This window comes from Flavonifractor sp. An52 (assembly GCF_002159385.1).
GTDB lineage: Bacteria > Bacillota > Clostridia > Oscillospirales > Oscillospiraceae > Flavonifractor > Flavonifractor avicola.
Genome location: NZ_NFIB01000027.1, coordinates 1 through 44,868 on the forward strand (window position 1 = coordinate 1; position 44,868 = coordinate 44,868).

At 57.2% G+C, this 44,868-nt stretch carries 50 protein-coding genes, 4 tRNA genes and 1 pseudogene; 36 read left to right on the forward strand and 19 right to left on the reverse strand.

Going from position 1 to position 44,868, the window contains the following annotated elements; genetic code table 11:
- Positions 1 to 121: 121 nt before the first annotated feature.
- Positions 122 to 577: a transcriptional regulator NrdR gene (nrdR, locus tag B5G06_RS10515; RefSeq protein WP_087189029.1), complete on the reverse strand. Its 456-nt coding sequence runs from the start codon at positions 575 to 577 to the stop codon at positions 122 to 124.
- Between the two features lie 177 nt (positions 578 to 754).
- Here nrdR and B5G06_RS14540 point away from each other — a divergent pair, with 177 nt between their 5' ends.
- The 15 genes from B5G06_RS14540 (at position 755) to B5G06_RS10585 (ending at position 11,348) form a co-directional block, all read left to right on the forward strand.
- On the forward strand, positions 755 to 883 hold the full coding sequence (locus tag B5G06_RS14540) for a hypothetical protein (RefSeq protein ID WP_255396452.1): 129 nt from the start codon (positions 755 to 757) through the stop codon (positions 881 to 883).
- Between the two features lie 119 nt (positions 884 to 1,002).
- A tRNA-Gln gene (locus tag B5G06_RS10520) sits at positions 1,003 to 1,076 on the forward strand.
- Positions 1,077 to 1,196: 120 nt separating this feature from the next.
- Complete coding sequence (locus tag B5G06_RS10525) at positions 1,197 to 1,409, forward strand: hypothetical protein (RefSeq protein WP_087189030.1); 213 nt, start codon at positions 1,197 to 1,199, stop codon at positions 1,407 to 1,409.
- A gap of 249 nt (positions 1,410 to 1,658) precedes the next feature.
- The gene (gene acpP / locus B5G06_RS10530; RefSeq protein WP_087189031.1) at positions 1,659 to 1,889 is read left to right on the forward strand and encodes an acyl carrier protein; all 231 of its coding nucleotides are present in this window, start codon (positions 1,659 to 1,661) and stop codon (positions 1,887 to 1,889) included.
- A 55-nt stretch (positions 1,890 to 1,944) separates the two neighbouring features.
- On the forward strand, positions 1,945 to 2,370 hold the full coding sequence (accB, locus tag B5G06_RS10535; RefSeq protein WP_087189032.1) for an acetyl-CoA carboxylase biotin carboxyl carrier protein: 426 nt from the start codon (positions 1,945 to 1,947) through the stop codon (positions 2,368 to 2,370).
- Positions 2,371 to 2,374: 4 nt separating this feature from the next.
- Positions 2,375 to 3,760, forward strand: a complete 1,386-nt coding sequence (gene accC / locus B5G06_RS10540) for an acetyl-CoA carboxylase biotin carboxylase subunit (RefSeq protein ID WP_087189033.1) — start codon at positions 2,375 to 2,377, stop codon at positions 3,758 to 3,760.
- Complete coding sequence (gene accD, locus B5G06_RS10545; RefSeq protein ID WP_087189034.1) at positions 3,757 to 4,623, forward strand: acetyl-CoA carboxylase, carboxyltransferase subunit beta; 867 nt, start codon at positions 3,757 to 3,759, stop codon at positions 4,621 to 4,623. Before accC ends, accD begins: the two co-directional genes overlap by 4 nt.
- A complete protein-coding gene (locus tag B5G06_RS10550; RefSeq protein WP_087189035.1) occupies positions 4,613 to 5,434 on the forward strand; it encodes an acetyl-CoA carboxylase carboxyltransferase subunit alpha in 822 nt (273 codons plus the stop codon). Before accD ends, B5G06_RS10550 begins: the two co-directional genes overlap by 11 nt.
- Positions 5,431 to 6,381 (forward strand): beta-ketoacyl-ACP synthase III, encoded by a 951-nt coding sequence (locus B5G06_RS10555; protein ID WP_087189036.1) that lies wholly within the window; start codon positions 5,431 to 5,433, stop codon positions 6,379 to 6,381. Before B5G06_RS10550 ends, B5G06_RS10555 begins: the two co-directional genes overlap by 4 nt.
- Positions 6,382 to 6,536: 155 nt before the next feature.
- The gene (locus tag B5G06_RS10560; protein WP_087189037.1) at positions 6,537 to 7,463 is read left to right on the forward strand and encodes a DUF561 domain-containing protein; all 927 of its coding nucleotides are present in this window, start codon (positions 6,537 to 6,539) and stop codon (positions 7,461 to 7,463) included.
- The gene (gene fabD, locus B5G06_RS10565) at positions 7,460 to 8,386 is read left to right on the forward strand and encodes an ACP S-malonyltransferase (protein ID WP_087189038.1); all 927 of its coding nucleotides are present in this window, start codon (positions 7,460 to 7,462) and stop codon (positions 8,384 to 8,386) included. Before B5G06_RS10560 ends, fabD begins: the two co-directional genes overlap by 4 nt.
- 4 nt (positions 8,387 to 8,390) lie before the next feature.
- Positions 8,391 to 9,134: a 3-oxoacyl-[acyl-carrier-protein] reductase gene (gene fabG / locus B5G06_RS10570; protein WP_087189039.1), complete on the forward strand. Its 744-nt coding sequence runs from the start codon at positions 8,391 to 8,393 to the stop codon at positions 9,132 to 9,134.
- Positions 9,135 to 9,152: 18 nt separating this feature from the next.
- Positions 9,153 to 10,394 carry a beta-ketoacyl-ACP synthase II gene (gene fabF / locus B5G06_RS10575; protein ID WP_087189040.1) on the forward strand — a complete coding sequence of 414 codons (1,242 nt, stop codon included), beginning with the start codon at positions 9,153 to 9,155 and terminating at the stop codon, positions 10,392 to 10,394.
- Positions 10,395 to 10,399: 5 nt separating this feature from the next.
- Complete coding sequence (gene fabZ, locus B5G06_RS10580) at positions 10,400 to 10,834, forward strand: 3-hydroxyacyl-ACP dehydratase FabZ (protein ID WP_087189041.1); 435 nt, start codon at positions 10,400 to 10,402, stop codon at positions 10,832 to 10,834.
- Positions 10,835 to 10,895: 61 nt separating this feature from the next.
- A complete protein-coding gene (locus B5G06_RS10585; RefSeq protein WP_087189042.1) occupies positions 10,896 to 11,348 on the forward strand; it encodes a MarR family transcriptional regulator in 453 nt (150 codons plus the stop codon).
- A gap of 41 nt (positions 11,349 to 11,389) precedes the next feature.
- On the opposite strand, the gene B5G06_RS10590 is transcribed toward B5G06_RS10585, so the two are convergent.
- The 7 genes from B5G06_RS10590 to B5G06_RS10620 form a co-directional block, all read right to left on the reverse strand.
- The gene (locus B5G06_RS10590; protein WP_087189043.1) at positions 11,390 to 11,593 is read right to left on the reverse strand and encodes a PTS ascorbate transporter subunit IIC; all 204 of its coding nucleotides are present in this window, start codon (positions 11,591 to 11,593) and stop codon (positions 11,390 to 11,392) included.
- A 1-nt stretch (position 11,594) separates the two neighbouring features.
- Entirely contained in the window at positions 11,595 to 12,605 is a 1,011-nt protein-coding gene (locus B5G06_RS10595; RefSeq protein WP_087189044.1) for an SPFH domain-containing protein, read from the reverse strand.
- Positions 12,606 to 12,745: 140 nt separating this feature from the next.
- Entirely contained in the window at positions 12,746 to 13,639 is an 894-nt protein-coding gene (locus tag B5G06_RS10600; RefSeq protein WP_087189045.1) for a DUF5655 domain-containing protein, read from the reverse strand.
- Between the two features lie 125 nt (positions 13,640 to 13,764).
- Complete coding sequence (locus B5G06_RS10605; RefSeq protein ID WP_087189046.1) at positions 13,765 to 15,774, reverse strand: S-layer homology domain-containing protein; 2,010 nt, start codon at positions 15,772 to 15,774, stop codon at positions 13,765 to 13,767.
- A 19-nt stretch (positions 15,775 to 15,793) separates the two neighbouring features.
- Positions 15,794 to 16,975: an ABC transporter permease gene (locus B5G06_RS10610; RefSeq protein ID WP_087189047.1), complete on the reverse strand. Its 1,182-nt coding sequence runs from the start codon at positions 16,973 to 16,975 to the stop codon at positions 15,794 to 15,796.
- Complete coding sequence (locus B5G06_RS10615; RefSeq protein ID WP_087189048.1) at positions 16,972 to 17,703, reverse strand: ABC transporter ATP-binding protein; 732 nt, start codon at positions 17,701 to 17,703, stop codon at positions 16,972 to 16,974. Before B5G06_RS10615 ends, B5G06_RS10610 begins: the two co-directional genes overlap by 4 nt.
- An 11-nt stretch (positions 17,704 to 17,714) precedes the next feature.
- On the reverse strand, positions 17,715 to 19,520 hold the full coding sequence (locus tag B5G06_RS10620; RefSeq protein WP_087189049.1) for an efflux RND transporter periplasmic adaptor subunit: 1,806 nt from the start codon (positions 19,518 to 19,520) through the stop codon (positions 17,715 to 17,717).
- A 206-nt stretch (positions 19,521 to 19,726) separates the two neighbouring features.
- Between B5G06_RS10620 and B5G06_RS10625 the strand changes: the two genes are divergently transcribed.
- From B5G06_RS10625 to B5G06_RS10670, 11 genes are all read left to right on the forward strand, one after another.
- Positions 19,727 to 20,404, forward strand: a complete 678-nt coding sequence (locus tag B5G06_RS10625) for a response regulator transcription factor (RefSeq protein ID WP_087189050.1) — start codon at positions 19,727 to 19,729, stop codon at positions 20,402 to 20,404.
- Positions 20,401 to 21,657 (forward strand): sensor histidine kinase, encoded by a 1,257-nt coding sequence (locus B5G06_RS10630; protein WP_087189051.1) that lies wholly within the window; start codon positions 20,401 to 20,403, stop codon positions 21,655 to 21,657. Before B5G06_RS10625 ends, B5G06_RS10630 begins: the two co-directional genes overlap by 4 nt.
- Positions 21,658 to 21,715: 58 nt before the next feature.
- Complete coding sequence (gene rsmA, locus B5G06_RS10635; RefSeq protein ID WP_087189052.1) at positions 21,716 to 22,579, forward strand: 16S rRNA (adenine(1518)-N(6)/adenine(1519)-N(6))-dimethyltransferase RsmA; 864 nt, start codon at positions 21,716 to 21,718, stop codon at positions 22,577 to 22,579.
- A gap of 186 nt (positions 22,580 to 22,765) precedes the next feature.
- Complete coding sequence (gene pckA, locus B5G06_RS10640) at positions 22,766 to 24,373, forward strand: phosphoenolpyruvate carboxykinase (ATP) (protein WP_087189053.1); 1,608 nt, start codon at positions 22,766 to 22,768, stop codon at positions 24,371 to 24,373.
- A 113-nt stretch (positions 24,374 to 24,486) separates the two neighbouring features.
- Positions 24,487 to 25,227: an N-acetylmuramoyl-L-alanine amidase gene (locus B5G06_RS10645; protein WP_087189054.1), complete on the forward strand. Its 741-nt coding sequence runs from the start codon at positions 24,487 to 24,489 to the stop codon at positions 25,225 to 25,227.
- 309 nt (positions 25,228 to 25,536) lie between these two features.
- Positions 25,537 to 25,689, forward strand: a complete 153-nt coding sequence (locus tag B5G06_RS14060) for a hypothetical protein (protein ID WP_158094697.1) — start codon at positions 25,537 to 25,539, stop codon at positions 25,687 to 25,689.
- A 108-nt stretch (positions 25,690 to 25,797) separates the two neighbouring features.
- Positions 25,798 to 25,874, forward strand: a tRNA-Arg gene (locus tag B5G06_RS10650).
- Between the two features lie 154 nt (positions 25,875 to 26,028).
- Positions 26,029 to 26,115: transfer RNA gene (locus B5G06_RS10655), tRNA-Leu, on the forward strand.
- A 3-nt stretch (positions 26,116 to 26,118) separates the two neighbouring features.
- A tRNA-Met gene (locus B5G06_RS10660) sits at positions 26,119 to 26,195 on the forward strand.
- Positions 26,196 to 26,710: 515 nt separating this feature from the next.
- A complete protein-coding gene (locus B5G06_RS10665) occupies positions 26,711 to 27,292 on the forward strand; it encodes a nitroreductase family protein (RefSeq protein WP_087189055.1) in 582 nt (193 codons plus the stop codon).
- Positions 27,293 to 27,609: 317 nt separating this feature from the next.
- The gene (locus tag B5G06_RS10670) at positions 27,610 to 28,458 is read left to right on the forward strand and encodes a 3-hydroxybutyryl-CoA dehydrogenase (RefSeq protein ID WP_087189056.1); all 849 of its coding nucleotides are present in this window, start codon (positions 27,610 to 27,612) and stop codon (positions 28,456 to 28,458) included.
- Positions 28,459 to 28,746: 288 nt separating this feature from the next.
- Here the strand turns inward: B5G06_RS10670 and B5G06_RS10675 are convergent, their stop codons facing one another.
- The gene (locus B5G06_RS10675; RefSeq protein ID WP_087189057.1) at positions 28,747 to 29,277 is read right to left on the reverse strand and encodes a molybdenum cofactor guanylyltransferase; all 531 of its coding nucleotides are present in this window, start codon (positions 29,275 to 29,277) and stop codon (positions 28,747 to 28,749) included.
- Between the two features lie 24 nt (positions 29,278 to 29,301).
- Positions 29,302 to 29,865 carry a molybdopterin-binding protein gene (locus B5G06_RS10680; RefSeq protein WP_242955460.1) on the reverse strand — a complete coding sequence of 188 codons (564 nt, stop codon included), beginning with the start codon at positions 29,863 to 29,865 and terminating at the stop codon, positions 29,302 to 29,304.
- A gap of 57 nt (positions 29,866 to 29,922) precedes the next feature.
- Here B5G06_RS10680 and B5G06_RS10685 point away from each other — a divergent pair, with 57 nt between their 5' ends.
- Positions 29,923 to 30,150, forward strand: coding sequence for a hypothetical protein (locus tag B5G06_RS10685; protein WP_087189059.1), 228 nt, complete (start codon positions 29,923 to 29,925; stop codon positions 30,148 to 30,150).
- A 204-nt stretch (positions 30,151 to 30,354) separates the two neighbouring features.
- Here the strand turns inward: B5G06_RS10685 and B5G06_RS10690 are convergent, their stop codons facing one another.
- A complete protein-coding gene (locus B5G06_RS10690) occupies positions 30,355 to 31,317 on the reverse strand; it encodes a hypothetical protein (protein ID WP_087189060.1) in 963 nt (320 codons plus the stop codon).
- Positions 31,318 to 31,759: 442 nt separating this feature from the next.
- Here B5G06_RS10690 and B5G06_RS14425 point away from each other — a divergent pair.
- Positions 31,760 to 31,852: pseudogene (locus B5G06_RS14425) on the forward strand (sigma-70 family RNA polymerase sigma factor); the annotation flags it as partial.
- 20 nt (positions 31,853 to 31,872) lie between these two features.
- Here B5G06_RS14425 and B5G06_RS13885 read toward each other — a convergent pair.
- Positions 31,873 to 32,292: a hypothetical protein gene (locus tag B5G06_RS13885; protein ID WP_143382737.1), complete on the reverse strand. Its 420-nt coding sequence runs from the start codon at positions 32,290 to 32,292 to the stop codon at positions 31,873 to 31,875.
- Positions 32,293 to 32,349: 57 nt separating this feature from the next.
- Between B5G06_RS13885 and B5G06_RS10700 the strand changes: the two genes are divergently transcribed.
- The 3 genes from B5G06_RS10700 (at position 32,350) to B5G06_RS10710 (ending at position 35,583) form a co-directional block, all read left to right on the forward strand.
- Complete coding sequence (locus tag B5G06_RS10700; RefSeq protein WP_242955461.1) at positions 32,350 to 33,933, forward strand: recombinase family protein; 1,584 nt, start codon at positions 32,350 to 32,352, stop codon at positions 33,931 to 33,933.
- Between the two features lie 69 nt (positions 33,934 to 34,002).
- Entirely contained in the window at positions 34,003 to 34,323 is a 321-nt protein-coding gene (locus B5G06_RS10705) for a helix-turn-helix domain-containing protein (protein ID WP_071430674.1), read from the forward strand.
- 3 nt (positions 34,324 to 34,326) lie between these two features.
- A complete protein-coding gene (locus B5G06_RS10710; RefSeq protein WP_087189062.1) occupies positions 34,327 to 35,583 on the forward strand; it encodes a type II toxin-antitoxin system HipA family toxin in 1,257 nt (418 codons plus the stop codon).
- Positions 35,584 to 35,626: 43 nt separating this feature from the next.
- Here the strand turns inward: B5G06_RS10710 and B5G06_RS10715 are convergent, their stop codons facing one another.
- From B5G06_RS10715 to B5G06_RS10745, 7 genes are all read right to left on the reverse strand, one after another.
- The gene (locus B5G06_RS10715; RefSeq protein ID WP_087189063.1) at positions 35,627 to 36,496 is read right to left on the reverse strand and encodes a DUF6551 family protein; all 870 of its coding nucleotides are present in this window, start codon (positions 36,494 to 36,496) and stop codon (positions 35,627 to 35,629) included.
- On the reverse strand, positions 36,496 to 37,449 hold the full coding sequence (locus tag B5G06_RS10720) for a hypothetical protein (protein WP_087189064.1): 954 nt from the start codon (positions 37,447 to 37,449) through the stop codon (positions 36,496 to 36,498). Before B5G06_RS10720 ends, B5G06_RS10715 begins: the two co-directional genes overlap by 1 nt.
- Positions 37,430 to 37,828: a hypothetical protein gene (locus tag B5G06_RS10725; RefSeq protein ID WP_087189065.1), complete on the reverse strand. Its 399-nt coding sequence runs from the start codon at positions 37,826 to 37,828 to the stop codon at positions 37,430 to 37,432. Before B5G06_RS10725 ends, B5G06_RS10720 begins: the two co-directional genes overlap by 20 nt.
- A complete protein-coding gene (locus B5G06_RS10730; protein ID WP_204220812.1) occupies positions 37,818 to 38,624 on the reverse strand; it encodes a hypothetical protein in 807 nt (268 codons plus the stop codon). Before B5G06_RS10730 ends, B5G06_RS10725 begins: the two co-directional genes overlap by 11 nt.
- On the reverse strand, positions 38,625 to 40,505 hold the full coding sequence (locus B5G06_RS10735; RefSeq protein ID WP_087189066.1) for a recombinase family protein: 1,881 nt from the start codon (positions 40,503 to 40,505) through the stop codon (positions 38,625 to 38,627).
- Positions 40,498 to 41,103 (reverse strand): recombinase family protein, encoded by a 606-nt coding sequence (locus B5G06_RS10740; protein WP_087189067.1) that lies wholly within the window; start codon positions 41,101 to 41,103, stop codon positions 40,498 to 40,500. Before B5G06_RS10740 ends, B5G06_RS10735 begins: the two co-directional genes overlap by 8 nt.
- A gap of 144 nt (positions 41,104 to 41,247) precedes the next feature.
- On the reverse strand, positions 41,248 to 41,607 hold the full coding sequence (locus tag B5G06_RS10745) for a helix-turn-helix domain-containing protein (RefSeq protein ID WP_071430658.1): 360 nt from the start codon (positions 41,605 to 41,607) through the stop codon (positions 41,248 to 41,250).
- Between the two features lie 141 nt (positions 41,608 to 41,748).
- Between B5G06_RS10745 and B5G06_RS10750 the strand changes: the two genes are divergently transcribed.
- From B5G06_RS10750 to B5G06_RS10770, 5 genes are all read left to right on the forward strand, one after another.
- Positions 41,749 to 42,126 (forward strand): helix-turn-helix domain-containing protein, encoded by a 378-nt coding sequence (locus B5G06_RS10750; protein ID WP_087189068.1) that lies wholly within the window; start codon positions 41,749 to 41,751, stop codon positions 42,124 to 42,126.
- 160 nt (positions 42,127 to 42,286) lie between these two features.
- A complete protein-coding gene (locus tag B5G06_RS10755; RefSeq protein ID WP_087189069.1) occupies positions 42,287 to 43,006 on the forward strand; it encodes a metallophosphoesterase in 720 nt (239 codons plus the stop codon).
- Positions 43,003 to 43,353: a hypothetical protein gene (locus B5G06_RS10760; protein WP_087189070.1), complete on the forward strand. Its 351-nt coding sequence runs from the start codon at positions 43,003 to 43,005 to the stop codon at positions 43,351 to 43,353. The genes B5G06_RS10755 and B5G06_RS10760 overlap by 4 nt, the downstream gene beginning before the upstream one ends.
- A complete protein-coding gene (locus B5G06_RS10765; RefSeq protein ID WP_087189071.1) occupies positions 43,350 to 44,594 on the forward strand; it encodes a hypothetical protein in 1,245 nt (414 codons plus the stop codon). The genes B5G06_RS10760 and B5G06_RS10765 overlap by 4 nt, the downstream gene beginning before the upstream one ends.
- Entirely contained in the window at positions 44,591 to 44,833 is a 243-nt protein-coding gene (locus B5G06_RS10770) for a hypothetical protein (RefSeq protein WP_087189072.1), read from the forward strand. The genes B5G06_RS10765 and B5G06_RS10770 overlap by 4 nt, the downstream gene beginning before the upstream one ends.
- Positions 44,834 to 44,868: the final 35 nt, after the last annotated feature.

Sequence of the window (44,868 nt, forward strand, 5' to 3'; positions counted from 1 at the left end):
CTTTGCGGCGTCAGGGGATGAAAAAAGCGAGGGTGCGTCGGATTTTTTCCAACGCACTCTCGCTCATGTTTGGGGTCAAACTTGGCGGACAAGCCGCCGTTTTTCAGGGGATTAGGTCAAATTACTTCTCCGCCAGAAGCTTGTTCAGTTCCTCCATAAAGGTGCTGATATCCTTGAACTGACGGTAGACGGAAGCGAAACGGACATAGGCCACCTCGTCCACCTTTTTCAGCCGTTCCATCACCAATTCGCCAATACGGGCGGAGGGAATCTCCCGGTCCATGTCGTTTTGCAGGACCTGTTCGATCTCATTGGCCATATCTTCCAGGGTGGCAAAGGCCACCGGCCGTTTTTCACAGGCCCGAATCATGCCGTTGAGCAGCTTGGTCTTGTCAAAGGTCTGACGGCTGCCGTCCTTTTTGATTACCATCAGGGGCAGACTCTCCATGGTCTCATAAGTGGTAAAACGCTTATGGCAGGCCAGACATTCCCGGCGGCGGCGGATGCTGGACCCTTCGTCGGACGGACGGGAGTCCACGACCTTGCTCTCCGGGTGAGAACAAAACGGACATCTCACAGCAGCAGCCCTCCTTTGAAACAAAGCTCCAGGCCAGGCCCAGGCAAAATATAGCAGCTTCTGTCGTATTATTATACCATACTTTGTTCTTAGTTGGTATCCCTGAAATGAGAAAGTTTTTGTATAAATCAGGAAACACCGGGGCAAGCTAGGAACGGTGAAAGCGAGGTGAGCACCATGCAGAACCAGCATAACGAGCAGAAGAAGTCCAGAAACCAGAATCCCGCTCCCCAGGACTGCAAGCATCCCCAGAGCAAGAAGCAGGAGCAGCCCCAGGATAAGACCGGTGATCCCAACCGTCATTGACCCCTTTTTCGTGGGCCGGAATGTCCGGCCCACAATTTTTTATTTTTTCATTTTTCCTCTTGACATTTCTCTGTAGTTTGCTATAATAACACCTGCGCTCACGAGAGCGGCAAACAAATAGCGGGATTGTGTAAGGGTAGCACAGCAGACTCTGACTCTGTATGTGAGGGTTCGAATCCTTCTCCCGCTGCCAAAGCGAGACAACTTCGGTTGTCTCGCTTTTTTCTTTTTTGGTACCTCCCGTCCCCACCCTGCGTATACTGGGCTGTGGGGGGCAAAGGCCCGTCACAATTTTGATTGGGGGTACTTCATCATGTGTTGTAACAACGGGAATCGCTGCTGCCGCTGCTGCTGCGGCGCCTCTGAGAACAACAGGACCACTTCCAGTGACCTGTTCTCCGGCCTGACCCTGTCCGACCTGTCCGGCACAGCCGGCGGCCGTCAGGTCTATCTCACCATCCCGGCTTTCCTGTGGGCTGCCGATCAGGAGGAGGACACCTCCTGCGGCTGCTGTCGCTGCTGCTGAGCCCCACGCCGCCCCCTCCAGGGCGGCTACTTACCCCCAATCCCCGCCCTGCGATCCAATCGCAGGGCGCTTTTTTTGCGCTTTTTTCGTGAATTTGAACAGTTCTGAAGATTATCCTCTGGAGTTTCCAAAAAAAGTCTTGACAAATCACTTCCGCCTGCTAAAATATGCTTAAATTATTTTATTTAAAAATTTTTAAGTAAAATAATTTAACTAAAATTTTTGAATTGTTTTGTGAGGAGCATTACCATGGATTTCGAGAAGATTAAGGATATCATTGTGGAGACCCTGAGCTGCGACGCCGACAAGGTGACCCCCGACGCCCGCCTGGCCGAGGACCTGGAGGCCGATTCCCTGGCTGCCGTGGAGCTGTCCATGGCTCTGGAGGAGGCCTTCGGCGTGACCATCGCCGACGAGGACCTGCCCAACATGAAGACCGCGGGCGACCTGATGAAGTACATCGAGGATCACGCTGAGTAAGAGGAGAAAACGGGCATCGGTGCAAACCGATGCCTTTTTTCCGAAAGGAGCCGCTATGACCAACCAAGAGATTTTTGAGCTGATGGCCCGCTTTGACCAGAGCGGCATCACCACCTTCAAGCTGAATACCAAGGACTTTACCCTGGAGCTGGGCAAAGGCGGCAGCGCTGCCGTTCCCGCCGCTCCCGTGGGCGCACCCGCACCTGCCGCTGCTGCGCCCGCCCCGGCGGCTCAGCCCGATGGTCCCTGCATCACCGCCCCCCTGGTGGGTACCTTCTATGCCGCCTCCGCCCCCGACGCCGAGCCCTTCGTCAAGGTGGGCGACAAGGTGAAGAAGGGCCAGACCGTCTGCCTCATGGAGGCCATGAAGATGATGAATGAGGTCCACGCCCCCTGCGACTGCACCATCGAGGCCATTCTTCAGGAGGACGGGGCTCTGGTGTCCTTTGGGGACCCCCTCATTCGTTACCGGGAAGGGTGATTCCATGTTCAAGCGTATTTTGATCGCCAACCGGGGCGAGATCGCCGTCCGGGTGTTCCGGGCCTGCCGGGAGCTGGACATCGAGCCTGTGGTGGTCTACTCCCAGGCCGATTCGGAGGCTCTTCACGTCCAGCTGGCGGAGCGGGCCTACTGCATCGGCCCCGCCCGCTCGGCGGACAGCTACTTAAATGTGGACGCCATCCTCACCGTGGCTCAGGCCACCGGGTGCGACGCCATCCACCCCGGCTACGGCTTCCTGTCGGAAAACGCCGATTTCGCCGACGCCTGTGCCCAGGCGGGCATTGCCTTTATCGGCCCCTCCGGCGATGTGATCCGGGCCATGGGCAACAAGGCCGCCGCCCGCAAGCTGATGGTGGCCGCCGGTGTGCCGGTGGTCCCCGGCTCCGACGGAGCAGTGGACACCGCCGAGGAGGCCAAAGCCCTGGCCGACTCCATCGGCTACCCTGTGCTCATCAAAGCTGCCGCCGGCGGCGGCGGCCGTGGTATGCGCCGGGTGTTTGAGCCCGACCAGCTGATCCCCCTCTTTGAGGAGGCCCGCAGCGAGTCGGTGGCCTGCTTCGGCAGTGGAGAGATGTACCTGGAGAAGCTGATCCTCAACCCCCGGCACATTGAGTTCCAGATCCTGGCCGATTCCCAGGGCCATGTAATCCAGCTTGGGGACCGGGACTGCTCCATCCAGCGGCGCAACCAGAAGCTGCTGGAAGAGTCCCCCTCCAAGGCCCTCACTCCCGAGCTGCGGGAGCGCATGGGCGCCGCCGCCGTGGCCGCCGCCAGGGCCGCCCACTATGAGAACGCCGGCACCATTGAGTTCGTACTGGACCCGGAGGGCAACTTCTACTTCATTGAGATGAACACCCGGATCCAGGTGGAGCACCCGGTCACCGAGCTGGTTACCGGCATGGACCTGGTGCGGGAGCAGATCCGTATTGCCGCCGGTCTCCCCCTGTCCCGCACCCAGGAGGAGGTCACCCTCAACGGCCACGCCATCGAGTGCCGCATCAACGCCGAGGACCCGGCCAACGACTTCCGCCCCTGCCCGGGCAAGATCGATTTCGTGCACCTACCCGGCGGCTGCGGGGTGCGGGTGGACACCGGCCTGTATACCGGCTACACCCTGCCCCCCTACTACGACTCCCTGATGGCAAAGCTCATTGTTCACGCCCCCACCCGGCTGGACGCCATCCGCCGGATGCGCCGGGCCCTGGAGGAGCTCATCATCGAGGGTCCTGCCAACAACGCCGATCTGCTCCATCAGATCATGCACCACCCCGACTTCATCCGGGGCAACTATAACACCGGCTACCTGGAGGCCAACATGGACACCCTGCTGGCCTGGAGCCGCAGCGGAGAGGAGGAACCTAAGGCATGAGCAACGTCTTTGCCCAGCGGCGTCAGAAGCTGCTCTCCCTGAAGGCCCTCCGGGGCAGTTCCCCCGCCCCCGCCCATACCGAGGAGACCTGTCCCGCCTGCGGCGGCACCTTCCGCCGCAAGGATCTGGTGACTGCCCGGTACGTCTGCCCCCTGTGCGGCCATCACTACCCCGTCGGGGCCTATTACCGCCTCAGCCTGGTGCTGGACAAAGGCACCTTCCGGGAGCTGGACGCCAATCTGTCCTCCAACGATCCTCTGTCCTTCCCCGGCTACGCCGCCAAGCTGGAGGGCGCCCGCCGCCGCACCGGCATGAACGAGGGCGTGGTGGCCGCCACCGGCCGCATCAACGGCCAGAAGGTGGCCATCGGCGCTCTGGACAGCCGGTTTTTCATGGGCAGCATGAGCGCTGCCCTGGGTGAGAAGGTCACCCGGCTGGTGGAGTACGCCGAAAAATATAAGCTGCCCCTCATCCTCTTCTCCGCCAGCGGCGGAGCCCGGATGCAGGAGGGCATTCTGTCCCTGATGCAGATGGCCAAGACCTCCGCCGCTCTGGAGCGGTTCTCCCGCAAGGGCGGGCTGTACATCTCGGTGCTTACCCACCCCACCACCGGCGGGGTCACCGCCAGCTTTGCCAGCCTGGGCGACATCATGCTGGCCGAGCCCGGCGCCCTCATCGGCTTTGCCGGCCCCCGGGTCATCGAACAGACCATCGGTGAGAAGCTGCCCGAGGGCTTCCAGAGCGCCGAGTACCTGCTGGAGCATGGCTTCCTGGACGCCATCGTGCCCCGGGCCCAGCTGCGGGACACCCTGATCCAGCTGCTGAAACTGCACGGGAAAGGAGGGAGCGACCGTGGCAAATAACCTGACCCCCGCCCAGCGGGTGGCGCTGGCCCGCCATCAGGACCGGCCGGGTACTGCCGACTTCATCGCCGCCCTCTTCACTGACTTCTTTGAGCAGCGGGGCGACCGCCTGTGCGCCGACGACGGCAGCATCCTGGGCGGCGCGGCCCTCTTCCATGGCCAGCCGGTTACCGTCATCGGTCACCGGAAGGGCCGCACCCTGGAGGAACACCTGGCCTATCACTTCGGCATGCCCTCCCCCGAGGGCTACCGCAAGGCCCAGCGGCTGATGGAGCAGGCGGAGAAGTTCCGCCGCCCCATCATCACCTTCATCGACACCCCCGGCGCCTACCCCGGCCTGGAGGCCGAGGCTCGCGGCCAGGGGGAGGCCATCGCCCGCACCCTGGCCCTCTCCTCCGCCCTCACCGTCCCGGTGATCTCGGTGGTCACCGGCGAGGGGGGCAGCGGCGGCGCATTGGCTCTGGGTGTGGGCAACAAGGTACTCATGCTGGAAAATGCCGTCTACTCCGTCCTCTCCCCCGAGGGCTTTGCCGCCATCCTGTGGAAAGATTCCTCCCGCAGCGACGAGGCCTGCGACGTGATGAAGCTCACCGCCGCCGACCTGCTGGAGCTGGGCGTCATCGACGCCATCATCCCTGAACCCGCAGAAGGCGCCCACACCAACCTGCACGGAGTATGCAAGGCGCTGGATGCCGTCCTGGTGAAGGAGCTGGCGGCACTGAACAAGCTGAACGGTCAGGCTCTGGCCACCCAGCGCTACAAAAAATTCCGCTTAATGGGCAGCAAGGCCCTGAGAAAGGAGCGCCCATGAACGGAATCAAACTGCTGAGCACCGGCTCCGCCCTGCCCCGCCGGGCGGTGACCAACGACGATATGTCCAAGATCGTGGACACCAACGACGAGTGGATCGCCACTCGCACCGGTATCCGCAGCCGCTACCACTGCACCGAAGGGGAGAGCCACACCACCCTATGTCTGGCCGCCGCCAAACAGGCTCTGGAGCGCTCCGGCATCAGCCCGGAACAGATCGGGGTATGCATCGTGGCTACCCTGTCCCAGGATTTTCTCACCCCTGCCGCCGCCTGCATCCTCCAGCGGGATCTGGGCTTTCCGGAGGACACGGTGTGCTTCGACCTGAACGCCGCCTGCTCCGGCTTTGTGTACGGTCTCCATACAGCGGAATGCCTGTTGGCCGCCGCAGAACGGAAGTACGGCCTCATTGTGGGCGTGGAGGCCCTGAGCCGCATCACCGACTTCACCGACCGCTCCACCTGCGTTCTCTTTGGAGACGGCGCGGGAGCCGCCGTGGTGGAGTGGCGGGCGGACTATCCTTCCCTCTGCGGAGTGCTGGGCTGCCGGGGCAATCAGGAAGCCCTGTACGTCCCCGGAGCCAACAGCACCGATCCCTCCTACATCCATATGGATGGCAAAGCGGTGTTTCGCTTCGCGGTAGAGGCCCTGCCCCGCTGCGCCAAAGAGGTACTCAAAAAGGCGGGCCTCACCCTGGAGGACGTGGACCGCTTCGTGTTCCACCAGGCCAACCAGCGCATCATTGACTTTGCGGTAAAGAAGCTGGGAGTAGATCCCGCCAAGTGCACCGGCAACATCGCCCGCACCGGCAACACCTCCGCCGCCAGCGTACCCCTGCTGCTGGATGAGCTGGTCACCTCCGGTCAGCTGACCTCCGGCCAGAAGGCCCTGTGCGTGGGCTTCGGCGGGGGCCTGACCTGGGCGGGCGCGCTGCTGGAGCTGGCGTAAAGAAACGGGCGACCACAAGGGTCGCCCCTACGCAAAATTGCTACCCCGTAGGGGCGGCCTTTATGGCCGTCCGCCATCATACATACCGCTTCCCTCATCCGTCTGGCCTTTGGCCAGCCACCTTCCCCCAGGGGAAGGCTCATAAGGAGTATATTATGAAATTGAATGAACTTCTGGGGATTGAATTCCCCATTATCCAGGGCGGCATGGCCAACGTGGCCACCGGCGCTTTCGCCGCCGCCGTATCCAATGCCGGTGCTCTGGGCCTCATCGGCTCCGGCGGCATGGACGCCGACGCCCTGCGCCATGAGATCCAGGTGGCCAAGTCCTCCACTAACAAGCCCTTCGGCGTCAATCTGATGCTGATGAATCCCCACATCGAGGACCTGGCCCGCGTGGTGGTGGAGGAGGGCGTCCAGGTGGTGACCACCGGCGCCGGCAACCCCGGCAAGTACGTCCCCGCCTGGAAGGCGGCGGGCATCAAGGTGTTCCCCGTGGTGGCCGCCCCCATCCTGGCCAAGCGGCTGGAGCGGTACGGCATTGACGGCATCATCGCCGAGGGCACCGAGAGCGGCGGCCATGTGGGCGAGATGACCACCATGGCCCTGGTGCCCCAGGTGGTGGACGCGGTGAGCGTGCCCGTCATCGCCGCCGGCGGCATTGCCGACGGCCGTCAGATGGCCGCCGCCTTCGCCCTGGGCGCCTGCGGCGTGCAGATCGGCACCTGCCTGCTGGCCAGTGAGGAGTGCCCCATCCACGACAACTACAAGCAGGCCGTGGTGAAGGCCGGGGCCAACGACACCACCGTCACCGGTCGCACCGGCGGCGCCCCCGTCCGGGTGCTCAAGAACAAGATGGCCCGGGAGTACCTGCGCATGGAGAAGCAGAACCTGCCTCTGGAGGAGATGGAGAAGCTGACCCTGGGCTCCCTCCGCCGGGCGGTGTTCGACGGCGACCTGGACACCGGCAGCTTTATGGCCGGTCAGGTGGCCGGCATGGTAAAGGAGGTCCGTCCCCTGCGGGCCATCTTTGAGGACATGATGAGCGGCTGTCAGGCCGTTGTGAAAGGACTGAACGTATGAGCCTCGCCTTTTTGTACGCCGGACAGGGCAGCCAGCATCCCGGCATGGGGGCCGACCTCTATGAGGCCTACCCCGTATTTAAAGCCGTGCTGGACAGCGCCGACGTGGACTTTGACCTGAAGACCGTCTCCTTCACCGACCCCGACGGGGTACTGAACCAGACGGAGTACACCCAGCCCTGCATGGTGGCTTTCGCCGCCGGCATGACCGCCATCCTGTATGACATGGGCATCCGGCCCGATTACGCCGCCGGCCTCAGCCTGGGCGAGTATTCCGCCCTCCAGGCCGCCGGGGTGTTTACCCCCGCCCAGGCCATCTCCCTGGCCGCTTTCCGGGGCAAGGCCATGGCCTCCGCCGCTGCCGGTATCCCCTGCGGCATGACCGCCGTTCTGGGTCTGGACCGGGAGAAGCTGCAGCAGGCCTGCGACCAGGCCGCCGACGCCGGTGTGGTGGAGATCGCCAACTACAACTGCCCCGGCCAACTGGTCATCGGCGGTGCCCAGGAGGCGGTGAACAAGGCCGCTTCCATTGCCAAGGAGCTGGGGGCCAAGCGCTGTCTCCCTCTGAAGGTCAGCGGCCCCTTCCACACCTCCCTGCTCCGCCCCGCCGGCGACGCCCTGCGGGAGAAGTTCCAGAGCGTCACCTTTGGAGAGATGGCCTTCCCGGTGCTCTTCAACTGCCTGGGCCATGAGATGGGCGAGAACGACACCATCCCCGCCCTGCTGGAGAAGCAGGTCCAGTCCTCCGTCTACATGGAGGACACCATCCGCCATCTGGAGGCGCTGGGTGTGGACACCATCGTGGAGATCGGCCCGGGCAAGGCACTCAGCGGCTTTGTGAAAAAGACCGCCCCCTCCATCAAGACCTACGCCGTGGAGACCTGCGCCGACATCGAGGCCCTCTCCGCCGCTTTGAAAGGATAACTGTATGAGCATGAATGGAAAAATCGCCGTAGTCACCGGCGGCAGCCGGGGTATTGGCAAGGCTATCTGCCTGGAGCTGGCCCGCCGGGGCGCCAACGTGGTGTTCTCCTACGCCGGCAACACTGCCGCCGCCGAGGAAACCCTGGCCGCCCTCAAGGAGTTGGGTGTGGAAGCCCATGCCGTTCAGGGCAGCGTAGCCGACCCCGCCGCTGTGAAGGCCCTGATGGACACCGCCGTGAAAGAGCTGGGCGGCCTCCACATCCTGGTGAACAACGCCGGCATCACCCGGGACAACCTGGCCATGATGCTGAAGGAGGAGGACTTCGACGCGGTCATCGAGACCAACCTGAAGGGGGCCTTCCTGTGCATGAAGGCCGCCGCCCGGCCCATGATGAAGGCAAAATTTGGCCGCATCATCAACCTCAGCTCGGTGGTGGCCCTCCGGGGCAATCCCGGCCAGATCAACTACTGCGCCAGCAAGGCAGGCGTCATCGGCATGACCAAGTCCCTGGCCAAGGAGCTGGGCGGACGGGGCGTCACCGTCAACGCCATTGCTCCCGGCTACATCGCCACCGACATGACCGCTGCCCTTCCCGAGGCCGCCCGGGAGGCCATGCTGTCCACCATCCCCGCCGGCCGGGCCGGCACCCCCGAGGACGTGGCTGCCGCCGTGGCCTTCCTGGCCTCCGATGAGGCGGCCTACATCACCGGACAGGTCCTTTCCGTCGACGGCGGCATGGGTATGTGAGGAGGAACAAGATCAACTATGGAAAAACGCAGAGTAGTCATTACCGGCATGGGGACCGTCAATCCCCTGGGCCACAACGTGGCCGACACCTGGCAGGCCGTCCGTAACGGTGTGTGCGGCATCGCCCCCATCACTCAGTATGACGCCGCCCCTCAGAAGGTCCATCTGGCCGCCGAGGTAAAGGACTGGGACCCCACCTCCGTGCTGGACAAGAAGGAAGTGCGCCACATGGCCCGCTACTCCCAGCTGGCCATGGCCTCCGCCAAGGAGGCGGTGGCCGACAGCGGCCTGGATCTGGAGTCCCTGGACCGCACCCGCTGCGGCGTCATCGTCTCCAGCGGCATCGGCGGCATCGGCAACACCGAGGCCGAGCAGATGCGCTGCTCGGAGAAGGGTTTTGACCGGGCCTCCCCCTTCTACATCCCCTCTACCATCGCCAACATGGGCGCTGGTCTCATCGCCATTGCCTTCGGCTTCCAGGGTATGTGTACCTGCCCTGTCACCGCCTGCGCCGGCGGCTCCAACGCCGTGGGCGACGCCTTCCGCCACATCCGGGACGGCTATGCCGAGGTGATGCTGTGCGGCGGTGCCGAGTCCGCCATCACCCCCCTGTCCATCGGCGGCTTCACCACCATGCGGGCCCTCCATGTGGGCGACGACCCCAACCGGGCCTCCATCCCCTTTGACGCCCAGCGTTCCGGCTTTGTGATGGGCGAGGGCGCCGGCATCCTGGTGCTGGAGGAGTATGAGCACGCCAAGGCCCGAGGGGCCAAAGTGTATGCCGAGGTGGTGGGCTACGGCGCCACCTGCGACGCCTACCACATGACCGCCCCCGCTCCCCACGGGGAGGGCGGCGCCCGGGCCATGGCCCAGGCCCTGGCCGACGGCGGCGTGGCCCCCGAGCAGGTGGGCTACATCAACGCCCACGGCACCTCCACCCCCCTGAACGACTCCGGCGAGACCGACGCCATCAAGACGGTGTTCGGCGACCACGCCTATAAGCTGGCGGTCAGCTCCACCAAGTCCATGACCGGCCATATGCTGGGCGCTGCCGGTGCGGTGGAGGCCATTTTCTCCGCCCTCACCCTGAAGGACGGATATCTGCCCGCCACCATCAACTACCAGGAGGCCGATCCGGCCTGCGACCTGGACTATGTGCCCAACCAGGGCCGGAATGCCGACGTCCAGTACGCCCTGTCCAACTCCCTGGGCTTCGGCGGTCACAACGCCTGTGTGCTGTTCAAGAAGTGGGAGGGTTAAACGCTATGGAACTCAACTCCAATCAGATTGCTGAGATCCTGCCCCACCGCTACCCCTTCGCCCTGGTGGACCGCATCGTGGACGGCGAGGCGGGCAAGTGGGCCAAGGGCATCAAGTGCGTCAGCGTCAACGAGCCCTTCTTCCAGGGCCACTTTCCCCAGTACCACGTCATGCCCGGCGTCCTCATTCTGGAGGCCCTGGCCCAGGTAGGTGCGGTGGCCCTGCTGTCCCTGCCGGAGAACCGGGGCAAGATCGCCTTCTTCGGCGGCATCAAGAACGCCCGGTTCCGCCGCCAGGTGACCCCCGGTGACGTGCTGGAGCTGGAATGTACCCTCACCAAGCAGAAAGGGCCGGTGGGCATCGGGGAAGCCAGGGCCACCGTCAACGGGCAGGTGGCGGCCACGGCGGAGCTGACCTTTGCCCTGGGCAAAGATTCCTGATTGCCCTCTCCTCCGCCGTTTGTTATAATGAAAAAAAGACCGAAAATGCGGAGGCAGGGGTATGCTGGAAGAGAAATTTGAAATCGTGTATACAAAATTTAAACTTCACTTTTATCAGGAGATCTTCGAGCGGTTCCAGAACCGGGAGGCCAGCCTGACCACGGTGGAGACCTTCGCTATGGAGACCATCCAGGCCCTGGGGTCCCCCACCATCAACGAGTTTGCCTCCTTCATGCGCATTTCCCCGCCCAATGCGGCTTATAAGATCAACAGTCTCATCCGCAAGGGCTATGTCCAGAAGATCCAGTCGGAACATGACAAGCGAGAGTACCACCTGCAGGTAACCCAAAAGTACAAGGAGTATTACAACATCAGCAACGACTATGTACATGTAGTTACCGAGCGGATGCGGGAGCGATTCACCCCCGCTGAATGTGCCAAGCTGGAGGAGATGCTCTCCATCATCAGCAAGGAACTGATGCCGGAGATCAGCCTGGGCTCCGCTGAGGCCTGAGAAACAAAAAAAGACGTGCTGCCGTGGCAGCACGTCTTTTTTCATTCGATATCCAGTTCCGGCGGCACGTCGATCTCATCGGACACATATTTCCCGTTTTTCTTCCGCTGCCGGACGCACTCGGTGAGCAGATACTCGATCTGGCCGTTCACCGAGCGGAAGTCGTCCTCCGCCCAGGCCGCAATGGCGGCATACAGCTTGGGGGACAGGCGCAGGGGCACCTGCTTCTTACCATCGCCCGCCATATCAGTACAGGCTGCCGGAGTTGACCACCGGCTGGGCGTCCCGGTTGCCGCAAAGTACCACCAGCAGGTTGGACACCATGGCGGCCTTCCGCTCCTCGTCCAGTTCCACCACCTGCTTCTCGCTGAGCCGCTCCAGAGCCATCTCCACCATGCCCACGGCCCCGTCCACGATCATCTTGCGGGCGTCGATAATGGCAGAGGCCTGCTGCCGCTGGAGCATCACCGCGGCGATCTCGGGGGCATAAGCCAGGTAGGTAATGCGGGCCTCAATGATCTCCAGCCCGGCCTGAGCCACCTTGCTCTGGATCTCATCCTTGATGCGCCCAGCCACCACCTCGCTGGAGCCCCGCAGACTGCCCTCGTCGGCAATGCCGTCGCCGGTGGTGTCCACGTTGGGGGCCACGTCGTAGGGGTAGATACGCACGATGTTCCGCAGGGCGCTGTCACACTGGAGGGACAGGTATTCCTTGTAGTTGTCCACGTCGAACACCGCCTTGGCGGTGTCCACCACCCGCCACATGACGGCGATGCCGATCTCCACCGGGTTGCCCAGGCAGTCGTTGATTTTCTGGCGGTTGTTGTTCAGGGTCATGATCTTGAGGGAGATCTTCTTGCCGCCCGCCTGGGCCTCCGCCTTCTTCTCCGCCTTGCTGCCGCCATCCACGTCGCCGCTCTGGTTCAGCTTGGTCTGGGCCGCCGGATTGACCCCGGAGCAGAAGGGGTTGACGTAGTAGAAGCCCTCCCCCTTCAGCGTGCCGATGTACTTGCCAAACAGGGTGAGCACTAGGGCCTCCTGGGGCTTGAGCACCTTCAGGCCGCACAGGAAGATCCAGCCCAGGGACGCCCAGACGATGCTCACAACCAGAATGACCACCGTGATCCCATCCATGTCTCCCGCCCCGTCCTGGACGGCAGCCCACACGATGCCGATGACCGCCAGCACGTACAGGGCCAGAATGAGCAGCAGCATAGGCATACCCTTTTTCTTGCCGGTTAAAATCTTCTCTTCCATAAGAGCACCTCCCGCTCTCTTTTTGATATCAAAATAATATCACCAAAATATCAGGTTGTCAAGAGAGTGGCTGCCCATATAACGAGATCTCTTAAGATAAAACAACAGCAGCATGGACTTCTTATCCATGCTGCTGCTTTTCAGTTCTCAAAATAGGCACGGTCGATCAGTGGCTTTACGTTTTCAAAATCATCTCCGTTCTTGATAATAAGTCGAAGGTCTCCAGTACCCCAGTGCCCCTTGTCCCGGACATCCTCAATTTTCCCCGGTTTCAATTCCACTGTGTCCGGATTCAAACGCAGATGTATCAAAATATTGTTCTGATACACTTCCACACAGGCAATATTTCTAACCTTTTTGAACGCCACATAGAGCTTAAGCTGGTTTTCTGCAACATCGTCACCTAGCGACAGAATGTAGTCATGAATGGACAAATACAGCGTCCTGATCTGCTCTCTTGTTTCCTCCAAGTGTTTTTGAAACGACTTATCCCCTTTTACCTTTTTCACCAGTGTCGCCATTTCTTCCACAGCAGGCTGTACCTGAGGTGTGTTTAAGAACTCGAAGGCAATCAGTTCGTCGCCGTATTTTCTATACTTCACCAGCTTGATGTTCCGTTGCATCTGATTTACAGCGTGCTCATCAAATTTTGTAAAATCGCTGGCAATACAAATTACGCAGGGCATACTCCAATCAATCTGCTCTGCTTTTTCCAACCCCAGTTCCTCCATAACCAACAGCTTGAAATCTGCCTTATGATCTAGCAGCCAATCCAAATAGAACAGGCCCTGGTTGATCACATTTTCATTGATACTCCGCTTATATTCAAAAATGACCGGACAATTGTTTTCGTCAATTCCAATGCTGTCCATTCGACCATTGGTGATCTTGTACTCCGATCGTAAAAAAGTCACCCCAAAAAAGGTCATCATATTTTTCTCCAGAAGCGTTTGCAACTCCCGTTCCAACGCAACCTGGGAGGACGGCAATTCGTTCACGCCATTTTGAATGGAAAATAATTTAAAATCCGCCATGATAAGACCTCCTCTGTTTTTTATTGTACCATGTGCATCAGTCTTTCTGCAACAAGCATTCCCCGGCACAAGTACAAGCGCCGACATGAAAAAGAGCGTGCCGCTTTCGGCACGCTCTTTTCCCGTTATTCGGTTGCAATCACTCTAACTACGGCATCTACCCCCAGGGTACCACTGTAGTACACGGTAAAGGTATCGCTGTAGGCTCTGGCCTGGGACAGGGTGACCCACTGCTCGGTATCGCTGTTATAGCCCTCTGCGGTGTCGCTGATGGGCACCCGCACCCCGTCAATCACCACCGCATCCAGGCTGTCAAAGGCACTCTGGTCTACACCCTCCGCCTCACTAAGGGTGACAACGGACACCGCCTTTCCCTCGGAAGATACCGCGATGCCTCCCATGTCTCCGGTACGCCCGGACTGGCCGGTGATATACTCCTGGGTGGTACCGCTGCCGTTCTCCACCGAAACGGTACGGTTGGTGTAGGTCATGGTGCCGCTGCCCTCCGTCCTGCTGCCCATGGTGAGCAGACCATAGGTATAGGCACTCCCCGTCACGTCATCCAGCAGCAGCACACTGACAAGGCCATTGCTGTCGGTGGCGTAAAAGTCGATGTCAGCCGCCTTTACCGTGGCAGTCTGAATGTCCTCCAGGTCGATCTCGGTGACCACGCTGGTCCCCGCCCGCTCGTAGATCCGCACGCTGTCCGCCAGCGGGATGGAGCCCAGGGTCCCCTCCGACACGTTGAGATCCAGGCTGCTGTCCCCGGACACCTGGGACACCGACAGCTTGCCCACGCCGCTGGAGGTGACCTTCACCAGGTCCCCCGCGCCGGCGGAGCCGCTGATTGTGCCCCGGGCGGTAAGGCCGCAGGTCAGCTCCACCTGTCCCTCCCCCAGGACCCCGTACAGGGCGGTCTGCCCGCCCGCGGCGGCGGAGATCACCGCCCCGTCCCCGTCCAGGGTAACGGTGATCTTATCCCCCACCGAACAGCCGCTCAGGCTGTCCACGGCGCTCTCCTCCACCTCCAGCTCCATGCCCAGCAGGGTGATGGTGTCTGGGGTGGCGGTGTTGGGGCTGGCAGACTCATAGTAACCCGTGAGGGTCACGCCCTCATAGCCGTTTCCCTCGGTGGCCGCCACCAGTTCCAGATTGCCCGACTGGTTGTAGTAGAGAGTGAGCTGAGGGCAGTCGGCCAGATCGTACCAGCAGTTCTCAAAGGTGGTCAGGGTATCTCCCATCACCACCGCCGTACTGCCGCTGACGGCATAGCTGCCGTTGATGCGGTTGGCGGTGACACTCTCGGGAATCAGGGTATAGCGCACGGTGTCGTCAGGCAGAAAACCAGTCACCCGTCTGCTCTGGTCCAGCAGCAGGGTACCCCGGCTGCCCGCAAGGCCCTCCAGATCCGCCGCCGGCTCATACCAGGACAGGTTCTGGTTGGCGTACACCTCCACCATGCCCTCGCTCCCGTCGCCGCTCTCAGCGTCGGTGTCCAGCAGAACGGCGTTTTCCACCTTGGAGGCGCACAGGTTGTCAATGTAGTCCTTTCCGGTGCTGTCGCTCTGGCCCAGCAGGGCGTAGAGCATCAGGGCCGCCTCACCCCGGGTCAGGGCGTGGTCGGGGTCTGTGGACACCCCGTCCAGCAGCCCCAGCTGCTCACCCAGAGCCATGTAGTCCTCCGGCCAGAAGGGGCCCACGTCCTCGGCGGTGTACCCCAGCAGCCGCAGGGCCACCGTCACCGCCTGGCCCACCGTCACCGGGTCGTCGGGGCCGAAGGTGCCGTTGCCGTAGCCGGATACCAGGCCCTCCTCACAGGCCAGATTGATGTAAGGAGCCGCCCAGTGGCTTCCCGCCACGTCGGAAAAGAGGGTGCGGTAGGCGCTGCCGCTTACCTGATCCCCGTGGCCCTCGGCCAGCACCGCCAGCTTGCAGAACTGAGCCCGGGTCAGCCCCTGATCCGGGTAGTAGTTGCCGTCGGAGCCGCCGGAGACGATCCCCAGGCCGGAGAGCACCTCCACCGCCAGGGCGGTGTCGGCGTCACTCACGTCGGGAAAGGAGGCCGCCCCGGCGTAGCCGGTCAGCCCCAGACACAGCCCCGCCGCGGTCAGCAGGGACAAGAGTTTGCGTTTCATTGGAATCTCCTCCTTCTGTTCAATCCGCCCGGAGGGCGTCCACCGGCTGGAGGTTGGAGGCCTTCACCGCCGGGTAGATGCCAAACACAATACCGATAACCACCGAGAAGGCAAAGGCCCCAGCTGTCACCAGACTGTCCGGGAAGAGGATCAGGTCGTACATGGCCTTGCCCAAAATCAGGCTCAGGCCGTAACCCAGCAATATGCCGATGACGCCGCCCATGCCGCTGAGAATGGCAGCCTCCACCAGAAACTGGCCGATGATCTCCCCCCGGGGAGCACCGATGGACTTTTTGATGCCGATCTCCCGGGTACGCTCGGTGACGGTGACCAGCATGATGTTCATGATGCCGATGCCGCCCACCAGCAGGGCGATACCGGCAATGCCGCCCAGCACCACGCTCATGGAGGTCATCTCTTCGGTGGACTCGGTCATGGCGGCGTTGCCGTTTTCCAGATCATATTCTCCCACTGTGGAGGAGATGGTGTCGGCCAGAAAGACCTCCAAATCCGCCATGACGGCGTCCATGTTATCCGATTTATCCACTTTCACTGTAAAGGAGGTGAGGTAGTCGATCTGGAGGATGGCCCGATCCAGGGAGTAAGGGATCACCGCCATATCGTCCATGGACCCCTCGGTGCCCCCGTCCTTCTGGTAGTAAGTACCCACCACGGTAAAGGGCTCGCCCCCCAGATACACCGTCTCCCCAATGGGGTCGGCATACTGGAACAGGCTGTCCGCCACGTAGGACCCCAGCACGCACACCCGGTTGCGCTGTTCAATGTCAAAGGCATTGATGTCCCGACCGCTCTCCAGGGTGTAGTTGTTGCACACAGCATATTCGTCGCTGCCCAGATATACGGTACTACTGTCCAGGGTGGTGGTGCGGTACTTCATGGGCAGCGAGGTGGACACATCGGGGCTCACCCCCTCCACCATATCGCTCAGTTCCTCATCGCAGTAGTCATACAGGGCGCTCATTACATCCACGCTGCGGCTGGTGTCGTACCAGGTCACCGTGACATTGACCTTGTTGACGCCCAGCTTCTCATAGTAGGCGGTGATGTCGGCGTTGTAGCCCGACACCAGAGCCACCAGCACCAGCACGGCGGTGACGCCGATGATGATGCCCAGCATGGTGAGGAAGGAGCGCCCCTTCTTCTCCCGGATGGACTCCAGGGCCATACCCAGTGCATTCACGGCGCCACCCGCCTTGCCGGCACGTCCAGGTCCACCAGCACCCCGTCCCACAGGCTGTCGTGGACGATCTTTCCGTCCTTCACCCGCACCGTGCGGTCAGCTTGGGCGGCAATGCCGTTGTCATGGGTAATGAGGATGACGGTGGTGCCCGTCCGGTTCATTTCCCGCATAAGGGCCAGCACCTGGGCGCCGGTCTTGGAGTCCAGGGCGCCGGTGGGCTCGTCGGCCATCAGAACCGGAGACTGGGCGGCAATGGCCCGGGCAATGGCCACCCGCTGCTGCTGGCCGCCGGAGAGCTGGCCGGGCCGGTAATCCGCCTTGGCCGCAATCTCCACACGCTCCAGGGCCTCCATAGCCCGCGCCTTCCTCTGGGCCAGGGGCACCTTCTGGTAGAGCATAGGCAGAGCTACATTCTGCCACACGCTGAGGGAGGGGATCAGGTTGTAGCCCTGAAAGATGAAGGCGATCTTTCGGGAGCGGATGAGCTCCAGCTCCCGCCGCCCACGCTGGCTGATGGGGATGCCGTCCAGATAGTACTCCCCCCGGGTGGGCACATCCAGGCAGCCCAGAATGTTCATCATGGTGGACTTGCCCGAGCCGGAGGTGCCGATGATAGCCACAAATTCCCCCTGGTTGATCTCCAGGGTCACGCCGTCCAGGGCGTTGACCTGATTTTCCCTGCCCTCGCCGTAGATCTTATATACGTTGTCCAGTCGGATCAAACTCATTTCGCTACCTCCTAGCCCATGGGACCGCCGCTCATACCGCCGCCCATATTACCGCTGGGCATTATGCCGCCGCCCTGCTCCATACCACCGGGCCGGCCGCCGGAGAAGTCGCCCATACCCTCAAAGCCCTGTTCCTCACCGCTCTGGCTGGTGGTATCGCCGCCGGAGGGGGCCGTCTGCTGATAACGGGTGAATACCTCCACCCCCTCCTCCACGCCGGAGAGGATGCGGACATACTGGCTGTTGGACACCCCGGTCTCCACCGGCACGGCATAGAATCCGTCTGGCACCACGCCGTCCTCCAGATCCACCGCGTTGTCCGGCCGGGTATCCGCCTTCACAAAGAGGCAGGTGCCCTCGCTGGTGCTCTTCAGCGCCGCGATGGGGGCAAGCACACCCTCCGACTCGTCACCCACGGTGATGGTGTAGGATACATTGACGCCGGCGGACAGGGCCCCTTCGCTGGGAATGGTAATGGTGATGGGGAAGTAGGCCACGCCGTTGGTATTGGTGGCCTCATAACTGATGGCGGTCACTGTTCCGGTGTAGTGGGTGTCGCTCTCCGCCCCGGACTGGGTGATGTCCACCTCCATGCCCATGGTGATGCTGTCAATGTCCAGCTCGTCAATGTTGGCGGTGATGGTCATGGAGTCCAGGTTGTAGAGGGTCACTGCGGTCTGCCCCGCCTGCCGGGGGGCCTCCCCCTCCTGTACCCCAACCATGATGATCTTACCGTCGATCTCTGCCGTCACCTGGTAGTCGGAGCGCTTCTCCTCCGCTTCGGTGATCTTCTCCTGGGTCTGGGTGATTTTTTCCTGGGTCTGGGTAATGCTCCGCTGGGTGGTCTCCACCTGGTCCTCCAGATCGGAGCCGTCAATGACAAAGAGGGCAGCCCCGGCGGTCACCGTCTCATAATCATCCACGTTGACTGCCGTCAGCTTGCCACTCTCGGTGGCGGTGATGTCCTCGCTGGCATAGGGTTCCAGCGTGCCCTCCACAGCGGGATAGAGTTTCTCCCCACTGCCGGTCAGCAGGTAGCCCGCGCCGGTCATACCCTCGCTGAGGGCCCCCGGATTATCCACCGTCACCGTCACCGCAAAGCAGCGGGTACCCTCGGCGGTAACCCGGTCCACCTTCTTGATCTCGGTGACCGTGCCGTCCAGGGTAGTCATGAGGCTGGCAATGGACACCCCCGCCTTCATGCCCACATAGATCTGGTCCTCGTAGGCATAGCTGAAATACTGGGTGAGGGTCATCTTGCTGTCGTCCACCAGGGTAGCCAGCTTGGTACCCGATCCCACACTGTCCCCCGCCCGGACGGTCACATCGGTGATTCTTCCGGAGAAGGGTGCGGTCACAGTCAGGTCAGCCAGCCGCTCATTCAATTCAGACAGCTGATCGGAGGCGTCAGACAGGGTATTCTCCAGCTCGGTCAGTTCGTCCTGATAGCCCTCGATCTCCTCATCCAACTCAGAGTCGTCCTGGGTATAGAGCAGGTCTCCCGCCGCCACTGCATCACCGGCGGACACATAGACCCCGGTGATCTCCGCCGTGGAGGCTGTGGTATAAGTAACGCTATCCGCTGGCATGGTGGTACCTGTTCCTTCAATGACCGTAGACAGGCTGCCATAGGTGGTGGTTTCGGTCAGGGCCGTCTGAGTCTCATTCTGAAAGAAAAGGGTCTTGATGCCAAAACCGCCGCCTACGACAACAGCTGCCGCCACAACCAGGGCCACGGCCCGCTTGATGGGAAACTTACGCCGGGCTTTCTTTGGGATCTGTGGGGTCTCCTGGGGCATGATTTCTGCACATTCCATGGTGGGTCCTCCCGTCTGTTCCGGATTCTGGGTCAGTATAATTTGTCAATCTGAAATTATCCTGAAAAATCCAGCGCTGGAATTGTTAACACTCTGTAAATCCTTTTTTCTTTCCATTTTTCTATCATATTTTCAGATAAATTTCAGGATGGAACGGTATCCTTTGCTCAGCAAATACGCATACCAAGCAGGAAAGGATCTTACCTATGAGAGTTTTAATCGTAGAAGATGAGCGGCGGCTGGCGGAGGCCCTGGGCCAGATCATGGCGGAGCAGCGCTATCAGACGGATGTGGTATATGACGGGGCCGACGGGCTGGACTATGCCCTGACGGAGCAATACGACGTGATCGTGCTGGACGTGATGCTGCCCAAGCTGGACGGCTTTGAGGTAGCCAGCCGCCTGCGGCACGCCCATGTGTCCACCCCCATCCTCATGCTTACCGCCCGGGATGAGATGCCGGACAAGATCGCTGGCCTGGACCACGGCGCCGACGACTACATGACCAAGCCCTTTGACATCGGGGAGCTGCTGGCCCGTGTGCGGGCTCTCACCCGGCGGCAGGGGGAGGTCATCTGCGAACAGCTAGCCGCCGGGGACCTGATCCTGGACTTATCCACCCGCTGTCTGCGGCAGGGGGACAAGTCGGTGCGTCTGGGCTTTAAGGAGTTTGATGTACTGCGGCAGCTGATGGTCCATCCCCGGGCCGTAGTACCCAAGGAGAATATCATCGCCCGGGTCTGGGGGCTGGATTCCGATGCGGAGGACAACAATGTGGAGGTATATATCTCCTTTCTGCGCAAAAAGCTCACGTTTCTGGAATCCAATGTGAGTATCGGCACCGTCCGGAAGGTGGGCTATTATCTGGAGGTGCCCGTCTCATGATCCGGCGGCTGCGGTGGAAGTTTATCCTCATCAACCTGCTGCTGGTGGGACTGGTTTTAACGGTGGTCTTTGCCCTGCTGCTCTCCTCCAACGCCCGGAGGCTGGCTGATCAGGGAACCGCCGCCCTCCATATGGCGCTGAACCGGGGAGATGACGAGCTGCCGCCCCGGTTTGAGATCGGCGCGCCGCCGGAGCAGGACGGCATGGACCGGGACCGCAATGCCTCCATGGTGCCCGTTTTTTCCGTTACTGTGGAGAATGGACAGGTCACCTCCATCAACGACGGCGGCTATGTGGATGTGTCGGAGGAGACCGCCGCTCAGGCTGCCCAGGAGGTCCTGGATTCCGGTCAGGACAGTGGGGTGCTGGCCAGTCTGGACCTGCGCTTCCTCATGGAACAAACTTCTGACGGTACCATCCGCATTGCCTTTGCAGACCGCTCCTGGGAGCACAGCACCCTGCGCAACCTCTTTCTCACCTGCCTGCTGATCTGGCTGCTGGCCATGGCCGCCTTTTTCTTTGTCAGTCTGTTTCTGGCCTCCCTGGCCCTCCGGCCGGTGGAAAAGGCCTGGAAACAGCAGCGGCAATTTGTGGCCGACGCCTCCCATGAGCTGAAAACACCGCTGACCGTGATTCTGGCCAATACCGGGATCGTGCTGGCCCATCCGTCGGAGACGGTGGACAGCCAGTCCAAGTGGCTCAGCTACACCCAGGAGGAGGCCCGCCAGATGAAGGGGCTGGTGGAGGACCTGCTCTTTTTGGCCAAATCGGACAGCGCCCGGCTGCCTACCCATCCCACCCAGGTGGATCTGAGCCAGCTGGTCCAGGGCTGCCTGCTCCCCTTTGAACCGGTGGCCTTTGAGGCGGGGGTGGCCCTGGAGTCCCACATCGACCCAGAGCTGACACTCACCGGGGATGAGGGGCAGCTGCGGCGGCTGGTACGTATTTTGCTGGACAATGCGGTGAAATACGCCGGTCCACCCAACCCGGAGGTCCGGATTACGCTGACCCGCCAGCAGGACAAGCTGCGCCTCAGCGTCCACAACACCGGCGCTCCCATTCCAGCGGAACACCTGCCTCACCTATTCGAGCGGTTCTACCGGGCGGATGCCGCCCGGGACCGGGCTCAGGGGGGCTATGGTCTGGGGCTGGCCATCGCCAAGAGCATTACCGAAACCCATCGGGGCAGGATCTCTGTGACCAGCACCCCGGACAGCGGCACCACCTTTACCGTCCTGCTGCCCCGGCGGTAGGCTTGTATTTTCATTCTGTTTCCCGTATACTGATGTCAATACGTGTGCGAGGTGGATTATGGATCTCTGCAACAGCAATGACATCAAGGCCCTGTTGGGCCGCCACGGCTTTCGTTTTTCCAAAAGCATGGGCCAGAATTTTCTCATTCAGGGCTGGGTGCCCCAGGACATTGCCGACGCCTCTGGCGCCGACGAGACCTGCGGCGCGCTGGAGATCGGACCGGGCATCGGTCCTCTCACCGTTCAGCTGGCCCGCCGGGCAGGCAGGGTAGCTGCCATTGAGCTGGACCGGGACCTGCTGCCCATTCTGGCGGAGACCCTCTCTCCCTTTGACAATGTGACTGTCATCCCCGGGGACGCCATGAAACTGGATCTGGCCGCCCTGGCCGCGGAACAGTTTCCCGGCCTCACCCCGGTGGCCTGTGCCAACCTGCCCTACAACATTACCACCCCCGTCATTACCGCCCTCATTGAGGCAGGCTGCTTTGCCTCCATCACGGTAATGATCCAGCGGGAAGTGGCCAAACGGATCTGCGCCGATCCCGGTACGGCGGATTACGGCGCTTTCTCCCTGTTCTGCCAGTACTACACCCAGCCGGAGTATCTCTTTGAAGTGCCTCCGGAGTGCTTTCTGCCTGCCCCCAAGGTGACCTCGGCGGTAATCCGCATGGTGCCCCGGTCTGAGCCGGTACAGACCCTGGTTGAGGACGGCTTCTTCTTCCGGGTCGTGCGCGCCTCCTTTGCCCAGCGCCGCAAGACCCTGCTCAACGGTCTGTCCGCCGCTTTCGGCGACCGGTTGAGCAAGGATCAGCTGCGGCAGGCCATTGCCGACGCCGGACTGCCTGAGGGGGTCCGCGGCGAGCGGCTGGGCATCCAAGAGTTTGCCCTTTTGGCCCGTGCGCTTCGGGCGCTTGGAGCTTGAAGTTCCTGGTACTTCAAAAGGCAGATTGAAACTGCCGGGAAAGAAAATTGCAAAATCGCCTGGCACAGGGGAATTGACATTATGCCCAAATCTGTGTATGATTATCCCATGGGATTTGTAACTTCCGGGGCTTGTCCGCCCCGCCGGAGCCCCAGAGAGATCAATACGGGAAAGAGGTCATGCATTATGGCAAACATTGATTTGAATCAATACGGCATCACCGGCGTCACCGAGATCCTCCACAACCCCTCCTATGAGGTCCTGTTCCAGGAAGAGACCAGGCCTGAGCTGGAGGGCTATGATAAGGGCCAGGTCACGGATCTGGGCGCCGTTAACGTCATGACCGGCATCTATACCGGCCGTTCCCCTAAAGATAAGTTCATCGTTATGGACGACACCTCCAGAGACACCGTGTGGTGGACCTCCGATGAATTCAAGAACGACAACAAGCCCGCTTCCCAGCAGGCTTGGGATACCTGCAAGCAGTTGGCCATTCAGGAGCTGTCCAATAAGAAGCTGTACGTCATGGACGTGTTCTGCGGCGCCAACGCTGATACCCGTATGGCCATCCGCTTCATCATGGAAGTGGCCTGGCAGGCTCACTTTGTGAAAAATATGTTCATCCAGCCCACCGAGGAGGAGCTGGAACACTTCCAGCCCGACTTTATCTCCTACAATGCCTCCAAGGCCAAGGTGGAAAACTACAAGGAACTGGGTCTCAACTCCGAGACTGCTGCCATCTTCAATCTCACCTCCCGAGAGCAGGTTATTCTGAATACCTGGTACGGCGGCGAGATGAAGAAGGGTATGTTCTCCATGATGAACTACTTCCTGCCCCTGAAGGGTATGGCCTCCATGCACTGCTCCGCCAACACCGACATGAATGGCGAGAACACCGCCCTGTTCTTCGGCCTGTCCGGCACCGGCAAGACCACCCTGTCCACCGATCCCAAGCGCCTGCTCATCGGCGACGACGAGCATGGCTGGGATGATAACGGCATTTTCAACTTCGAGGGCGGCTGCTACGCCAAGGTCATCAACCTGGATAAGGAGTCCGAGCCCGATATCTACAATGCCATTAAGCGCAACGCTCTGCTGGAGAACGTCACCGTGGACGAGAACGGCCACTGTGACTTCAATGACGACTCCGTCACCGAGAACACCCGTGTCTCCTATCCCATTGACCACATTGAGAAGATCGTCCGGCCCGTATCCGCCGGTCCCGACGCCAAGAACGTGATCTTCCTGTCCGCCGACGCCTTCGGCGTGCTGCCTCCTGTGTCCATCCTGACCCCGGAGCAGACCGAGTACTACTTCCTGTCCGGCTTCACCTCCAAGCTGGCCGGCACCGAGCGCGGCATCACCGAGCCCACCCCCACCTTCTCCGCCTGCTTCGGCCAGGCCTTCCTGGAGCTCCATCCCACCAAGTACGGCGAGGAGCTGGTGAAGAAGATGGCCAAGTCGGGCGCCAAGGCCTACCTGGTGAACACCGGCTGGAACGGCACCGGCAAGCGGATCTCCATCAAGGATACCCGTGGTATCATTGACGCCATCCTGGACGGCTCCATTCTGAAGGCGGAGACCAAGACCATCCCCTACTTCAATCTGGCTGTCCCCACCGCCCTGCCCGGCGTGGATACCAACATTCTGGACCCCCGCAACACCTACGCCGATCCCACTGAGTGGGACACCAAGGCCAAGGATCTGGCCGCCCGCTTTGTGAAGAACTTCGCCAAGTACACCACCAACGACGCCGGCAAGGCTCTGGTAGCCGCCGGTCCTAAGGTGGACTGAGTTATTTACATACATCCTTTCGCCGTCCCCGGTGCGTTTTGCGCACCGGGGACTGTTTCTGGTGCGCAGGCCTCCCTTCTCCCGCATAGCATGGGGAAAAGGAGGTTATTTTTATGCCTATTATCTACCTCTCCCCCTCCACCCAGGAGAACAACCTGTACGTCAACGGCGGCACGGAAGAGGAGTGGATGAATCGTCTGGCAGACGCTATGGAACCCTACCTCACCGCTGCCGGTATCCGTTTTTCCCGCAACACCCCGGACATGACCGCCCTGTCCTCTATCCGGGCCTCCAACGCCGGGAACTACGATCTCCACCTGGCTCTCCACTCCAACGCCGCACCAGAAGAGCAATACGGTCAGGCCCGGGGTATCGTGGTTTTCTATTATCCCAGCTCCACAGAGGGTAAGCGGGCCGCCCAGCTCATTGCCAATGGCCTGAAAACCATCTATCCCCTGCCCAATAAGGTTCGGGCCGAGTCTACCACCTCCATCGGCGAGGTACGGCGGGTGCGTGCCCCCTCGGTGTTCCCGGAACTGGGCTATCACGATAACCCGGACGACGCCGCCTGGGTGCAGAACAACCTGGACGCCATTGCCCGCAATATCGTCCTCTCCCTGACGGAGTATTTTGGTTTGCCCTTCCTGGAGCCTCAGTCCCCCCGTCCCGCCGTTGTGGACGTCTCCTGGGGCTATCTGAACATCCGCGATAAACCCTCCACCACCGCCGCTGTGCTGGCCAGGGCCTACGACGGTACCCGCCTTACCATCCTCAACCAATGGGAGGACTGGTATGTGGTCCGTCTGGACGGCATGGTGGGCTGGGCCAACAGCCAATTTATCACACTGCTGTAACATACTCATGCGTTCATAATTCGTTCACAATAAGTTCCGAAACGGTTCACCACTTCGGTGCGGAATCTGGTATCATAGAGATTGTCAGGATACCAGAGATAACAATGACATTACTCCTCCTCTCTTCTCTCTCTCTTTTCAACGCACTACCCACTGTCCCACCGCAGGGTGGCAATCGCTCCCTGCGGTGGGGACAGACCAAAATTTCCGCGTCTCTGTTTCGGAGGCGCGTTTTTTGATGCCCGCTGTATCCTTTTTTCTCCTGCCGGCTATACTAGCTATGCAGACTAACTGGCAGGAGGTGATAGAATGGCGTATATCGATCCGGCAATCCGGCCCCAGTTTGACTCCATGCCGCCCCACCTTCGGGAGCATATTCTCAACATGGGGGTGCGGCTGGAAACCATGGCAGATCTGATGGGCTGTCTGGAGCGCATTATCGCGGAAGAGGGGCATAAATAGGCCCTCTGAAATTTTTTGAAAATTTTTTAAAAAAGTCTTGCATTCTGTCTAAAGCTGTGCTAGTATAATTAAGCTGTCAGCGAGAGAGAGAAACACCTCAGTTGATATGCGGCTGTAGCTCAGTTGGATAGAGTGTTTGGCTACGAACCAAAAGGTCGGGGGTTCGAATCCCTTCAGCCGTACCAAAAGAGACACGCAAAAGCGTGTCTCTTTTGTTTTTTTGCTTTTTATCCAGCAGTCAATTTTTTCTCTTTATTTTTTAAATCAAGGGTTGACATACCATCCCCTCTGTGGTATTCTATTTAGGCACTCAGAAAACGCGAGACTGGAGCCCTCCACGCCGGAGTGGCGGAATTGGCAGACGCCCGGGACTTAAAATCCCGTGGGAGTAATCCCGTGCCGGTTCGACCCCGGTCTCCGGCACCATATCGCGGGGTAGAGCAGTTTGGTAGCTCGTCGGGCTCATAACCCGGAGGTCGGAGGTTCAAATCCTCCCCCCGCAACCAGAAAAAACACCTGATTCCACGAGAATCAGGTGTTTTTTATTACTTTTCTGCCATTTTCAAAAATAAGGCGTGTCGAGAAATTCCATTTTCTCAGTTAAAATTTCTATACCCCTTGAAAACACTGGTGTTTCCAGCGTTTTCGTCACCTTGGTTTGGCCCTTTTCCCTCATTTTTCCCTTGCGAGAAGAAATGAGGGAAACTTTTTTCAGGCCGTTCCTACAACCTTATCCAGCAGTCTTGCGGAAGTTCGCTTAGCCTCCAAATAATCTTCACCGGATGCGGTGGTATGTCGTTTTTTCTCCATGTGTTCCCCCCATGCCATTCGTACCAGTAAAGAAAACATATTATCCTTTCTTCTCCAGGCAGATGGTTATCGTCCCTGTTGGAGTGCTACCAAGTGAGAATACGAAAGCGCGCCGGAGGTTGAGCGCTTTGGCACCGCCTGTTGGACACGGGGCTTATTTCCCGGGAGGTCTATTGTATACTGGCCAAAACCCGAATAAGGAGTGTGGAATATGGATTGCAGACAGGCGATTATGACCCGCCGCAGTGTGCGCAATTATCAATCGGCGCCCATCCCGGAGAACGTACTGAACAATATCCTGTCGGCGGCCTGTGCTGCGCCCTCTGCTTTAAATCTGCAGCCTTGGTACTTTGTCGTAATTCAAAGCGCCGAGCCCATGGCCCGGCTTCTGGAGGTAATGCGCCCGGCTCCCCAGCGCCTGGATGCGGAGCTGACCCAGCGCTTTCCCAACCATCCCCAGGTGGTGCTGGAGACAAAACGCTTTGTCCAGCTGCTGGGAGGGGCGCCTGTCTGCATCCTAGCCTTCCAGACAGGTGGGGATACCCATGGCAGAAGCCAGTCCACCATTTTGCAGAGTGTGGCGGCGGCCATTGAAAACCTGTTGCTTGCGGCATGGAATGAAGGCCTCGGAAGCTGCTGGCTTACCGCTCCGCTGGAAGCTGGTCTGGCAGAAGAGCTGCGTACTGCGTTCGCCCCTGAGCAGGGAGAGCTGGCTGCACTGATTACCCTGGGTTATCCGGAGCATGTCCCAAAGGCTCCAAAAACCAAGAGCGGACGATATATCATACTGTAGCGGCACTCACAGTATCCTGAGATGGAGGAGGTCCACAGCCCAGGAGGAGCATCCTCTGCAAGTCGGAGAGAATCACGTTCGGGTGCGCCCGGGGGAGCTGTCCGGGCGCACCCCGGCTTCAGCGCTTACCTACTGGCCGGACAGAGCACATGGTTAGTCAGGGGATTGGGTTAGGACCGTTTCCCACCAAAAAAGAAATGGGTACAGTTTCTGAGATGTGCAGTGACTTGGACAGGCGCTCCGGCGGAAAAGAAATAGATGTTTTATTTGCGACTCAGCATAATGGGACATAAATCCTTACAATAAGGAGTGTTTTTATGAAAAAGATTGTTGTGATCGGCGGCGGCACCATGGGCCTGGACATCGCTCAGGTTTTTGCCAAGAAGGACTTTGACGTGGTCGTCCGCGATATCAACGACGACATCATCAAGGCCTCCGAGGCCCGCCTGAACAAGGGCCTGGACAAGCTGGTGGCCAAGGGCAAGATGGACGAGGCCAAGAAGGCCGACATCCTGGCCCACATGAGCTTCACCACCGATCTGGCCGCCGCCGCCGACGCTGACCTGGTCATCGAGGCCGCCATCGAGAACCTAGACATCAAGAAGAGCATTTTTGCCGAGCTGGACAGCATCTGCAAGAGCGAGACCATCCTGGCCTCCAACACCTCTTCCATCTCCATCACCGCCATTGCCGCCGCCACCAAGCGGGCCGACAAGTTCATCGGTATGCACTTCTTCAACCCCGCCACCGTCATGAAGCTGGTGGAGGTTATCCGGGGCGCTCACACCTCCGACGAGACCTTCAACACCATCCGCGACCTGTCCGTGGAGATCGGCAAGGAGCCTGTCGAGGTCAACGAGGCCCCCGGCTTCGTGGTCAACAAGATCCTGATCCCCATGATCAACGAGGGCATCGATCTGGTGTACACCGGTGTGGCCAGCGTTGAGGGCGTGGACACCGCTATGAAGCTGGGCGCCAACCACCCCATGGGCCCCCTGGCTCTGGGCGATCTGGTGGGCCTGGACGTGTGCCTGGCCATCATGGACACCCTGTACAACGAGACCCACGATCCCAAGTACCGCGCTTCCCTGCTGCTGCGGAAGATGGTCCGCGCCGGCAAGCTGGGCCGCAAGACCGGCATCGGCTTCTACGACTACAGCAAGTAAGCCATGCTGCGTTGGCTGCCAAGAGAGCCGGCAACGGAAAGCAGAATACAGGACCAGGGACCCGCTGCAAAATGAGTCCATAAATAGGGCCTGTTGCAAAATTGACATTTTGCAACAGGCCTGTCATTGTGAGCCAGCGCGCACACTGGCGTGACAATCCACATTCCTGTAAGAAAGGCAGATTCCCACGAAAAACGGCCGCCCACCGGGCGGCCGTTTCCTCAGAATGACGGGATTTTGTGCAGCATGTTCATTTTGCAACAGGTCCGTTCATGTAAAGGTGCTTTTTCATAGACCACACTCTCCGCGGTCCTCCGTGATTTCCCGAACAGAGATATGGGGGAACAGCCCGTGCTGAAAGGAGCGTTCTCCCCGGCCAAGAGACGCCGCGATGTGCGGAAAGCACCGGCGGGAATATAGCGCGAAGAGCGGTTCAAGCCTCCCGTTCCGGCGCCGGATGAGACACACGTCAGAGTTTCCAATTTCTTTGCAGATGACATGAGCCAGGCTTGGGGAGGAAAACGGCAGATCCACCGCAATCAGAAAATACCGGTCGGCTGGGATGGCACCCATAATGGTCTCTAGCCCGGCCATAGGCCCTCCGCCGGGGCGGGCGTCCTCCACCATCTGAATACCATCCAGCCCCAAGTGTGCAAAGCGTTTCGTATGATCTACGGAAAGGGCCAGCGCGTCAAATACCCCTTGCCATCGCTCCGCCAGAATGGAGACCAGAGGGCGGCTGCCGATGGACATGAGCGCCTTGTCGCTGCCCATGCGGCTTGATTTTCCTCCGGCCATAAGTACAGCAACGGTTTTCATGCTCGCACCTCTCTGTTTCCGGTTTTACGATTTACCAAAGGGGCAGACGGGGTAGCGGCACTGGGGACAGCCCAGGCACAGCCCGCCGGGGCCCAGAGCCTTCAGGTCGGCCCGGCTGACCCGCACCCCGGCGGTGATGCGGGGGAGCACCAGGGCTCCGTAGGACACGATCTCCGCGCCGGTGTCCCTGTTGGCCCTGGGGGTCTTGTCGTCCGGGTCCACGCTCATGCCGCCGGTACACAGGATCAGGCCCACCTCCCTGGCCTTGTAGTCCAGGGCGGCGGCGGTGATGGCGGTCCTGTCGTCGCCGGGGAGGCAGTGCTCCGTCACCTCAATGCCGTAGGCGGCCAGCTTGTCCCCCTGGTGGACGGCGGTGTTGGTGTGGCGGGTGGCGATCATGATCTCGTCCTCCCCGTTGAGGGCGTTGAGGCGTGCCACGTCCACCCGGAACAGGCCGTCGATATCGGCGATGAGCTCGATCTTGCCCTCCTTCACGGGAGTGGCGTGCATGTGCTCGTTCTGGCACAGGGCCTGGAGGCGGAAGGCGGCCTCGTCCTCGTGGAGCATGCCGGGCTGTTTATCCCACACGTAGAGGTGCTCCTTGCCCATGGAGAGCAGCACCGGGATAGCGGTGAGGTTCGATTTTTGGAATATATGTATGATGAAACGGGCCGGCAGGTCATTGGGATCAAAGGCCTCGCTGATTTAGGTCATGGGTATGGCTTCCATAACGGTTGGAAGGAATTTTCTTTGAAAATTGGCGAAATATATTCCTTCACCCACGATTATACTTCCATCGAAGGGCCTTCGGATTGGCGCGATGATAGCTTTACAGTCACTTTGCAGTTGGTGGAAGTGGATGAACAGTCGTGACTGTCAATGGTCAAGATGAACCGTCATAAAAAGCCGCTGCCCAAACGGATGATGCAGACACGCAAAAGCTGGCAAAAGAAGCCCTGTGGAACCTTTACAAAGCGCCGGAACTTCGCAAAAGTTCCGACCTCCCCGCATACATTAAATGGGAGCGAACAGTCCATGAACTGTCCGCTCCCATTTTTTGTCCCAGTCTTTCTGATGTTAGTTCATCAGATCGAGGGCCAATTTATACCATGCGTCATCGGCCTTGGCTGTCAGCCGAATATCCTTTCCAGTAGATCGGAGTTTTAGCAACTTTGCTATTTTTTCATCCTGCAAAGAATATGCGCCATGCTTACTGTTAATCAGCCCCATTTGATAAAAACGGGTATCGAACGGATTGTCAGAGGTCGTCATGGCAAATGCAAGTCCTCCATGATATGGATCTTTTCGACTGGCCGGAAATCTTTTGGTGTTAAGCGTAAACACGAGTTTTCTTGCGTCATCTTCTTCAAAATTGCGAAACACAATCAGTACGGAGCTTGCCGTGACTTCCGCATTTCCTTCAAAGTAATAGTAGCGTTTATTACCGGGAGCGCGGGACGCGTGAAATTCATCAAAGTCTTTTTTGGTCAAAGTATCTTTCCGGAAAAGCTCTCTCAACGCATTTTCTTGAAAATCTTCATCCGAATGAATTCCTGTAACCAAACTCGCCTTCAAAACATTATCTCTCAAGTAAACTTTCAGGAGAGCGGCAGCGGGTGTTGCGTCGGTATTGGAGGAAATATAGAAACAGTTGTAAGTGCCTATGAAACGCGAGTCATATTTTGAAGTACCTTTATAGCGAACATTAGCATTTTTTGATAAATCCTCATTCAAAAACTGCCAAGGAGATATTGAAGGGCTGAAATTCGCATTAAAAAAACTCACAATTTTATAGACTACATTTAGGGTCGGCGTGTAATCTTCCCGAAAACACGCAAAACAAATAGCGTAGGACGGAAGCTCCCTCCATCCTTGTATTGGGATATTTTTTACTGTGTATGCCAGATCTTTGCTATGCAGAACAGCATAAGGAGAACTTCCCAATTCTCTCCACATAAATTCGTAATTAGCGCGAAACAAACGCACTTCGCTATCTGTTAGGGGATTTTTCCGAACAGACCCTTTTTTATCTTCTCCCATAGATAATCCCACCCTCCTTGTCAGTTTGATTATACCATTACTAATGGTTCTGAGCAATAGAACTATACGAAAACTATACTTCTTTTTTAGCTTTATAATATGTTTCTGTAATTTTTTCTAAACGAGTAGAATGATATGCTTTGACTATCACAAAAAAGGAGGCAAAAATAATGATGGTCGAAGTCAGAAATCTGGATCAGAAACGGGTATGCGATATATCTGAGGACAGGACGCATATTGTAATCAGCAAGAAAAATTGCAAGACAATTATAAGCATTGCACAAGATGGAACACTGGAAGTAAATCATGTACGGAGTTCTCCCCCACCCCCAGCATGAAAAATGAACAAAACAAGAAACCGCGAGAGCGCAAGACGACAGTGCGGATACCCAAACAGGTATCTGCCCTGCCGTCTTTTTTTCATCAATGGGGAGGAACTGCTTTGACAACAATTAATTTGAGGGTTTTCTACCCATGGTATTTACACGACGAATATATAGATGTCACAGACGAGGTGGCCGAGGCACTTCGCGCCGGTACACGCTATGAGATTTCCTAACGTGAGGTATTCATGCAGTAAACGAGATATTGCTTGTTCCATTCAATGTCAGGGCGCAAGACAACGTTATCTACAGCAACAACATATTTATCATATGTATCGGGTACAATACAGGCACGTGCAATTGGTTCGTTAAGTCTCGAAATCAAAACATCGCCTGGTAGTACTGTTAAACAATTTAGTCTTGAAAATGATTCCTCAGAAATAAAGCTGTCACCTTGTTCTTTATATTCACCGGCACCAACATTGCCTGTTGTCAAATATCTAATTCCTTCACTCTCGATAATGTCACTATTAATCCAGTCACCATCCATAAAAATTGAGGTATTATCTAATGCAAGATATTTTACTTTGCTGACTTTCCACTCAGAAGGAATCTGACCGATCCACCGTATGCGACAGCTTTTATAGCTCATATACTGCTTCATCTACCCAAGAAAACAATATCGCTTATTGAGCCAAAACGCTCTCTGATCGTCAACAGGGAGCAGTATCATCAGCGGCGGGTTGCTGCCTACTGCCGGGTATCCACCGACAGCGAGGAGCAGCTCACATCCTATACCAACCAGAAAAAGGTATATACCGAGATGATTGCCGCTAAGCCCGAATGGGAGTTCGCCGGACTCTATGCGGATGAGGGCATCTCCGGGACACGTGCAGATAAGCGCCCCCAGTTCCAGAAGATGATCAACGACTGCTTGTCTGGGAAAATCGACTATATCATCACGAAATCCGTTTCCCGCTTCGCCCGTAATACAGTGGACTGCCTGGACCATGTCCGAATGCTCAGGGCAAGAGGGATTGGCATCTACTTCGAGGAGCAAAATATAGACACACTGCAAATCGACAGCGAACTCTATCTGGTCATCTACGCAGGGTTCGCACAGTCTGAATCCGAAAGCATCAGCAAGAATGTCACCTGGACTTTTCGTAAGCGGTTTCAGGAGGGCAAGCCCATATTCAACTATAAGTTCCTTCTGGGATACCGCAAGGGTGCAGACGGAGAACCAGAGATCGTCCCGGAGGAGGCATCCATCGTGGAGAGGATCTTCAATATGTACCTGTCAGGTGAAACCATCAACCGGATCTCAACCAAACTCAGAGAAGAAAATCTCCAGATACCAGGAAAACGATTCTCCTTCTCTGCGAGCATGATTAAGGGTATTCTCCGGAATGAACGATACTGTGGGGACAGCATCCTTCAAAAGACGGTCACAATTGACTGTATTGGCAAGGTTCGCCGCAAAAACACAGGTGAGGCACCCATGTACTATGTACAGAATAGCCATGTTGGCATCATCAGCCGAGAGCTCTTTCACAAAACGCAGAAAGAACTCGCCAGGCGGATGAGCCGGGAGCCAAATTCCACCAAAACGGCTACCACAGCCACCGGAAAATACTCCCGGTACGCACTATCCAATGTGATGATCTGCGCCGAATGCGGAAGTCGATATAAGCGCGTGACCTGGACATCCCGAGGGAAAAAGCGAGTTGTCTGGCGCTGCATCAGCCGCTTAGACTATGGAAAGCGCTACTGCAAAACCTCGCTCACGGTAGATGAGACCGCCCTCCACGCCGCTATTGTTCGGGCAATCAACCGATTCAACGAGGAAGACGAGTCCACTTATATGGCACTCATGCGGGCAACCATTGGTGAAGCAATCGGTCTAACCGGAGGCACAGATGAGATCGACCTGCTTCGGCGGAAAATAGATGGGCTGAATCGGAAAATGGTATCTCTTATCAATGAGAGTGTAGAGAGCGGGGAGGGTATCGAGAGTCACGAAGCTGAATTCAAGGAACTTTCCGATACCATTGAGCTCCTGCAAGGACGGATTCAGAAACTCGAAGAAGCACTTGCTTCCGACCAGGTGAATGACAGCCGAATCCTTCAACTACAGCAGATCATCGCCGACCGAGCATCCAAAAAGATGGAGTACGACGATACCATCGTCCACCAAATGATTGAGTGTGTGAAGGTGTATCCCGACGGGAGACTGGACATTATCTTCAGAGGAGGGTATCTCATCGAAGAACGCCCGGAAAAAGAAAGTTGATAACTTCAAATATAATTGACATAATTGCCGAAATAACATAGTATAATTTATGTTAGGAGGCGATTGTGCATGGCAAAAAAAGCTGCGGTCATCATGCCGCAAACACGGGAGATCCTGGCACAGATGGGTGAGCAGATCCGCCTGGCCCGCCTGCGCAGGAAGTTGAGCCTGGAATTGGTAGCAGAGCGTGCCGGGATCAGCCGAGCCACTCTTATATCCATTGAGAAAGGCACCCCTACGGTATCCATCGGCTCCTATGCCGCTGTGTTGCACGCATTAAACAATATGGACAGCGACCTGCTGCTTATTGCAAAAGATGATGAATTCGGCAGGAAACTGCAAGATCTGGCGCTGCCCACCAGACGGCGGGCGCCCAAGAAAGGAGAGTAGCCCATGGCGCAGGACGAAAAGACCATCTATGTATATGAAAATTGGCGTGGAGAGGCACCCACCCTGCTGGGGCGGCTGCGCTGCGGCTTCGTCCGCGGACAGGAAACCTTTTCCTTTGAGTATGATCCAGCCTGGCTGTCATCCGCCGAGAGTTCCTTCTCTCTGGACCCGGATCTGGCCCTCTACCGCGGGCGGCAGTATGTGCCGCTGAACAAGCAGCTCTTTGGCCTGTTTTCCGACTCCTGTCCGGATCGCTGGGGGCGTCTGCTGATGAAGCGCAAGGAGGCCATCGACGCCCGCAAAGAGGACCGCAAGCCCCGTAAGCTCACCGAGAGCGACTTCCTGTTGGGGGTCTACGATGAATCCCGCATGGGGGCACTTCGGTTCAGCTTGGAAGAAGGGGGCGAATTTCTTTCGAACGATAAAGCGTTTGCGACGCCTCCTTGGGTAAACCTTCGGACGCTGGAAAACGCCTCTATCGCTTTCGAGAACGATGAGAGCGGCCTGAATGAAAAATGGCTGCGTGAGCTTCTGGCCCCTGGCTCCTCCTTGGGCGGTGCAAGACCCAAAGCTACGGTGCAGGCCACAGATGGCGCCTTGTGGATCGCCAAGTTCCCCTCCAAGCATGATGAATATAACAGTGGCGCATGGGAGAAGGTCGTCCATGACCTGGCACGGCTCTGTGGGCTGGATGTTCCGGAATCCAAATTGGAGACATTCTCCAAGACCGGCAGCACCTTTCTCGTCAAGCGATTTGACCGAAATGGCAGCCGCCGCATCCACTTCGCCTCCGCCATGACCCTGCTGGGCAAGATCGATGGAGCCTCTGCAGCGGACGGAAGCAGCTATCTGGATCTGGCGGCGTTCATCCGGGCCAACGGGGCATCACCCCGGCAGGATCTGGCCGAGCTGTGGAAGCGGATCGTGTTCAGCATGGCGGTATCCAATACTGACGACCACCTGCGCAACCATGGTTTTCTTCTGACACCCACCGGCTGGCGGCTGGCCCCTCTCTATGATGTGAACCCAGTCCCCTCGGGGGACCGGCTTTCCCTCAATGTGAGTGAGTATGATAACACCATTGACTTGGAACTGGCTCTGGAAGTAGCCGATTATTTCGGCCTTGCCCCGCAGGAAGCGGAACAGGCTGCAGAGGAGGTCTGCAAAACAGTATCCGGACACTGGGAACAGTTGGCCGGGCAGTATGGTCTCAGCCGAGGAGCGATAGAGTATATGCGCCCGGCCTTTTCCCTTCCATGATAAGATCACAAACGGACGATTCCTGGTGGAACCGTCCGTTTGCTTATTCTTTGGCGACTCCCTCAAAAGAGTCCCCGCCCTCATCCTCGTCCATATCCGTATCAATGTCCAGTCCTTCATTGTTCCCCACATTCTTCTCGTAGAGCCTGGTCCATTTGAGCGGATATTTGCATTTGCGGTTATAGGCCAGAAGCATCGCCTCAGCATAGCCCATAGAACCGGGGCGTCGTTCCTTGGCTGTTCTCGAAAGCAACTTGACCGACATTTCCCCCACTTTTTCCTTAAAGGTCTCATCTTTCAGGGCATCGCCGAACGTGTAGACCAATCTGGCGATTCCGTTGAGCATATTGGCAGACAGCGAATTCATATCGCCCTCCCAGGTGCCTACGCAGAGTCTGAGTGTTCGATCAAGTACGTGGTAACCAAACCGCTCATATATATTTTCGAGCGTGGAGACAGCACAGACAACGCCATAGTTTCTGACCTGGCCAATGGAAAGAGAATAAGACTCTACCAGATCTTTGATCATAAGCTGTTCCTGATTCCCGGCTTCCACATTTGCCATAAACACTTCATAGGGACGGAGCGGTTTGACAAACTTCATCTGGTTGGCGAAGATATCTGCCTCGTGCTCGTAGTTCAGATCATCGTATATCATGCACCAGACTGGCGTTTCACGAGAGCCAGAGGCCAGGGCGACGATCTCCACCGTGTGCTGGCCATTGAAGACATAGTTGACCCCATTTCGACGGCTCACCTTCACAGGGTTGATCTGATACAGATCAAAGTGTGCCGCAGCATTCAGCACATGCTGTTCGGAAATATTCCTCTGGTACTCCTGATTGGATACGAGGTTCTTGATGGGAATCTGTTCGAAGTGAACATTGGGAACAAACATACTATAATCTTCCATTAGGATTCCCCCTCAATTGCATTGAGCATTTCCTGGATTTTTCCTTCTAATTCAGTCAACGCCGCCAAGAGGTTTTGTCTGGCAGCAGGTGAGATCGCTTCCAAATGTGCCATGGACTTTGTCCGGTCGATGGAGCTCATCCAGGAGGGGATCGTAAGAGTAAGTCCAGCAACTTCCGCATCCGGGTCATAGGCGGGCATCGTCTTGATTGCCGGCTGCTCTGCCGCCGCTGTGCCGGGCTTGGCAGAAGCATCGGAATAAAGGCATCGTCTCGATTCACTGTAACGAGCGAAAGCATAGGGATTTTTTCCGATTTTTTTACTAAGTGCTTTCAATTCTTCGGGTTCCATTTCTGATAGAGCAACGATATTTTCGAAAGAAATCTTATATGCCCCGGAAAGAATGTGCGGAACAAGCTCAGGAGCATTTTGTTCAATGGTATCTAATGCTGCACTGTATTTCGCATATTTCTGTACGGTTGCGCCGGACACATGATACTTCCTTCCCAGCCGGGCTGCTGTTCGCCGGCCGCTCTCTTCATCTATTGGGCGGCCTCTCCCCACAGCAATGTTGGGGTTCGGACGGTACTGATTATAGCCATTCCTATTTCGCTGTACTTTCTTTTCCACTTCATATTGTTTCCCAATCAGATATTTCCTGGTTTCTTCTGAGATGTTGCGTCGTCCGAGTTGGTTCGCACAGATCCAGGCGATGGCAGCATCTCTGCTTGGAAAATCCAGCTCCTTGACTCCATAAGGAATGCGCATTTTATTGCATATTTCATAGCGATTATGACCGTCGATGATGGTATCATTCCATGCGATGATATCTTCCCAGCATCCTTCCACGACCAGATTCAGCTCCAGCTGCCGGTATTCCTCCCGGCGAAGTGGACGAATCAAGTTTTTGAATTCCGGATCGATGTTAAGCTGCCTAAATGCTTTCGCTGTCATGTAGCCTCCTGCGTTCCAGCTGTTTGACGGTTTTGAGGGAAAAATATGCGACCCGGTTGACTTGATCGATCTCACCGGTCAGCTGGTAATTAAATCTCAGGTCAAAGCCACCCAGCAGTTTGGAAAAGTTTTTGATAAGGATCGTACTATAGAATTCTATAGACTGCTGGGATGTACTTGACATCCGAACCTTGTTTGCGGTCCCGCCTGAAATAGGTTTGTCCGATCCGAGAACGGCGATATACAGTTCTTCAGGGTTTACCAGGAATTGCACATACGCAGGATTCTTCAAGAGACGAATCGTTTGCCTGTGGATTCGAATCCGGTTTCGCGCAGGGTCCAGCGTTAAGTAAGCCTGCAATTGATTTTCATGATTCATGTCCTTGTCCTCCCAAAACGGACTTACTACCAGTATCAGAGGCAGCCTCGTCTGACTGCTCTGATGCAGCAGGAGCGATGTTATCGCGCAACCCATATACAGCATATCCTTCAAAAATGTCTACCTGCATAGATTTCTGGTGTTCCCGGAACGGGAGTCCAAACTGCATCTTCCAGCCCTCCGGAAACACGGGAGTTCGAGAAGACTTGGGCTTCTGGCCGTCTTTTTGCACCCGCTGATACACTTCGGTCGCTGTGAGATCAAATGCGATGAGCCACTCATCCCTGGCATGGATTATCCGCCCGAGGAGCTTATATCGATAGTCCAGATTCCAGCCCATCAGTGAAAACACTTTGGCGAAAAAAATCTTGCAGGTGATCTGTTTCGGTTTGCGTCTGCCGGAGCCGTTGGTGCACCAGGCGCAGGCATCCCGATCTTCCGCCCGACAGGGACGGATCGCCAAGATCCTGCTCTCCTGATTGACCAGTACCTGCACATAATCAACTTGTGGGAAGCGGTTCAGGCAGGCGGTATTTACATAAAATTTGTAATTGTTGAAAGTTACAGACGGCTCATTAATATGGGCGAAGAACTCACGGCGTACCACCTGGTAGCCATCGTAGTTAAAGTCACCGGCCATCTCCAGAACCTCATCACTACTGCTGTTTGCGGGAGAAGCTGCCGGTTCCGCTTTTTCTAATTCAGCAGACGGAACAATATCCAAATGCCCGTCCTCCAGGGAACGAAGCATTCCGGCGATTACGCTGCCGGTATTTTCCCGACTTTCTTCAAACATTTAGGATTCCTCCTTCCCGCGCTGACCGAGTTCCTGACAGATATAGTCACGCAGCACGTCAAATCCTGTCACGCGGAGTTTCTGTCCGGTTTCATACAACTGGCCCTCCATGCGAATTTTCCAGTCTTCCTCACTCTGATCGCAGACGGGCGGGAAAGACTGTTGGTGGAGGTAATATTGCTTGCCAAAAGAGCCGATCCACTCCTCCGGGACTGCCCGCACCCGTTTGCCGGAGACAGAAAGGGGCTGTACAGGCTCCTTTGCCTGTTCCGTGCTTTTTGAACCGGAAAGCAGGTACGATTTAATAAACGCTTCCGCATCATTGACATCAAAAATATACGCAGATTCAGTTTCGGTTTGAAACAGCGCTCCGGCGATCCGGTATTTTAAATCCGGACTCCAGCCGAATAACTGAAAAAGCGTTTCTACATAGGCCGCACCGGCGATATCCCTGGGCTGATACTTTCCGTCTGACAGCTTGGAAAACACGACTGCGTTGCGGCTGCTTTTCGCCGCTGTACGGACGGCGAACTTCATCTCCACAGGGTTGACCAGCAGCTCCACATGGTTGTCTTTCCCAAAAGACCGAACACATGTGGTGCTGAACTTGATCTTCTTATCTTGAAACAGTACATAGGGACGGTGATAATTATCAAAGAATTCACTGCGGGCGATTTCAAAGCCTCTCATATCAAAATCTCCCGGAACCAATGTGATGCTCGAGGGCAGGGATGCATCCGCCTGCTGCTCATCGGGTGGATGGATACTGGCGGACGCTTGGTAATAATCCGCCGGCTTAAATCCAGCCCAGCGGGGATTGATGGTCACGAACCCCCTGAGCAGGCCGCTGTCGATCACCCGCAGCTCCGGGAGGATGGAACGGTTGCCATACTTGGAGTTGTTCAGAAGATGCTGAACCGCAATGAAATCATCTCTGGAAACGATGCCCTCGTGGTGGTTCCGGTAAAGGCTCTGGGGTCTGTCCCCCCGATTTTTTCTGGCCTTGTGGTTCAGATAGTTGGGGGTGAAGGTCTTCCGGGTCAGTACATCCCCGCAATGCCGCTCATTGCGAAGGACCTGGACAATGGAGTTGGATGTCCACTTGACATTCCCCAGATAAGTTTTTCGGCCCAGCTCGGTGAGCGCCGCCGCAATGTCGGAGGTGGAATATCCGTACAGATACATATAGAAGATGAGTTTTACCGTGGGGGCTTCATCCGGGTTGACGACCAGGTTTCCATCTGCGTCGTGAGAATACCCCAGCAGTTTGGGCGTCAATGGCAGACCTCCGTCCAGCCGCATCCGCAAGGAGGTTTCCATGCTCCGGCTGCGGATGTGAGACTCCTCCTGAGCCATGGTGGCCTGAAACGAAAGCGCCATCTGGGAATCGTCTTTGAGGGAGAAGATACATTCGCTCTCAAAGAACACCCCGACAGGACTGGGCAGCTCCGCAAGCATTCGCACCATGCTGATACAGTCCACCACATTCCGGGCAAAGCGAGACACGCTTTTGGTAATGATCATATCGATTTTCCCGCTACGGCAATCGGCGATCATGCTGTTGAACTCGTCCCGATGAGCCAGAGAAGTCCCGCTGATGCCCTCATCCGCATAGATTTTGACCAATGTCCAGTTGGGATGATGCACAACAAAATCTTCATAGTATTTCTTTTGCAGCTCATAGGAGGAAGTCTGCTGGACATTGTCTGTGGAGACACGGGCATACACGGCGATCCGCTGCCTTATATCATTGTCGTAATAGTCGATGGGCTTTTTGGCCGGAATGAATTCATAGTTCTCCGGGTCAACTTTTGTGTTGATACGCCGGCGGACCCGTTCTTTCCGTTCCGCAAGCTGTTTGCGTGTGGACTTGTCAATCATGCAGCATTTCCCTCCGGGGTTTGTCATCAGGAAGTATCTTCCAACCGGGATCTGGCAAAAAGTAGGGGTCGTGTAGATCCTCTTGGTAATAGGAAGCCAGCGTATAAATATCCTCCGAAACGAAGTAAACGCCCACTGGCTTTGAGAGTGCTGCCAAAAGGCGCGTACAGAAAGAAAGCTCGGAGAGCTTCTTCGAGATATTGCTTGCTTTCTGGGTAACGATCAGATCGACCTTTTCCTCGTAGCAGTCTTGAAGGAGCCTTGACCACTCCGGGGCGTTCTCCATATTGGGCGCAGTGCTGCCCTCGTCCACATAGAAACCGACAAACTTCCAGTTTGGGCAGAGAGCCAGTGTATCAAGAAATTGCTTTTTATGAGCTGAGAGATAGTCCTCATAGCGGGTCTGGTTGAAGTAGCGGATGTATACCGCCACACGGTAATGTGTTTTGGGAAGCGGGCGTTCCCGCTTGATTTCCTTTAACCAGGCACGATGTTCCGCTAAAAGGGTGTTTCGTTCCGTTTCCCTCTCCAGCAGGAAATCAAATGAGGGCATAACCTCCTGCTCTGACTCTCTATTTTGAACGGTCAGATCTGACATATTTGCTCCCCCTGTGTTATTTCTCTTCCAGGCCATTATATAATCTGCAGACTAATAACAAAATCGACCAGAAGTCAACACCTTGACTTCTGGTCGATAGATGAGAAAAAAAGAAGCGAGCCGGCAATTCCAGCTCGCAAATTTTCAGGTATTGTCATCCCGTCTGGCCATAGTGGATTTCAACTCACGAACAATCTTCAGGATGGAATCCAGCTCCTTGGGAGAGCAGTCGGCCAGCAGCTCGTCAAACTCGCTCTGGTATAGACTTCTCACCTCCGGCACATCGGGCCGAAGAAGGGAATCAGCAGACACTTGCAGGGCTTCGATGATTCGGATAAAGGTTTCCAACTTCATGCTCGTCTTGCCTTTTTCGATATTGCTGATATGCGGCAGCGAGATATTGGCCTTCGCAGCAAGATCGGCCTGGCTCATCCGGCGATTGATCCGCGCATCTCGAATACGGGAGCCGATCAGCTGGCTCTCGGTCAAATCATGTTCCGTCATCGGCTTCCCCCCTCAAATATATTCTCCAGATTATCTATTTCTAAGAGTATATCAACCTGAGGTGAAATTGATATAAGGCCGAGTTGATGATATAATCTAAACACTATAATAAGACTGCAAAATTTTTTTGGAGGTCTTATTATGAGCCTGAACTACAAAGTCATTGGAAAACACATCCGTGAAGTCCGCCAGCGCAACCACCTTTCGCAAGCGATGCTCTCTGAACTGGTAGATAAAACGCCATCTTACATCAGCTACATAGAGAGCGGGATCAAGAGCATGAGCCTTGACACCTTTGTGCTTATCGCCAATGCGTTGGGCGTATCTCCCGACCGGCTTTTGATGGAGCAAGTCACCAGCACTGAACGGTGCGCCAGCGAAGAAATCGCCCTGCTCCTTTCGGATTGCAGCACCTATGAGATGCTGATTCTCCTGGATGTTATAAAATCGCTGAAAGCTTCCTTGAAAGAGCATCACGGCAGATACGGTAAACCAGATAACTTTGATTTTACCGTCTGAACCTGAGAAAGCAATCAACCGGAAGTCACGAGCATTGACTGCCGGCCGATCTATGCCAGTAAAGCTGGATATATTTTTGGAACGGTGGATATGTTTTTGGAAAGTCCCGGATATGGGGCTTCCGAGTTGGTATAATGAGAAAAGAAAGGTGGAATGACCAATGATCTATTACACGGGTGATATCCACGGAGACCCCTATGAGGTCATACAGTTTTGCGACAGCAAGAAGCTGACAGAGCAGGATACTCTGGTTCTGCTTGGAGATGTAGGAGCGAACTACTACCGAAACCGGCGAGACACAGAGATGAAGAAAGTTCTTACCGCCGTAAAGCCGACGATGCTCTGCATCCACGGCAACCATGAGATCCGGCCGGCCAGCATCTCTTCCTATCGGACGAAGCAGTGGAACGGCGGGACAGTCTGGGTAGAGGAAGCCTTTCCCCGCCTGCTGTTTGCTATGGATGGTGAGATCTTTGATCTGGAAGGTCTCCGACACTTGGTCATCGGCGGAGCTTACAGCGTGGACAAATTCTACCGGCTGGCCAGAGGGTACGGCTGGTGGCCGGACGAACAGCCTTCCCAGGAGATCAAGGACAAGGTTATCCAGACGCTGGACGCCTGCGGGTGGCAGGTAGATACCGTCCTCTCCCACACCTGTCCCTATCCGTATGAGCCGCGCGAGGTCTTTCTTCCGATGATCGACCAGAGTACCGTGGACGACTCTACCGAGAAATGGTTGGAGGAGATCGAGCGGAAACTCAAATACGACCACTGGTTCTGTGGACACTGGCATATTGACAAGCATATCGACCGGATGCACTTCCTCTTCCACAGCGTGGAGGCTGCGCCGCAGCTCTTGACGGGAGGGGAAACATTATGACGGAGGAAGAAAGACCGGAGGCCAAGGAGCGGGAGGCGTGCTTTGCCGCAATCCGTGAAATCGTCCAGAACATTTCCCGCCTAATGGACGCCGCATATCAGCAATACAGCCGTTTGGTAGAACAGGTGTTGAACGGCAGGATCACCGAGGAGCGGGAGATCGAGCGAATCATGGACGGGCTTGTGGACTTCGGAGATGATCCGAGGCTCCTTGAACTGTACAAAACCCTCTGCCGCCATGTCTATTACAAATACCCCGCTCTTGTGGGAGAGCACGCTGCCCTCTTCCGGCTCCAGTTTGAGGAAACGGAGGATGGGGACACGGATACTGAGGAGGTGAAAACATGAAAGCGCCGGAGATCAAGCACTACATCAACTGGCTGGGTCGGGTGGAATACCGAAACATCAACTGCTCCTTCACCTATGACGAGACATCCTATGCGGCCATCGACCGGATCTTCCGCCTTCTCCACCGGCTGGAGCCAGGCGCGGAGAACACAAGCTGGGAACTATGTCTCCGTGCGGAGCGAGGTACCATCGAAGACTTCGGCAGCTTTGAGGAGCTGCGGGCGGACGGCCAGGTGGAGAGCTTTGAGGAGTTTGAAACCTGGTGGCATTCCGAGTTCCCGGAGGAGGCAGCGTGGTTCCACTTTGCCGCCGGCGAGGATCAGGAGATCGGATACCGGGCGGTATTCCTGGGCCATCGCCATGTGCTGGAGGTGGACAGCCGCAAAGAGCGCGCCTTCCCCAACGACATCTCCAAATTCACCGCTTGGCTGGAGGAGGCGGTACGGAACGCCGTTCAGATGGTGGAGACCGGCTCTTATCAGGAACTGGTGGAGCGGGAGCTGCCCATCTGGCATCGAACCGGAACCATCCTGCGCCGGGATCTGTGGAGGGTATTCCCACAGTGGAAGGAGGAGTTCTTCCAGGACTTCTCCCAGCAGGAGGTGGAGGAGTTTCTCACCTTGGCGGTGGGGCATCCTTTGGGAAATAACAAGCGGCTCCCATCCGTGACCGCAAACGAATTCTATCACTTCTGTGCTCTGGGCTATCAGGCTATGGGTTACACCGGAACGGAGAAATCGGAAAAAGAGCAGTACGCTCTCCACGCCGATGGGCGGGACGAGGGACTGTCCAAGCTGGACGGAGATTCCCCCGAAGCTTTTGCACGGTGGCTGAAGGAGCGTCCCCGCACCGGTCACCCCTGGGAGGTATGCCGGGGCGGCAACAGCACCCACATCGACTGCATCGTACACCAAGATGCGCATGGCTACTATCTGGTGGTGGCCGGTCTTGCGGAGACCCGGACGATTGAGGCGGTCCGTTTCTTCCTGGCGCTTTATCGGGCAGGCATTCCCGTATGCATCCGAAACGCAGAGGAACTGAAGGCCCGCCTGACCGGAGCGGAGTCCATCGGCATCGTGCCGGAGGGAGTCTTTCCCGCCTACTGCCACGACAGGTTTCCGGGAGAGAGCATTGTCGATTTTATGAACCTGCCTCGGGAGCGTCAGGATGAACTTGCAAAATACTGCCGATGGCAGCCAATCCCAGTTCCCAGGATGAAGAAGGAGGGTGAAACCCCATGATCTTCTTTACCTCTGACCTGCATCTCGGTCACGAAAACTGCATCCGCCTATGCAACCGCCCCTTTTCCAGTATCGAGGAGATGGACGAAACCCTCATCGAAAACTGGAACCGCAAGATCACAGGAAAGGATACCGTCTATATCCTCGGCGACCTTATTGGAATAGTCAAGAAAACCGCACACCCAACATGTCCGGTTATGCCACCTGCGTTTGTGCTGACAGCCACCGTCTCCGCTTGACCAGCGGAGGCAGATGATCCTCGTTGGCAGTGTTG

Bases quoted from the DNA above. Each gene is read 5' to 3' on its own strand.
- B5G06_RS14540 (WP_255396452.1), top strand. From the start codon at position 755: ATGCAGAACCAGCATAACGAGCAGAAGAAGTCCAGAAACCAGAATCCC.
- B5G06_RS10525 (WP_087189030.1), top strand. From the start codon at position 1,197: ATGTGTTGTAACAACGGGAATCGCTGCTGCCGCTGCTGCTGCGGCGCC.
- acpP (WP_087189031.1), top strand. From the start codon at position 1,659: ATGGATTTCGAGAAGATTAAGGATATCATTGTGGAGACCCTGAGCTGC.
- accB (WP_087189032.1), top strand. From the start codon at position 1,945: ATGACCAACCAAGAGATTTTTGAGCTGATGGCCCGCTTTGACCAGAGC.
- accC (WP_087189033.1), top strand. From the start codon at position 2,375: ATGTTCAAGCGTATTTTGATCGCCAACCGGGGCGAGATCGCCGTCCGG.
- accD (WP_087189034.1), top strand. From the start codon at position 3,757: ATGAGCAACGTCTTTGCCCAGCGGCGTCAGAAGCTGCTCTCCCTGAAG.
- B5G06_RS10555 (WP_087189036.1), top strand. From the start codon at position 5,431: ATGAACGGAATCAAACTGCTGAGCACCGGCTCCGCCCTGCCCCGCCGG.
- B5G06_RS10560 (WP_087189037.1), top strand. From the start codon at position 6,537: ATGAAATTGAATGAACTTCTGGGGATTGAATTCCCCATTATCCAGGGC.
- fabD (WP_087189038.1), top strand. From the start codon at position 7,460: ATGAGCCTCGCCTTTTTGTACGCCGGACAGGGCAGCCAGCATCCCGGC.
- fabG (WP_087189039.1), top strand. From the start codon at position 8,391: ATGAGCATGAATGGAAAAATCGCCGTAGTCACCGGCGGCAGCCGGGGT.
- fabF (WP_087189040.1), top strand. From the start codon at position 9,153: ATGGAAAAACGCAGAGTAGTCATTACCGGCATGGGGACCGTCAATCCC.
- fabZ (WP_087189041.1), top strand. From the start codon at position 10,400: ATGGAACTCAACTCCAATCAGATTGCTGAGATCCTGCCCCACCGCTAC.
- B5G06_RS10585 (WP_087189042.1), top strand. From the start codon at position 10,896: ATGCTGGAAGAGAAATTTGAAATCGTGTATACAAAATTTAAACTTCAC.
- B5G06_RS10590 (WP_087189043.1), bottom strand. From the start codon at position 11,593: ATGGCGGGCGATGGTAAGAAGCAGGTGCCCCTGCGCCTGTCCCCCAAG.
- B5G06_RS10595 (WP_087189044.1), bottom strand. From the start codon at position 12,605: ATGGAAGAGAAGATTTTAACCGGCAAGAAAAAGGGTATGCCTATGCTG.
- B5G06_RS10600 (WP_087189045.1), bottom strand. From the start codon at position 13,639: ATGGCGGATTTTAAATTATTTTCCATTCAAAATGGCGTGAACGAATTG.
- B5G06_RS10605 (WP_087189046.1), bottom strand. From the start codon at position 15,774: ATGAAACGCAAACTCTTGTCCCTGCTGACCGCGGCGGGGCTGTGTCTG.
- B5G06_RS10615 (WP_087189048.1), bottom strand. From the start codon at position 17,703: ATGAGTTTGATCCGACTGGACAACGTATATAAGATCTACGGCGAGGGC.
- B5G06_RS10620 (WP_087189049.1), bottom strand. From the start codon at position 19,520: ATGGAATGTGCAGAAATCATGCCCCAGGAGACCCCACAGATCCCAAAG.
- B5G06_RS10625 (WP_087189050.1), top strand. From the start codon at position 19,727: ATGAGAGTTTTAATCGTAGAAGATGAGCGGCGGCTGGCGGAGGCCCTG.
- B5G06_RS10630 (WP_087189051.1), top strand. From the start codon at position 20,401: ATGATCCGGCGGCTGCGGTGGAAGTTTATCCTCATCAACCTGCTGCTG.
- rsmA (WP_087189052.1), top strand. From the start codon at position 21,716: ATGGATCTCTGCAACAGCAATGACATCAAGGCCCTGTTGGGCCGCCAC.
- pckA (WP_087189053.1), top strand. From the start codon at position 22,766: ATGGCAAACATTGATTTGAATCAATACGGCATCACCGGCGTCACCGAG.
- B5G06_RS10645 (WP_087189054.1), top strand. From the start codon at position 24,487: ATGCCTATTATCTACCTCTCCCCCTCCACCCAGGAGAACAACCTGTAC.
- B5G06_RS14060 (WP_158094697.1), top strand. From the start codon at position 25,537: ATGGCGTATATCGATCCGGCAATCCGGCCCCAGTTTGACTCCATGCCG.
- B5G06_RS10665 (WP_087189055.1), top strand. From the start codon at position 26,711: ATGGATTGCAGACAGGCGATTATGACCCGCCGCAGTGTGCGCAATTAT.
- B5G06_RS10670 (WP_087189056.1), top strand. From the start codon at position 27,610: ATGAAAAAGATTGTTGTGATCGGCGGCGGCACCATGGGCCTGGACATC.
- B5G06_RS10675 (WP_087189057.1), bottom strand. From the start codon at position 29,277: ATGAAAACCGTTGCTGTACTTATGGCCGGAGGAAAATCAAGCCGCATG.
- B5G06_RS10690 (WP_087189060.1), bottom strand. From the start codon at position 31,317: ATGGGAGAAGATAAAAAAGGGTCTGTTCGGAAAAATCCCCTAACAGAT.
- B5G06_RS13885 (WP_143382737.1), bottom strand. From the start codon at position 32,292: ATGAGCTATAAAAGCTGTCGCATACGGTGGATCGGTCAGATTCCTTCT.
- B5G06_RS10705 (WP_071430674.1), top strand. From the start codon at position 34,003: ATGGCAAAAAAAGCTGCGGTCATCATGCCGCAAACACGGGAGATCCTG.
- B5G06_RS10710 (WP_087189062.1), top strand. From the start codon at position 34,327: ATGGCGCAGGACGAAAAGACCATCTATGTATATGAAAATTGGCGTGGA.
- B5G06_RS10715 (WP_087189063.1), bottom strand. From the start codon at position 36,496: ATGGAAGATTATAGTATGTTTGTTCCCAATGTTCACTTCGAACAGATT.
- B5G06_RS10720 (WP_087189064.1), bottom strand. From the start codon at position 37,449: ATGACAGCGAAAGCATTTAGGCAGCTTAACATCGATCCGGAATTCAAA.
- B5G06_RS10725 (WP_087189065.1), bottom strand. From the start codon at position 37,828: ATGAATCATGAAAATCAATTGCAGGCTTACTTAACGCTGGACCCTGCG.
- B5G06_RS10730 (WP_204220812.1), bottom strand. From the start codon at position 38,624: ATGTTTGAAGAAAGTCGGGAAAATACCGGCAGCGTAATCGCCGGAATG.
- B5G06_RS10735 (WP_087189066.1), bottom strand. From the start codon at position 40,505: ATGATTGACAAGTCCACACGCAAACAGCTTGCGGAACGGAAAGAACGG.
- B5G06_RS10740 (WP_087189067.1), bottom strand. From the start codon at position 41,103: ATGTCAGATCTGACCGTTCAAAATAGAGAGTCAGAGCAGGAGGTTATG.
- B5G06_RS10745 (WP_071430658.1), bottom strand. From the start codon at position 41,607: ATGACGGAACATGATTTGACCGAGAGCCAGCTGATCGGCTCCCGTATT.
- B5G06_RS10750 (WP_087189068.1), top strand. From the start codon at position 41,749: ATGAGCCTGAACTACAAAGTCATTGGAAAACACATCCGTGAAGTCCGC.
- B5G06_RS10755 (WP_087189069.1), top strand. From the start codon at position 42,287: ATGATCTATTACACGGGTGATATCCACGGAGACCCCTATGAGGTCATA.
- B5G06_RS10760 (WP_087189070.1), top strand. From the start codon at position 43,003: ATGACGGAGGAAGAAAGACCGGAGGCCAAGGAGCGGGAGGCGTGCTTT.
- B5G06_RS10765 (WP_087189071.1), top strand. From the start codon at position 43,350: ATGAAAGCGCCGGAGATCAAGCACTACATCAACTGGCTGGGTCGGGTG.
- B5G06_RS10770 (WP_087189072.1), top strand. From the start codon at position 44,591: ATGATCTTCTTTACCTCTGACCTGCATCTCGGTCACGAAAACTGCATC.